The sequence below is a fragment of the Calditrichota bacterium genome, from assembly GCA_020637445.1.
Classification (GTDB): domain Bacteria; phylum Electryoneota; class RPQS01; order RPQS01; family RPQS01; genus JABWCQ01.
On record JACJVZ010000002.1, the window covers coordinates 173015 to 230685 of the forward strand.

Genomic DNA, 57671 nt, shown 5'->3' on the forward strand with positions numbered 1-57671 from the left:
TCGCCATCGGTGCGACGCAGTTCGTCGTGCAGCTTGCGTTCGAGACGAGTTTGTGTTCGGGCTTCAAATCCTTGTCGTTGATGCCGAGCACGATCGTCGCGTCGATTTCGTCTTTCGACGGAACCGTCAGAAGCACTTTCTTCGCACCTGCGTCGATGTGCTGCTGCACACCCGCGCGGTCGCGGAAGGATTTCGCGCCCGTGGATTCGACGACGATGTCCGTCTTGTTGTCAGCCCACTGCAGCTTCTTGGGATCTTTTTCGGCGGTCACTTCGATGTGATTCTTGCCGACTTGCAGACCGGTGTCCGTCACGGAAACCGATTCGTTGAACTTGCCCTGCGTCGAATCGTATTTCAAGAGATGCGCAAGCGTTTTGGCACTGGTCAAGTCGTTGATTGCGACGACTTCAAAGCGCGGATCGTTGTAGATTCCGCGAAACACGAGGCGGCCGATGCGGCCGAATCCGTTAATTGCTACTCGAATTGGCATGATGGGAGTCCGAAAGAATTATGAAGTATGAAGTATGAAATATGAAGTCAGAACGGGGCATTCGCAGGTGCTTGTGAAGCACGGATGCCGCCACGTGAAAAAATCAGAATTCACGGCGCATTACGACGATACTCTCGGTGTGCATCGTCGTGTCGGTTTCGCCAGTGATGTTGTTCGGGCTGTTCTTTGCTGGCATTCGTTTGTTTGGAATATGTCGGAAGTGCGACAATATTGGGTCAAAGCGAGAATGTTTGCCTTTGATGTAGTTGAATCGGGTTAAGAAAGATACTTGTTCCGACCTGAAAAGCCGAGCGAGTCAACCATCTTTATTGTTTTGTGTAGATTTAGAAGCATGATGAATCGAACTCCAACTGGGGTAAGATAGAACTTTTCGCCCATTTTCGCGGCAAGGCCTAGGTCAATCGCGTAGTTTGAGTACATTCGAGTTGCATCCGATGCAGTCTTCAGAGAGTTCCATTCAAACTGTCGTCCGCAAGATTGTTTGAAATACTGAATCAGGTCCTTCTTATCTACAGGATATGTGCTTTTTGATAAGTTGTAAATGCTTTCAACTATGGTGTATATTCCAAGAATCGCTCCACTATGGAATGGATTCTGAATTATGATGTCCCTGAGCATTTCGCATTGGTCTTCAGAAACAAAATCAAAACCACCACTCTTATCTCGTCCCCAAACATACTGGGTGCCGTTTTCCGTAAGGAACCACGTCTCGTCAAGAAATGCTACAAGTTTCAGCTCTCGCGCAAGACTCAAATAGCTGCGCACGGAGCTCTTTGAGAGAGAAGATTTGGCGGCAAGGGACTCTGCCTTCTTAGGTTCCTCCATGTTGTATAAAAGCCTATTAAGCAAATGAAGGTTCCATAGGCCGTGATTTGTTGGCTTGAGCTTATGATACGGTGCTCGGCTTTGAAATCTTGTGTAGAATTCTCTAAGCACCTGTTCTGGATCGTATTCTATTACATTGACACCAGCTCGATGGGCTTTTGCCTTGTCAGCTTCGGACACCTTTGTGCAAACCAAGAAAGGGTTTATCTCGCCAGCAACGAGCGCACCACAAGTTTGAAGCGCACGAAGCTGTTCTGCGTATCTTTGTGTTTGCTCAAGGAACTTACGCTGAAATCGTTCTATCTTGAGCTCAACGAGAAGGACTTGGTTATCACAAACAAAGAGCAAATCAATTCGGTCGCCTGATATTAGAATCTTTTGTCTGGCGATTAAAGTCAAGTCGCCACTAAGATTCAGCGTAAGCCTCGCAATATCAGTATGAGAAGCGAGAACGTCCTCTATCTGTGATTCACGTATGTTCACAGTTCTTCCGAATATTCGAACATCTCTGGAAGCCGGCACTCATTTATGAGCAGTCGATTGTTCTCCGCCCCTCTACTTTTTTCATCTAACCTCAGTCTTACGTCGTACTTCATATCACCATTGCGAAAGGCCGTAAAGAGTGATGCTTTGCTTACTCCGCGCACCAATCGTGCTCTTGAAAAGTGAAAAAACTCGAAAGCGACTCTGCTTTCAACGTCTGCCGATGCAAGTATAATATTGGGAAAGTCGGCGTTAAACATGGCGATTTGCTCGTCAACAGATATCGTGGCAATTGAAGTACCGTCCCTATGTCGCAGTGCGAGCTCATCATCCTTGAAATCGAGAAACAACCCCGCCGAATTGGGTGTTGGCCCCATCGTGAAGTAGATACCAAGTCTACCGTTCTCGTCAGGGGTTCCATACCTCTTCACTGCATCAATAGGCTTAATCTTCCACACTTTTCGATTGAACGTGAAAAGTGTAATAAGACTTCCGCTACTTGATCGGTGGGCCTTTAGCTCGGCAAATTTGAAATCCGGTCCCGCAATGTTGTTCTCTGTCAGCCCGAGTTCCTGTTCGAGCGTGTGCCCCACACCCGTTGGGCCTTTGCGGTGAGTCTTGACAAAGCCCTTCTTGCGAAGTGCTTCGAATTTCTTTTTGAATTGCGATAACGTCATCGACTTACCCGAAGAAAATCTCCGCGATCTCGTACGTGCGGTCGTCGACGTATCTGGTCTTGCCTTTCATTTCGTCGAGCGAGACGGGGCCCAAGTGTCCGTCGCGGAGTGCTATGAAGTGGCCGAACTGTCCGCGGCTGGCGGCTTCGACGGCGCAGACGCCCATTCTGGTCGCAAGAAGTCTGTCTTCGGCGACGGGAGTGCCGCTGCGCTGCACATGACCCAAAACCGTCACGCGTGTGGCAATACCCGTGCGCTGCTCGATTTCGCGCGCGACGACATAGCCCACTCCGCCGTATCTTGGTCTGCCGAAATTATCCAGATCACCCAGCGTCACGATGTCTTCGCCCTCGGCTTTCGCACCTTCCGCGACCACCACAATTGAAAAACGTTTTGTTTCGTGGCGCGTCACCAGTTGACGGCAGAGCTTATCCCAGTTGAACGGTTTTTCCGGAATCAAAATCATATCTGCGCCGCCTGCGATTCCTGCGGTCACGGCAATCCAACCGGAGTTGCGGCCCATCGTTTCGATGATCATAATCCGGTGGTGCGATTCCGCCGTCGCGTGCAAGCTATCGATCGCATTCGTCACTCCCTGCACAGCGGTATAGAAGCCGAAAGTTGCATCGGTTCCCTGAATATCGTTGTCAATCGTCTTGGGAATTCCGATAATCTTGCTGCCGTGCTTCGCAAGTTCGTGTCCGGCCGAGAGGCTGCCGTCGCCGCCGATCACGATGATGCCGTCGATGTTGTGCAGCGCGATATTTTCCAGACAGTGCGCGAGCGTTGCCTGGTCGTGAACCGGGTTGAAGCGCGAGGTACCAAGGATCGTTCCGCCGCGAGCCAAGATTCCGGCGACCGACTTGGGAGGCAGCGGAATGATGTCGCCGTCGTGCAATCCCTTCCACCCGTTGCGGATGCCGACGGTTTCGTAGCCGAAGCGATTATTGGCCGTGCGGACGACGGCACGGATGGCGGCATTCAGCCCCGGGCAGTCGCCACCGCTGGTAAGAAGACCTAATTTCATATTATTCAAGGAGTGAGAGGACGATTGAATATAGAATTTACGGACTCTGGAGGGGAGAGTCAAGTTGCTGTTTTCCCGAGGCTGGAAGGCTTGATTATTCGTCCGGGCGAGGGTAACTTGAGACCATGCACACAAAGCCTCTAACTCCACGACTCCGCAACTGGTTCACGCTCTTTTGGGTGGGGTGGGGTGGGTTGCTGTTGGGCGCGAATGTTTTTGCGCAGGAGGCACCCGACACCATGTGGACTCGGAGTTTCGAATTTGATTCCTACGTCAACGCTCGCAGCGCTGAAATACTCCCCGATGGGAGAATCTTTATCAGCGGTGATTGTGGTGATAGCCGCATAGGACAGGGTATGTTCCTGCTTGAACTCGATTCTCTCGGGAATTACGTGAACATCCATGTTTACGGTGACGACGCATTAGAAGTTTACGGCGGTTATCTTTCGAAGTCCAGCGACGGCGGATTCGTACTTGGGGGCACACTCAACCGCTCAAGCAACCAAGATGCCCGGATATTGAAGCTTGATTCAGAGGGCAATATTGTTTGGGAGCGGGATTATGTTCGCAACAGTATCCAATATATTGAGTCAATCATCGCACTCCCTGATGGCAGCATTGTCGCTGGAGGATGGATGCGACAAACACCTCGAGACTTGTTTTACTGGATGAAAGTTGATGGGCAAACTGGCGATACACTTTGGACAAGGTCTTTCGCAGACATTGACGCGGGTCCAGACGGCATCGTTGATATTGCTGTGGATAATGATGGTTCGCTGCTTCTGTTAGGTAGTGCGCAATACGATCCGGACAGCGCAAACTACTGGGACGTCCTGTTGCTCAAATCCACCCTTGACGGCAACGTTGTTTATGCTCGCACCTATGATCACACGGGTTATGATCGTGGATTTAGTATTGCTCAACTGACCGGCAACGAGTTTGTAATCGGAGGCGGAAGTATCCGGCAAGACGCGAATCCCGCATATTGGCAATCGTACCATATCGGAATCAATAGCAACGGCGATACGCTTTGGACTCAAACCAATGACTATGGAAGCCATACCTATTGCATGACCCGGGACGTCTTACCGGCAAGCAACGGCGGGTACTATTCTATCGGTACAACAGGCTTTCAGGGTGACGGAGAGCGTATTCGTGTGTGCCGCAATTCAAGCCTTGGCGAAGATGAATGGATTGGACACTATACATATACGTGGCAGACGAGCGCAAATCTTGCCGTCGCCTCTAATGCACAAGGAAGTGTGCTGGTTGCCTATCAACAGCTCCTTGGCCTTCTGAATGTCATGATAACTGGCCCGGATCCAATGCTTGACACAGGCAGACAACCCGACTTGGTTCCTTCAAGAACGAATTTGGACATTCAAGTCTTCCCCAACCCCTTCAACAGCACACTAACCCTCTCGCTCGAAACCCCTCCGCATTCCAACGTCACCGTCGCTCTCTACGACCTGCTGGGCCGCGAGATTGACATTATCCATCGCGGAAGACTTGAGTCCCCAACGATTTCCTACACCGCGCCCGCGTCGCTTTCCAGCGGTGTCTATTTTGTCCGCGCCAGCACGGGGGTGCAGGCGAGTTTGGCCAAGGTGGTGCTGTTGAGATAAGGATAAGGGATAAAGGATGCTGTAGAAAATTCCAAATTCCAATTTACAAATTCCAATGGCAGAGGGGTCCTTCACTGCGTTCAGGATGACAGAGTGCTTGGGTTTCCCGTGTTGCGCTTGGAGTGAGTGGATTGCTTGGGTAGATCCTTCAGCCGCGGCGGCTTCAGGATGACAAGCGCGGGAAGTTTTTGTTTTGCGCTTGGGATGGTGACACCTCTTACAAGGTCCTTACATAGGATGACAGAAGTTTGGGGCACCTGCATCCTTACAAAGGACATGGCGGGCGCCGCAGCGGGGAATAATAAAAACGGCGGACACTTGGTCCGCCGTTTACTCATTCGATACTTTCTGACTTTTCTGGTGGGGAATCGCAGTTGCTATCATTTGATTCACCTCCGCCGCCATTTGCTTGTCAATCGCAAGAATGTGATTGATTAACCAGTCGCGAACGAGCGACTGCATTTTCAATACCACCATCGTCGATGCACCGTGACGATTGAATGTCGCTTTTATCTCCGCGAGATTCTCACGCAATACGCGGTGACACTCCGCATGAAGTTCGCATGAGCCGCAGCCCGATTTGCGCATGAATGCTTCTTCGCTGCGAAAGTGCCGATCAACATATTCCCCGAGAAACTCAAGCAGTTCCCCGATGACGGATGCCCCTTGATTCTTTTCTATCGCGTCGACCAATTGATCAATCCGCCGAAGAATTTCCTTGTGCTGCTCGTCCTGCCACGCGAGCCCCGTGGACATCGCAGGACGCCAAACTATGCTCATCTCCGCCCCTAAATTGATGATAGTTGCCTCGAGCGCCCGCACCCCGCGGACGCGATCCGACATCATCTCGTCCCGTCAATTGCGCGGAAGCAACTCCGGCTTTCTGCCGACGGGGAAACGAACCGTAAAAACGGTTCCCTCACCTTCTTGCGACTCAACATCTATTAACGCGCCGTAGCGCGCAAGAATCGCCCGAGAAGAGGACAATCCTAAGCCCGTACCCGCTGGCGATCCCTCGGGGGCCTCATGTTGCTTGGGTTTGGTTGTGAAGAACGGTTCGAAGATCCGTGCTTTCACTTCCTTGGAAATTCCCGATCCCGTGTCGGCCACTTGCAAGACCAAGTAGCGATCCTGCACGAACGCCTTTACCGTCAACATTTTCTTTTGCGACTGATACATCGCGTCGATGGCATTGCGAACGAGATTTCCGATAACCTGCGAAAGATCAATATACACGCCAAAGACAGTCGGCAGCTCATCGGCAATCAACAGGTTTTGTGTGATCTGATGCTTGAAGAAGAGATTGCCTTCGAGAAACCGCAGTTCTGTTTCGATGATCTCGCGAATGTCCAATTCGCGCGGCTCGACTTCGCGCTCGTTGCGCGACTTTTGCAGCAGATTCGCAATCAAGTCGCGCATGATGCCAGCTTGCTTGCGCACTTGCTCGATTTCGCTGGAAGCGATGCCTTTGAGTTTCAGCAGATCGCAAACTCCGAAGATTCCCGTCAGCGGGCCGTTCAGATTGTGCGCGATGCCTGCGACGAGCATGCCGAATTCGGCGAGTTTGGATTCGCGGGTGAGTTCGAGCTCGAGCAAATGATTCTGCCGTTCCATCAGCACCTGTTCGGTGACGTCTTTGGCCATCAGCATCACCTGCGACGGCTTGCCTGTTTCAAACAGGAAGCTGCGAGTCACCAAAAACGTGCGACCGTCGCCGGAATCCAGTTTCAAGGTTTTTCCGCCGTACGCACTGGTGAGTCCCTGCAAATCCGAGTGGTCGTCCTTGGAAAACTCTTTGAGCCAACGATGGCACACGACGGGAAGCTCGTAGGATTCGAAGAGCATTTCCATCGTGGGGTTGGCATAAACGATATCGCCGCCGACGTCCATCAAGACCAGACCGTCCCGCATCGCGCGGATAAAGAGATTCAAACGATCGCGCTCGGTGCGCAAGTAGCGCTCGGACATCGCGCGTTCGCCGACGTCGCGGCCTACCAAGAGAGCAAATTCGCCGCGTCCGGAGTCGGAGCGGCGAGAAGTAAATTCAATTAGCTTGGATGTCTTGCTTGAGTCCGCTGGCGTAATCTCGATGACGTGTACGCCGCCGGCGCCCGCGTCTTCGTAGAGCGTGCGGACGATTTTGCGTTCCCTTTCGGGAAACAGCGAGAGTAAGGGGCGGTCGAGAAGTTCTTCCCGCGTACGGCCCGACCATTCGCAGAAGCGATTGCTGACTTCGATGATTTCGCCGTGCTCGCAATGTACGACAACCAGCGCGTCAGGACCTTCCAGCAGCAAATCAAGCAGCTCGGGGGCTTCATCCGGTGCAGCGGGAGCGTCGGACTTCTTGCCGTTGCGAGAAATCAACCCCGTGATCAAACCCGCGAGGCCGCGCGCCCGCTTGGCACTCTCCGAGGAGGAGATGTCCTCCTTCGGCGTCGGCGCCGTCCGGGGTTGCGCTTGCAGTTCGGGCTGCTTAACTTCAGCTTGATTGGGGTCGGGGATCATTCCGTGGCTCAAAATGGCACTCTTTGCCCGACCGGGTGGAGCTTTTGCCCCAGCCAAAAGTCTGGACAATTTCGGCCTAAGTAAAACAAATGGTTACGCCATCACGTGCGAGACCCTAACATCGCAAATGCCATATAGGGCAATAGTAGTGCCAGTCTCACTTTATTTACACCTTCCTTTTTGCCGACGACTTTGCCCGTATTGCGACTTCTTCAAAAAGGTCCCAAGGCGGGGCGATCTCGAACGAATAAGCGGACTGATTCTATCAGAGTTATCGGCAAGTCTCGAACGAGAGCGGAGTTTTGTATCGGGGCCGCTAACTTCTGTTTATTTTGGCGGGGGGACGCCCTCGTTACATTCACGTGAGCAACTCGAGGCATTACTGAACGGTGTTTCGCGGCTGGGTGATGTTCAGGAATGTGAGGTGACGTTGGAAGCCAATCCGGGGACGCTCACACTGAACGGTCTTCAGGAACTTAGGCGCGTTGGGATAAATCGGCTGTCATTAGGTTGTCAATCGTTTTCAGATCGTAAACTGCATTTGCTCTATCGCGATCATACGGCGGACGAAACACGCGACACGGTAAAGAACGCGCGTCAGGCAGGGTTCACGAATATTTCCATGGATTTGATCTTTGGACTTCCGGGCGAGACAAAAGATGAGTGGCTTGCGGATCTTGAACAGCTATTGGCTTGTGAACCGGATCATGTTTCTTTGTATAATTTAGAATATCACGAGCAAACACCTTATGGACGGTGGCTGACACAGGGAGTTTTGGAACCGCTGCAAGAAGACTTCGAGGCGGAACTCTACATGCTCACTCACGAAAAACTTGAGCAGTCAGGTTTCGAGCACTACGAAGTTTCGAATTTTTCCCGCGCCGGATTTCGCTCGATTCACAATCAAGTCTATTGGGAAGGCAAACCGTATTTGGGAATCGGTCCGTCGGCGCATTCGTTCGACGGCGTCGCGCGCAGATTCGCCAACGTCGCCGATTTGCACGAGTACGAGCGGCGAGTTCAAGCGGGCGAATCGTGCGTCGATCGTGAATGGCAGAACAGCGAGCGCGAGCAGTGGGAAGAGTGGATTTCGGTCAGGCTAAGACGGAAGGAAGGAATTTTGTGGGAAGACTGTCACGAGGCATGGGGCGGCCTGCGTGCAAGAGAGTTGTGGAACGCCGCAACCAATTTGCCCCATCATCTCCGCAATATCACTGAGAGTGTTTTTCGCCTGACGGCCGAGGGGTGGTTCGTGGAAAATGAGGTGCTTTTGAATTTGTATGAAAAAATATGAAGTAGGAAGACAGAGAAGGCGGAAAACAAGTCAGAAGTTTGAAGTCTGACGTCAGAAAGGGGGCACCCGCAGCGGGTGCCGCCGCGAGGAATAGGTCCTTACAGAGGATGACGGAAAAGGAGGGCACCTGCAGCGGGTGCCGCCGCGAATCAAAAATCTGGAGAAATATTTGCACCTCGAGCGTACAATAATTAACAGACCCACTGGATAATTTAGAGGAACGATTGATGCAAGTGAATGTCAATACAGATCATAATATCGAAGGCCGCGAAGACCTGATCCGCTACGTCCAGAGCAAAGTCGCGGGCGAACTGCGCCACTTTGCCGATCAGATCACCCGAGTCGAGGTCCACCTCGGCGACGAAAACAGCGGCAAACCCGGAACCCACGACAAACGCTGCATGATTGAGGCCCGCCTCGAAGGCCTGAAACCTGCCGCCGTCAAGCACAACGCGGCCACGCTGCACCAAGCCATCGACGGCGCAGGCGACAAAATCGTCCGCATGATCGAGAGCACCCTCGGCAAGATGCGCGACAAAAAAGCCGCAGTGAAACAAACCCAGACGCCCGCCGACCTCGAAGACTAAGTGGCGCGGCGTCCGCCCAACTTTACGGAATGGAATTTGGCCAAAACAACCATATTGTCAGACTTTGTCTTCAAGGTATCGCGAGCGAAAAACAAATCAGGCTGCAAGAAGCACGAGCGTTTTTCCTGAGAGCTTGGAATGAAGCAACAAACGACTTTGAGAGATTTATCGCTGCCCACTTCGTAGCCCGGCATCAACCGGACTCAACCGACAAATTGCGTTGGCTTGAAACGAATTTGGAGCTTGCATTAAAAGTAAACGACGACAGAGTAAAGAGTGCCTTCCCTCTTCTCTATTCAAGCATTGCAAAATGCTACGAGGAATTAGGCGACTCCGAAAAGTCGCAAGAGAATCTTGAATTAGCGGCCCGGTGCGCGGACGAACCATCCGACACAGGGCCGTTTTACCATGGGACGAAAGCGAATTTGCAGATTGGGGACTCGCTGACCGCTGGAAATGAGTCCAACTATAAAGCTGAACTCATCATGAATCATGTTTACTTTACCGCCGTTGCCAACGGTGCGGGATTAGCTGCTGAACTTGCGAATGGTGTGGGACGTGAACGTGTTTATGTGGTCGAACCCACGGGGCGCTTTGAAAATGACCCCAACGTCACGAACAATTTGTTCCCCGGCAATCCCACTCGGTCGTATCGCACTCGGGCCCCGTTGAAAATCGTGGGTGAAGTAACCGATTGGAAAAGACTAACGCCTGATGAACTCCTAAAGTGGCGCGAAAGACTTGCGAACAATAAAGGAGAAATCGTCAACTAATGCGGGTAAACTTAGAACAACCCCAATTGCGCGCGCGTCTCGGGCGCGCTTTCTTTTTGCATTTCGCGCACGTTCATCCCCAGTTTTTTGCACGTCAGATCAAACAGCGCTTCGATCACGTCCCACTTTTCCCCCTCGCCTTTCATGCGTTTCCCAAATTCGCTCGTATAGAGTTTCCCGCCGCGGAGGTTTTTGACGTTGTTGATGACGCGCTCGTATCTTAATGGAAATTGCTCGCCCAGTTTCGGCAGAAAAATATCTTTGACTTCGGCGGGCAGCCTAAGCATAATCTTAAACGCTTTTCTTGCACCGGCGGCGTGGGCGCGCTCCAAAATTTCCACAATCTGATCGTCATTCAGTCCCGGAATAATCGGCGCAATTCCCACCGTCGTCGGGATTCCTGCTTCCGAAAGTTTTTCTAAAGCTCTGAATCTCGTCGAGGGTCGCGGCGTACCCGGTTCGAGTCTCTTCGACATCTCGTCGTCGGCAAACGCAATCGAAATTCCCACACCGACTTTGCCGGTCGCCTCTTGCAATCTTACCAGCAATTCAATATCCCGCACGACCAGCGCGCCCTTCGTTATAACTACAACCGGATTTTTGAAATCGAGACAGGCTTCCAAACACTGTTTCGTAATTTCGTAGTGCGCTTCCAATGGCTGATAGCAATCCGTGATTCCCGAAAACCCGATACTCTCCTTGCGCCAACCTTTCTTGCACAACGTTTCTCGCAATTTTTCGGCGGCGTTCATCTTCACCACAATCTTTCGCTCAAAATCCGTCCCCGCTCCCCAGTCGAGATACTGATGAAAGGGCCGCGCATAGCAATACGCGCACGAGTGTTGACAGCCGCGATACGGATTGAGACTCCAGCGTCCGCCAATATCGGGACTGTCCACGCGCGTCAAGATACTCTTAACATGTTCGTGATATACTTCCAACTTGGCCGGAGGAGGCGAGTCAATCCAGTCCACCCAGTTCGAGTGAAACGGGTTGGGGGGATTGGAAATCCTCCTGATGACAGGAATGTGGCCTTGATTCTTCATAATTCTAAATTGTACATATGTTCAAAATTACAAAAAATCCCCCTTGAAAACAAGGGACATGACTCAACTTAGTGGTTGAAAGCGTGTCTAAGAGTGTATATATTGGGTAATTAATCTTTGGGGGCAATTCCCCAAGCAACTAACTAAATTTTCTGGAGTTGAAAATGAGAACTCTGTGGATTCTTGTGCTCGCTTTGGCGAGCGTTAGCCTGATCTCCTGCTCGAGCGGCAAGAAAGTGTCGAGGATTGACGTCGAGGAAACGGTGGATTTGTCGGGAAATTGGAATGACACGGACAGCCGACTGGTCGCTGACGAGATGATTTCCGACGCGCTTAGCCAACGCTGGCTGGCCAATTTCCTGCGTGACAAGGGCGCCAACCCCGCCGTGATTGTGGGCAATATTCGCAATCTGTCAGACGAGCATATCGCGACAGGGACGTTTGTGGGGGATATTGAACGCGCATTTGTGAATTCGGGAACAGTGCGAGTTGTGGCCAGTGCGGACGAGCGCGGCGGCGTACGCGACGAGCGCGAAGATCAGCAAGCGAACGCGTCGCTTGAGACCATGAAGGAATTCGGGCTGGAACTCGGCGCGGACTATATGCTGATGGGTGAGATCAATAAGATTCTCGATCAAGAAGGCAAAGAAAAAATCGCCTTCTATCAAGTTGATTTGACGCTCACGGACGTGCAGTCCAACGAGAAAGTCTGGATCGGCCAAAAGAAGATCAAGAAGTACATCGCGCGCAAGAACTATAAGCCTTAGACGCGCACATGAACTTCTCGGTTAGCGGGGCAGGTGAAGACACCTGCCGCCGCGGCTCAATAATTTGTGCGCTGCTGTTCTCAACGCTGCTCGTCTTCGGATGCGCGGGGAAGCGGACGCTTTTGATGGAGCAGGTACGGACGGAGCTGCGCGCAACGTCCACGGAGCAAGCTCTCGCCGCGTATGAAAAGGGAGTCAAGAAGAACACACAGCGCGTCGATGAACTCTTAAATCTTGGGTTGCTCGCGCTTGAAGCGGGCAAGTATGATCTTGCTCTGAAATCTTTCAAAGAAGCCGACAAGCTCTCCGAAGAGAGATTGACCAAAAGCCTTTCGCGGGAAGCGGCGTCGCTGACGACTTCGGACCGTGTGCGGGCTTATCAAGGGACCGTGTTTGACAAGGCGATGCTGCACTATTATCAGGCCGTGGCGTATCTCGAAAAAGGGGATTTGAGTGCCGCGACTGTGGAAGGGCGGCGCATTGCGAGTTACCTTGAGGTCAATGCGCGCGAGTCGAAGCACACGTATAAAGACGATCCGTTTTTGCAGTGGTTTTCAGGCGTGATGTATGAATCCTTCGGTCAAGACAACGACGCATGGATTTCGTACAAACACGCGATGGAACTCTATCCCTACTACGGGATTGACGAGCCGGGCTATCTCTGCCGCGCGACTTATGCTGCGCTTAGGGAAGTGGGATCCAGCGAGCAGGAGCAGATGCTTGAAGAACGGTGCCCTGACGTGGATCTGGATTTCGATCCGAATTGGGGAAGAATTGTCGTGCTCTGTGAAGCGGGGATTGCGCCGCAAATCCGCGAAGACAATATCGTATTTCCGATCATGAAATACGACGAGCACTCGTGGGCTAACAATGACGACCGCGAGCGCTATGCCTATGACGTGTATGGCCGGAGATATGACCACTATGATGAAGCGAAGCTGGACTATCTTCTGCGCGTTGCTCTGCCCTACTATCCCTCTGACCAGTACGGCACGGATGTTTATGAGGTTTCCGTCAGAGGCAGCGGAGTGGACAAATTGGCGGAACTTGCGGCCCCCGTGGGGAGTATCTTGAAGCAAGACCTCGATGACCGGATGCCCGCCATTGCAGCGCGAGCTATTGTTAGAGGCATCATAAAATATGCCGCGAAAGAGGCCGCCGAGAAGGCGGGCAAGAAGGACAGTGAAGCGCTCGGCACAATTCTCGGTTTGGGCGTAAATCTTCTGGGCGCGGCCACGGAAGCCGCCGATACCCGCTCGTGGGAAACCCTTCCTGACAAAATTTACGTCGCCGATTTTCAATTGCCGCCCGGTGAACACAGCGACCTCCGCGTCGTCTTCGAAGGCCATGGCGGCGAATCGCTCCTGCGCTACGACCTGCCCACGGTGGATGTGAAACCGGGAAAGCTGACGGTGCTCAGAGCGAGGTGCTGGAAGTAACGGAAAATTCCAAATCCCAATGGCGAGCAAAGGATAAGGGATAAAGGATGTCGCGCGGGGGATTTGGATTCTCGTATTTCGCTTGGAGTGAGTGGTTTGCTTGGCTAGATCCTTACAGAGGATGACAGAAATTTCTTAACAATCGATGCGCTTGGAATCTTGGCTTGCCTGACAAGATCCTTCAGTGCGTTCAGGATGACAATGCGTTCAGACATCTCCGCGTTTGCAACGTCAGATTCCGGCCGGGTTGCGCGGACTTAATCCGGCTCGGCGAGAATCTCACCACTCTCGGTCCTTTGCTGCTCTAACTTCACTGCCTGCCTAAGCGGGCGGCACGCCTGCCGCCCCTACTTTCCAATTCATGACAACTCACTCAGTTGATACGCAAGACCTCGGATGCGGGGACTTGATGATGGCTTTGATGAAAGCCATGAAAGAGGTTTCGCCCGGAGAAATACTCGATCTTCATGCGCTCGATGCCGGCGCGCGTGAAGATATTCCCAGTTGGTGCAATATGACCGGACATAAATTGATCGAAGCCGAAACCGGTGATGATGGACATCACTACCTCATTCAAAAAAAGGAGAACTGAATGGCAAAATTCATGGTGAGCTTGACTCACGCCAAGGACAATACGGACATGAGCACCGTGGCGTTCGTGGTCGCAAATGCTTCCGTCGCTTCGGGACAGGAAACCGTCGTGTTTCTTTCCGTCGAAGGCGTAAGACTGTCGCAGCCGGGCTACGCGGATGACATTCACGAAGAAGGATTCGCGCCGCTCAAAGAGCTGATGGACAACTACATCGCGGCAGGCGGACAGATCTGGTTGTGCAGCCCGTGTTTCAAGAAGCGCGGACTGAACGAAAGATCACTGACCGGAAACACCACCATCGTCGGTGGAGCGAAAGTCGTCGAGTTCCTTACGACCGGCGGCACGTCGATTACGTATTGATGGGTCCCCGGGGCTAAGCCCGGAGGGCTTCCAGCGGGCAAGCAGATGCTGCACGTTTTGCAAGGGAGTGCTTGGATGGGGAGAAACCAAGGCACTCGAAACTAAGCAAAGTGCGATGATGCTGCCCGTTGGATTGATTCTAACATTCGATTTATGAAATATGAAGGCGGATTCCGACCGGGTTGCGCTGCGCTTAACCCGGCTCGGCGGAAGTTGATATGAGCGAAAATCTCGAACAACTCGAACAACCGATTGCTACGCCGCATGTGTGCGACGGGGGAAATCTTGACTGCGGCTCGGGGCTCTTGCTGATTATTCGCAAGGCGATGGACCAGGTTCCCGACGGCGAAGTGCTCGAAATTCGCTCGACTGAACTCTCCGTGTGCAACGACCTGCCTGCTTGGTGCCGCATGACGGAGAATCCGTATCTCGGGTGGAAAGAGGGATCGGAGACTAACAGTTTTTTTGTGCAGCGCGGCGGAGAGCAAGAGGACGTGGACGCCGAACTTGCCAAAGCGCGCGCGTACAAATTTCAGACGCGCATCCGTTGGAAGGGGGAAATGACTTCGACGGTCTATGCGCGCAACCACAGCTTCACTGTCGGACAACCGGCGAGCTTCGACGTGCAGGACATTGCACCGAGCGCGCTGGAATATCTGCTCGGATCACTCGGCGGATGCTTGGTGATGGGGCTGCAAATCCACGCGTCGCGCGAAGGTGTAAAGATCGACCAAATTGAGCTGTCGCTCAACGCAAAGCCGAACAACCTGCTCGTGTTTTTGGGACTCGATGAGCAGGGACACTCGGGGCTTGAAGAAATTTCCGGCACGGCTTACGTCGAAAGCGACGCTCCGCTCGCAAAAATTCGCGAACTTTGGGAGTATACACTCCGCGTATCGCCCGTGACGAACACGTTGTTTCGGGGCGCTAAACTTAATTTGCAGGTACATTCACTTGACTAATCACACTCTACCTACTTTGCCGACCACCGTTGTGGGAAGTCTGCCGCGACCCGAAGAGATGCGCGACGCGCTGAAGAAGAAGCGCAAAGGCAAGCTCTCCGAGCAAGAGTTTCAGAAAGTTTCCGACGAATCCGTGCGCGCGGCAGTTGCTTTGCAAGAGCGCGCCGGAATCGACATCATCACTGACGGCGAAATGCGCCGCGAGAATTTTTATTCGTTCATCGCCGATTGCGTAGACGGCATCAAACTGCTGTCGCTCGCCGATCTGCTCGATTACGTCGAAGATAAGGCAGCCTTCGAGAGACTTTTGCAGTCGCTCGACGTGCCCGCGTTTGCGATTCACAATCCGGTCGTCGATGGGAAAATCACCGTGCGCAAGCCGCTCGCGCTCGAAGAATTCAACTATGTGCACGGCCTGACGGACAAGCCCGTCAAAGTCGCACTGCCGGGACCTTATCTTTTAACTCGTTCGATGTGGGTGAAGAGTCTTTCTTATGACACCTATCCCACCAAAGAGAGTTTGGGCGCGGACGTCGTAAAGATGCTGCGCGACGAGTTGATTGCGCTGCGCGATGCCGGATGTTATTTTGTGCAGTTTGACGAACCGGTGCTCTCCGAAGTCGCGTTCGCGGGCCCGCATGCGACGCATACGTTTATGTGCGCGGCGCTCTCGGAGAAGGCTTCGCCAGATCAGGAATTGAACTTCGCCGTCGAGCTGCTCAATCAGGTTGTCGACGGAGTGGGCGGCGTGAAAACGGGCTTGCACGTCTGCCGCGGCAATTGGAGCCGCAATGACGACGTGCTGCTGGCGGGAGCTTACGATCCGCTGATTCCGTATTTCACAAAGATGAACGTCTCGCAATTCGTGCTTGAATTCGCCACCGACCGCGCCGGTCCCGTCGAGAGTTTGCTCGCACTGCCCGAAGACAAAGAGATTGGACTCGGTGTGATGAATCCGCGCACGAGTGAGCTTGAGACCGCCGAGTTCGTAAAAGCCAAAGTTGCTCCGCTGCTTTCAAAGCGTGCACCGAACTCAATTTTCTTGAATCCCGATTGCGGATTTGGAACCTTCTCCGACCGACCCGTCAATGATTGGGAGACTGCGGAGAAGAAGCTCGCGGCGCTGAGTTTGGCAGCGAAGAGTTTACGTTAATTCAGAAGCCCCCTTTAGTCCCCCCAAAACCACTTCGTGGATTTTGGGGGGAGATAAAAGGTCGCCGCGAGCAATCGCCATTGCGGGTCTGGAGACCCACAACGGCGCACAGATTCCGGCGGGGAACTGCGCTGACGCGCTTAATTGCCGCTCGGCGGCAAGAGCGACGGCCGGAGGCCGACGGTAGTACACGTTTAGAATGACCCCCCTTAATCCCCCCGCGCAGCGCGGGGTGAGATTACAGACCTACATTTTACCCCCCATTTTGTCCTCCCGGAAGACCGGGGGAAATACAGAAAAAGAACATGAAATTCTCCACACTTTGTTTGCATGCGGGCGTTCGTCCCGATCCTTCTAACGGCGCGATTATGACGCCGATTTTTCAGACGTCCACTTACGTGCAGCCGGAACTCGGCAAGAATCTTGGCTACGAATATTCACGCACGGATAATCCCACGCGCGCGGCGCTGCAAGAGTCTATTGCTACGCTTGAAGGCGGAAAATTCGGGTTGTGTTTTTCGAGCGGCATGGGCGCGGTGGATTGTTTGATTGCGACGCTCTCTGCGGGAGATCACGTCGTTTGCGGCGACGACGTCTACGGCGGGACGTTCCGCATCTTCAAATACGTGCGTGAGAAACAGGGCATCGCCTCGGATTTCGTGGATTTGACCAACCTCGACGTGGTTGAAAAGAGCATCACCCCACAGACTAAGTGGATTTGGCTTGAGACTCCGACAAATCCGCTGTTGAAACTTGTGGACATTGCCGCGATTGTGAAGATTGCACATGCGAAGGGAGTCAAGGTTGCCGTGGACAACACGTTCGCGACGCCGTATTTTCAGCAGCCGCTCGCGCTCGGTGCGGACATGGTGATGCACAGCGTCACGAAATACCTGAACGGTCACAGCGACGTGGTAATGGGTTCGATTGTCACGAGTGACGAAGAGCTTTATCAGAAACTCAAGTACATCCAAAACGCGTGCGGCGCGGTGCCGGGACCGATGGACTGTTTCTTGACGCTGCGCGGCATCAAGACTCTGGCGGTACGCATGGAACGTCATCAGGCCAACGCGGCTATTCTTGCGAAAGATCTTGAGATGAATACGCACGTCAATTGGGTGCGCTATCCGGGTTTGAAATCGCATCCGCAGCAGGAACTCGCGATGCGCCAAATGAGCGGATTCGCTGGAATGATCAGCTTCGAACTGAAGGGCGGACTTGAAGCCGCACGCAAATTCGTAAGCGGTTTACATCTGTTTGCACTGGCTGAATCTTTAGGCGGAGTTGAGTCTCTGGCAGACCACCCAGCGATCATGACCCACGCGACGATTCCGCGCGAGCTACGGGAAAAGTTAGGCGTCACCGATGGGCTGATTCGGCTCTCTGTTGGACTCGAGGACGTAGATGATCTGCGACAGGATTTGCAAAACGGCTTCGCAAAGCTGAAGTAGTCATGCAGCTAAACTTAAAGCGCCCGGCTGATTGTGTCAGTCGGGCGTTTTTGCTGTTTTATGGTCTGTGCTTTGCTCTGATTCTGGCCGTTGGAGGGCCGTCGTGCTGCTCCTTTGGTAAAAATTGAAGTTTATCGAATTATTGAGGAAAGCCATGACTATCCTTTCCGTGGATGACTCGACTACCATCCGCCGCATTGTAAAACGCAGTTGCGAGGAACTCGGTCACACCGTCCTTGAGGCGGCGGACGGAGCCGCCGCGCTGGCCACGTTAGCCGAGAAAAGCAGCGAAGTGTCGCTCGTCATTTTGGATTGGAACATGCCGGGGATGACGGGGCTTGAAGTGCTTAAGGCAGTGAAGAGCGATCCGAGAACAAAAAACATCGTCGTGATGATGCTGACATCTGAAGCGGACATGAATTTTGTGAAGGAAGCACTCGCAGCCGGAGCACAAAACTATTTAACCAAGCCTTTTGACCAGAAAATGCTCGCCCTGAAAATTCAGGAGAGCATGGCCATGATCTCCGCGTAAATCCACCTATTTGATTGAGGGCAACCATACTATGAGCGCAGAAATTGCTTTGATCGGGTTTCCGAGACTACAGGAGCAGATTGCGACCCGCCTGCTTGAGGAACACGACGTCAAGGTGGAACGAGTTAATCACGATGAAGCGGCTTCGCGGCTGTCGATGTTCAACCTTGCGCTGTTTTTCTGGCCCGACGGAGGCGAAATCGGCACGCAAAGACTGAAGGCGATGAAGGAACAGGCTGGCGAAAAGTCTTGCCCGATCGTAATCGTGACCAGCCATACGGGCCAGTACACTGCACAAAACTTAGTCGGTGGCGATGCCGCGGACATCTTAATAACTCCGCTGCAGCCGCATGACGTGTCGCAGAAGCTCGCAAAATATGCGGGTGTCGCACGCTCGACCGAGACATTGTCGGTAGATGCGGATTATGTCAATCCGTTTGTTTCCGGCACGGTTGAAACGCTGAAGCAGATGGCTGGGATGGGCTGCGAGCGCACCGGGCTGAGGATCTCACAGGACGCCACGTCAAAGGGCTTTTACTCCGGAACAATCGGACTGACGGGAAATGCGGAAGGTTTCGTGTCCGTGACCTTTTCCAAAGAGCTTGCCACGAAAATCGTCGCAAAAATGCTCTCCATGGAATTGGAAGAACTCTCGGAAGAAGATATTCGTGACGGCGTGGGCGAATTCATGAACGTCGTGGCCGGCGCCGCCAAAGCCGAGTTGGTGAACACGAAAAACTCCTTTAGCTTGTCGATTCCGCAGGTTTTCAGCGGCGGACCGCATACCGCCGCGCAGCCCCGAGGAATTCCGGTATTTGTGATTGAGTTCAGCGCAGAAGGAGATCCGTTCGACGTTCTCGTGTGTCTGAGACATAAGCAGGGATAGACAGTCAGGAACAGGATGTGCAAGACGGGCCGGGTTTTCCCCGGCCTTTTTTGCATTCAACTTGCGGGTTCTCCGTGATTTTGCTACCTTTGGGGATGAACAGATTCCGCAGACCTGCCGAGCATGGCTGAGACCAAGACATACCGGGGTGGAACTCTCATCCACCTGTTTGGCAGCTTGTCGGAAGGCGCGTTCAATATGCTCTTTACGATTGTGCTTGTGCGGCTGATTTCGCAGAACGATTTCGGCAGTTGGCGGCAGTTTATGTCCCTCGCGGCAATTGTTTGGAATATTACGATCTTTGGGCTGCCGGCAAGCCTGTTCTACTTCGTCAGTATCGCGAAACCCGAAGAGCGCGGCGCCATCGCGCGGCGCACGATGTGGCTGGCGCTATCTATCGGCGCTGTCGCCACCGTGGTCTTCTTTTTTGGGCTGGGGCTTGCCGCGAATGTTTACCATTCGCCCAAACTGTCCGAAGAAGCTCTGTTGTTCACGTCGTTCTTCGGGCTGGGTTTTCCGATGTTCATTATCACCCCGATGCTGGTGGCTGCGGATCAACGGGCGGTTTTGGCAACCATGCGGTTCTGCATGGGGCTTTTGCGCTTCGCCTCATTAGCCTTGTTGGTGTGGATGGATGCGGACTTGCGAACACTGCTGATTGCGCTGAACGGTTTTGCGGTGATCCAATTCGTCGTAGTGGTGTATTTGTATCTGCGCGCGGCGGGTCCGGCACTGGTGCCGTTGAAGCAAGGGTTTGACGAACAACTCAAGTATTCGCGGCACGTCAGCGCGATGACGGTCGCCGGACAACTCTCCGTGGAAATGGATAAGATATTTGTTTCCACGTACTACACGCCCGAGGTGTTCGCGTCGTATTCGGTGGGCGCGCGGGAGCTTCCGTTCGTGCCGCAGATTCCTTACAGCATCACGGATTCGCAGGTCCCGCATCTCAGCAGGTTTGCTTCACAGGGGTTGTTCGCGGAGTACTTCGCTTTGCTGCATCTGTGGGTAAGGCGGATTGCGCTGATTATGTATCCGATCTTCACGATGATACTTTTTCAGCACCGCGAGATTTTCACGATTCTGTTTACAGCCGAGTACATCGACGGGGCCATACCGATGCTGATTATCGGCTGTTTGATTCCGATGCGCGTGACCTCACACTACCAGTTGCTGCTTACACTGGGCGCGTCACGAGACGTGATGTTTGCGTCATTCGCGATGTTGGCTTCGGTGCTGACTTTTAGTTTCGGTCTTCTGCACTACCTTGGACCAATCGGGGCTACATTAGGGTTCGTTATTTCCGAGTATATCATCTTCAGTTACATGATTTTGAGGATTGCACAGAGAACGGACTCCAGCATCGCACGCGTGCTGCCGTGGGGATTCTTGCTTAAGCTGCTTGCCACGGCCGTCGTTTGCGGAGCTTTGGCTTTGCCGGTTTTGGGAATCGTTCCGTTTGAAACTACCTTTTGGCGATTTGCCGTTTATGCCGCGACCATGATGATTTTGTACACCGCCGCTGTGATTACGTTTGGACTTGTGTCGAAAGAGGACATTGCGCTGCTGCGCAGCAAGCTAAAACGCGGATGATCCTGATTCAATTCTTCGCATCCGCCACACTTCGGTGAGGACTTCCCGTGCAGATTCCTTCATTTGACCGATTAGAATCCACCCGCCGCAACCGCAAACTGCGAAACTTTTTTGCCATTGCCGCCGGCATCACCGGAATCATTGCGGCCGTGCTGGTGATCGACCCCATGGTTTCGAATGAGCCGCTAAATGCAATGCCGTTATTAATTCTCGCGTTTCTGTGTTTTCTGTGCGCGGGATTGACCATATATTTTCACATGAGGTTTATTTCACGTGACTAATTTAAGAGTTGGTGTTGTCGGTGCGGGGTATTTGGGGACTATTCACTGCAGGCTTTTGTCCGCGAACACGGACGTAATGTGGACGGGTGTTTTCGACACGGATAAGAACAAAGCTCAATCCGTTGCCGAACAATTCGGCGGGCTGTCCGCTCCCTCGCTTGAGCATATGATTGAACATAATGACGCTCTGATGGTGGTGTCGGCAACGTCGTCACATTTTGCCGTGGCGAAGCAAGCGCTTGAAGCGGGCAAGCACGTTTTTTTGGAAAAGCCCATCACCACGACCGTGGCCGAGGGCGAAGAGCTTGTAGCCTTGGCCAAGACGAAGGCGCTGGTGATTCAAGTCGGTCACGTCGAAAGATTCAGCCGCGCGTTTCGCGCTTTGGGAAAAGACTATCCGCATCCGAAATTTATCGAAGCGCACAGGCTCGCACAATTCAAGCCGCGCGGCACGGACGTGGCCGTGGTGCTGGATTTGATGATTCACGATTTGGATTTGATTTTGAAATTGATGGGCGAGTTCCCGTCGCAGATTGACGCGTCGGGCGTCGCCGTCATCAGCGAAGCGGCGGATATTGCCAATGCAAGGTTGACTTTTCCGTCGGGCGGTGTGGCGAACGTCACGGCGTCGCGAATTAGCGCGAACCCGATGCGCAAACTCAGAATGTTTTCGGAAGACAGTTATATTTCGCTGGATTTTGCCAAAGGTGAGGTGCAGCAATTCAGACTCGCACACACGGATGAAGAGCACGTAGCGGGAACTTTGATGCTGGGCGAAATCGAGAAAGGCGCCGTCAAGCGCAAAATCTTGATGGGTGCGCCAAGTGCGCCTGAAGGAAACGCCATTGACATGGAGCAGAGGGCATTTTTCGATGCGATCGTAAATGGAACGGAGCCGCCAGTGACCGGACAGGACGGACTTGATGCGCTGAAAGTTGCCGTGAAGATATTGGAGAAGATCGGCACGACGGAAATTGCGACGGGGAGAGAATAGCCAGCGTGGACGCTGGACCCTGTGCGCTGACGCAATAGCCTAAGGGCTTCCCTGTGATTGGGAGCTTACCTTTCTTTTATCCCCCGGAGGATCGGGGGGAAATAGTTATCAAAACCCGCTTGACAAAGCGGGTTTTGTGTTGTTACTTGCAGAGATCACCTTTTGTTTTGCTTCTTTGGTTTCAAACCTTCGGAGGTGGGTATGTTTTGGATTATTCTTGTCTTACTTAGCTTTTTTGCTGGTAGTGACGCTCTCGCTGAACCGCGCCAATGGGATAGAGATGGATTTCCCGTTCGCGCGGTTCGTGTTATTGATGATTTTTCTTCAGTATCGCGCGCAGACGGGACCACGCTTTTGGTGTGGGCACAATCTGAGGGCAGTGACCCCGTGATCAAGGGTCAGCTTCTTTCGCCCACCGGAGCACAACTTTGGGCAACGGATGGGATTGTCCTTGCTTATGGAACATCCAAGGCTTCCTTCCCTGATGTCACTGCGGTTGAGGGAGGATGGGTTATTGTTTGGCTGGACGGAGTCGTGATCTACACCGGTCGCGATGACCGCAGCGATTTCGGCGCGACGGGTGAATTGCGTGCCATAAAGATCGACGACAACGGAGCTCCGCTGTGGTTTAGCGGACGCGCTGGAATTCCGGTTTCACCGACTTTGGATTGGTACGCTCCGAAATCCTACACGGTGAATCCGAGCGGCGAAGGCGCAATAATCACTTGGCACACGTGGAATGAAGACCGTGCGCAACGGGTGGCCGCAGACGGTGAGATGATGTGGGAGCAGCCGGTTGATGTTCCCTACTACTACGAAAGCAATAACTTTGCAAGCGACGGCGCTGACGGCATTTTGTTCACGTGGGTTTTTGTAAGCGGAAATGTGCGAGAACTGCGCGCCAACAAACTTCTTGCTGACGGGACATTCGCGTGGAACGACGAAGACGGAGCGTTGGTTCACTCCGGCGGCGACCACTATTCACCGCAGATTTGCATGGACGGCAGCGGCGGAGCATTGGTGGAATGGCTGATTGACGGGACGGAGACTGCACTCGTCGCGCAGCATCTCGACGCACAGGGTGCCGTTCAATGGCAGGCGGCGGGTGTGACCGTTCTTGAAATGACCCAGCAATGGTGGCGGCACGAAATGGCTCCCTCGTTTTCCGGCGGAGTCGTCGACGGCTATCTCTCCATCACGGGCGACGCTCCGGACGACTACTACAACCTCGTCGCGCAAAAGGTCTCGATTTCCGGAGTTCCAGTTTGGGGTCTTGACGGCGCGGTCGTCTGCGATGCTTTGAGTGATTCGTTGATCCCTTCTGACATTCGTATCGCGTCTGACCAATCGGGCGGCGCACTGTGCGCGGCAGAGTACCGCAGTATCGGCGCGCACTATTCACAGTACACGGGTTTGACCAGAATCGGAGCTGACGAGACGCGGCCATGGAACGAAAGCTGTATGCTGGCGGTCGACTCGTCTGACAATGCGATCTTCGTGCTTAGCAATCCGCAAGTCATCAATGACATTGTGCGCTTCGGTTGGCTTGAACGGAGCTCAGGATTGGACAATGACATACGCGTGTGGGACTTTAGTCTGGCGACGGGAACTCCGGACGAGAATGAATCCACGCGTATCACTCCCGGAGATAGACGGGACATTCAGTCTGTTCAGATTGTCAAACTGAACAACGGTTCTACCGCGACAGCTTGGTCGACGTCGAACGGCTGGAATGAAACGTCACATTTCCAAATCGTCGATGTGTTCGGCAATGCGGTGCTGGAAGAAGACGAACGGCTGTTGTGCCGGAATGCTGACGGAACCCCCGTGTGGGCGACGCGGCCCGAGCTTTGTTCTGACGGCAACGGAGGATTCTTTGCCGCTTTACGAAGCTATGAAGAGGGATATTATTTGCAGCGCGTGGTTCACGTTGACGGCAACGGGAATTTTGTTTCGCCGCCGGAAGGAGTTGAACTCACGTTTGACGGCTTTCTTGAGGTTGACTACAATAGAGTGATTTGCATCGCTGACGGTATGGGCGGGTGCTACGTCGCGGCGGGCTGGTACAACACACAATTTGTTTTGGATGTGCTGGTTGCGCGTCTCGATTCGCAGTGTCAGCCTGTGTGGGAGTCTCCTGCAGTGTTTGACGGCGGAGGAATTGACGCTGCGCCGTTCTTGGTTACAACGAGTTCCGATCACGCCGTTTTGATCGGCTATAAGCTGTTGGAATTCGAGAACGCTGAACAACGAATCGCGCGCGTTTCGACGACGGGCGATGTCGATTGGAACATAAGTTTGGCGGCTCACTTGGGCGGCAGCGGTTATTCTACAGAGTTTGGCGCGTGCACGGACAATTATGACGGCGCTTTCGTCACATGGATTGACCGCGACAATGATACGGATATTTACCGCGCGTGGGTGCAGCGTATTTCTCCAACGGGAGAACTTCTGTTCGGCGAGCAAGGCGTGCTGTTCTATGAAAGTGAAGACTACATTCGAGATATTTCCTGCTCAGCGGATATTCCCGGCAACGTGACCATGGCATGGGAACAATTTAATGCGACCGATTTGGACATCTACGGACAACGAGTGCTTGCGAACGGAACCGTTGCGTGGCTTGAGGGAGGTGTGCCTTTGACTACGGCTGCGCACGACCAATACAATCCCATCACGATTACAATTAGTGACAATGAGATTTATGTACTGTGGAACGATGAACGTGCCGGCGGAGCAATTTGGTGGGAGAGCGACATCTACGGAACACATCTGAATGCGCGCGGACAAGTTCGGGATGATTCGTACTGGCAGGAGGGCGGCAGTCCTATCTGCAATTACCCGTATTTTCAAACAAGTCCCTCGGCGGTTGCAGATGGCGCAGGCGGGCTTACAGTGGCATGGCTGGATGCGCGCTGCGGGTTGGGATACGACTACTCGGTTTTCGCGCAACGGCTTTATGATCCGATCTTCACCGACGTGAATGAACCTGCCGCGCTTCCGTCGGAGTTTTCGCTGTCGCAAAACTATCCCAATCCGTTCAATCCTTCGACGGTGATTGAGTTTTCTTTGCCGACCACGAGCAAGGCGGGTTTGAAGGTGTTTGATGTGACAGGCAGATTGGTTACGACGCTGGTGGATGAGCAGATGACGGCGGGAAATCATCGCGCGCATTTTGACGGATCGAGATTGTCGTCGGGAGTGTATTTTTATAAACTCGAAGCCGCGGACAGGTCGTTCACCCGCAAGATGGTGTTGATCAAGTAACTTTTCATTGAGTGCTACGGAGGCTATTATGCTTTGGATACTTTGCCTTGCTACAATTGCCTTGATGTCTGATAACTCTTTTGCCGATCCGCGACAGTGGGATACGGATGGTGTGGCGGTGAGAGAAGCGAACTTTCTGCGCTGGTGGGGAGAAACCGCCAGCGCGGACGACGGCGCTTCAATGCTTGTGTGGACGCTGGAAAAGCGACGCACGCCGGAGCTTTATGGTCAGTGGCTGTCGTCGGACGGAAGCGAAGTCTCGGATTTCAACGGACGACTTCTGGCTCGCGGTGGCGACGCGGGAATCAGTTATCCTGAAGTTATCTTCGTGGGCGATGGATATATTGTCACGTGGATGGACCTTGATATCCTGAATGAGGATGAGGTATATGTTATTCGGGGCCGTGTAAAAGCCATGAAGTACTCTGCGGGCGGAACACGCATGTGGGCAGCTCCTGCGCTCGACGGTGTGCTGATACACGATGGCGGCACAGCTGACTACCGTCCTGAATTGGCAATGTGTGACGACGGCAACGGCGGCGCATATATCCATTGGTACAGCGCGGGCCATTGGTATTTGCAGCGGGTGACTTCGGCGGGTGCGCTTGCTTGGGCAGCTCCATTGGAACTGCCGGAGGCTACCAATTGGTCACTCTACTCCATTGCTGCGGACGGAGCAGGGGGCGCGTTTGCTGCTTGGCAAGCCGCCCCGGATGTTTTTTGCCAGCGATATGACGCGACTGGAACATCTGTTTGGCCATCGCCCGCGTTGCTTGGAGATGCGGAAGCACCCTATGCGAATTTCAATGTGTATGGTGACGGAACGGGCGGCGCTTTGATAAGCTGGGACGTTAGCGGCCCAAATGGCCGTACAACCAATGCACAGCGACTGAACGTCGACGGTCAACTTATGTGGCAAGAAGGCGGCGTTCAGATTGCGGGTCCACATTACGGATACTCTCGAGTGGCATTGAGTTTTGCGCAGGGTACAATAGATGGATTGCTTGTTGGTTGGCAGAGCCGGAGTGAACCATATTTTGACCGCGTCTTTGTTCAGAAAGTAAATCTCACTTCTGAATTGCTCTGGGGCACAAATGAAATGTGTCCGTCCTCGGAGCAGTTTCTTTATCAAGAAGTGGGCCGCATCGCGAGCGATCAAGCGGGAGGCGCGTTGGTTATTTGGAATGAGGACTGGGTCAACAGCCCGAGTTTCAGACTCTCACACGTGAATGCGAGCGGCTCTTCGGTTTGGAATGACTGCTTCATGGAATATTCATCCGGTAGATACACGAGCAGTGCGCGGGTTCTGCTGGGCGGCGGCAATCGCGCCATCGTCGTGTGGGAAAACGCACCCGAACAATCAGACCATTTGCGGGTGAAGTCGTTTGACTTGATCAACGGCGCGCTTGCATCCACGCTTCTGCTTGACGACTATCTCTTTGGAGATGTTGGAAACTATGCCACGTTGTCTTTGCCCAACGCGCGGATTGCTCTCGTCTGGGAAGACACAAGGGGTGATTTCTCAAAGTCGCTTTACTACAAGATTTTGGAAGCGGACGGCAGCAGCGAGTTTCCGGAGAGCGGGGCCGAACTTGTTATTCCCGCAGGCGATGAATTGGCGATTGAAGACCTTTCGTTGTGCTCCGACGGCGCGGGCGGATTTTTCTGTGTGTTTGCCAGCTTTGAGGGTGGCAATAGAATTCTCCGGCTCACCCGGCGAGCGGCAGACGGCACGCAAATTGGTCCTGCGTCCGGCCAGCTGATAGGCTCGCCTATCTATGATCAGCGCTACGCACATTGTATCTCTGACCAATCCAATGGAGCCTATGTGGTTTGGTCGGAGTTTGATGATAATTTTTACTTGGATATCTTTGCGCAAAGAGTCAACTCTCAGTGCCAAACGATGTGGAGTGAACCGACGACCGTCTTGAATGAAACGTTTTATGACGAAATTGTCGTCGGTCTCGTGCCGAGCACGAACGGATCGTGCATCGCATTCGGCAGGACTGACGACTTTGCAGCATATCATGTCGAAGCCCTTCGTTTGACTTCAGAGGGGACTATTGACTGGCAAACTGCGGCAACTCCGGACAGCATTGACTTCAGCGACGTGATTTCGGACGGACATGGCGGCGCGGTGCTAACGTGGCGAGCAGGCTATTATGCGCAGGGAGATTGGCCGCGGGTGCAGAGACTTGACGCGAACGGCAGCTTGCTGTGGCCGACGGAAGGTGTACGATTGGACACGGTTTCGTACTACTCATCATATCCGAAACTCGGAATTGACCAAGCGGACAATGTCTTTGCAACTTATTTTGGTGAAAGTGAATCGGGGCTGCGAAATATTCGTGTGCAGAAGATCTCGCCGAACGGAGATTTGCTGTGGACTGAGAATGCGCGTGTGTTCGAGATGAACTTTTCAAATGTCGGTTGGCCGAAAATTGCGGTGGTCAATTCCGAGAACATCTACGTATGCTGGTCGGAGCAGGACCCGTCTTATACCACGAATCTTCTTGCGGTTCACTTGAATGGAAACGGTGAATCCGCACCTGATCCCTTCTGGCATGATCAGTCGGGTTCAGAGCTGATTGAGTCGCCGATGCGAACATTGGACTATCAATTGGTCGCCGATGTCGACGAAGGAATTGCCGTTGCGTGGTCAGAATTTTCGTCGACCGGCTTTGCAATCAGTCTTGCCGCGCAACGCATCTACGATCCGATTCCGGTGAGTGTTGAAGATGAACCTGTTGTGCCGACGGAGTTTTCTCTGGCGCAGAATTATCCCAATCCGTTCAATCCTTCGACGGTGATTGAGTTTTCTTTGCCGACCACAAGCAAGGCGAGTTTGAAGGTGTTTGATGTGACGGGAAGATTGGTAGCTACGCTGGTGGATGAAACGATGATCGCGGGAGTGCACCGGGTTTCGTTCGATGCGGCGAGTTTGCCTTCGGGAGTTTATTTCTATAACTTTAGAGCTGACCATCACTCGATGACGAGGAAGATGGTTCTCTTGAGATAGTTGTCTCGGACTCGCCATTGCGGGTCTGGAGACCCACAACGGCGAACAAGACAGGCCTCGATATTTTGACGCTTGACCCCCCCTTGCCCCCCCGGAAGACCGGGGGGGAATCGGAATCACCCCCCCTTACCCCCCCGCTGAAGCGAGGGGGAACTTCCATCTTCATTTCGGCGGGGGAAGCGTCCGGGGATTTTCATGGATCGTTTGTTGTACAAAACCTGAAGGAACAGCTACCTAATGCTTCTTTCTTTGGGCTGGGTGGCGATCGGATGCAGGGTCAAGGGGTGGAGCTGCTATTTCATGCGCGGAAGCTCGCGTTCATGGGGTTCGCCGAGGTGGTGCGGCACCTACCCTATGTGATGCATGTGCGTAAGACGGTTTTGCGGGAAATCATGGCCCGAAAGCCGGAGCTGATCATCTTAATAGACTACCCCGGACTGCATTTTTCGCTGCTCAGATATTTGAATTCGCGGAAAAGTGTTTACAAGCCGAGAATTCTGTATTATATTGCACCTCAAGTATGGGCGTGGAAGGCCGCTCGAGGGCCGGAATTGGCTCAACTTGCTCACAAAATTGCGGTCATTTTCCCCTTTGAAGAACAGCTTTTTCAAGGATTTGGATGTGATGCGCGATTTGTGGGTCATCCGCTCTTGGATGAAACAGGAGAAATCCCTCCGAGAGGCGAGTTCCTAAAGAGTATCGGAATTGAGCCCGACGCCCGTGTTTTGGGGATTTTGCCGGGGTCGAGAAAACAGGAATTGCGCAGGCATTTGCCCGTGGTGGTCGAGACCGTGCGAATCCTGAAGAGGCTGATTCCGGATTTGGTGCCGATTTTGGCCGAGTCGCCGACGGTGGCGCCGGAGTTCTATGACTCCTACATGACCCCCCCTAGCCCCCCCGCGCAGCGCGGAGGGGGATCAGAGAGACCCCCCCTTGCCCCCCCGCTAAAGCGAGTGGGAGCAGAGATTATTCGAGCGCGGGGAGTTTCGCATGAACTGCTTGCTCATGCGAATGCTTCTTTGGTGAAGTCGGGATCATCGACTGTGGAAGCCGCGTTTTTCGGTAATCCGTATGTTGTGTTCTATAAAACGTCCGCTTTGAGTTTCGCGATTGGAAAGAGAATCGTGAAGGTTCCGCATATCGCGATGGCGAATTTGCTCGCGGGCGAAGAAGTTGTGCCGGAGTTTGTGCAGGATGACGCGAATCCTGACAAACTCGCGGGAACTCTGTTGCCACTGTTGACTGTGCCGGATGCGATTCGCAATGCGCGCGCGAAACTTGAGAAAGTTCGGGTGCAATTGGGCGAACCAGGCGCGGGGAAACGAGTGGCTGAGATGGCGGTGGAGTTGCTGGGAACAGATTCCGGCGGGGAACCGCGCTGACGCCCCTTCACTATGTTCGAGGGCAAGGCTTAATCCCCGCTCGGCGAAGAGTAAAGGGGAAGCCCCCCTTAATCCCCCAAAAATCACTTCGTGAGTTTTGGGGGGAGACATGAACCTTGAGCGCTTGAGGGAGCGCTCTGCTTGATGAGTGGCTTTGAATTCATCGATAGGGGAAATCGGATGAGCTTACTTCGATTTGCTACTGTACTGGGAATTGTGTTGGCGATGTCATCCGTGCTGTTCGCATTCGATCAGACGGATGATCCGTCACGAGTCATGGCGCCGAAGCGCGTCGTGATTCAATTGTGCTCGCCGACTGCGGACGCGGGCGCGGGCTGCAATCCGGCGGGACGTGTCAGTAAGTCCACGACGTTCGGCGTGCGTCAGGGAGTCAACGGTTCCATTGCGACGGCCCGCTATTGCGTGCATGAACTTGCTCAGACGCCGCGACTGGTACGCGAAAGTATATCCGCAACTGCGGCAACGATCCGCGGAGTTTCCGCCAATTCGGCGGACACAACTGACTCCGCGCTTGCCGTGCTGTACACACTGACGACCACTCTGCTACGAATCGTCTCCTCTTCACTCTCGGCACTCGCTTCGGCCATCTGGCCGTTCTGATTCTCGGCGCGACGTGGCGGTTTCGTGTAAGCGGCTTTTCAGAAGTCGAATCTTACATGAAAGCGCGCAAGCCGCTGGTGATGGTGACGTGGCACGGCAGATTGCTGGGGTCAACGTATCATTGCCGGAAGCGGAACGTCGTGGCGATGATTTCGCAACACCGCGACGGAGAATTGGTTTCTCAGGTCGTGGAAAAAATCGGATATGAAACTGTGCGCGGAAGTTCGACTCGCGGAGGGTCGACCGCCGCGCTGGCGATGATAGAGAAAGTTCGTGCCGGTCAAACTGCCGCGATGATCGGCGACGGACCGCGAGGTCCGATCTACAAACTTAAAGACGGCGCCGCCTATATCTCGATTAACTCAGGCGCCGACGTCATCCCCGTTATCTTTGCCGCAGATCGTACTTGGGTATTTCGCTCGTGGGACCGGTTTACTCTGCCCAAACCGTTTTCACGAGTTTTTTTGTATTACGGCGAACCGATTCCGCATCCCGGCGAAAGCGCCGACGTTCACGAGTTCACTTTGAAGATCGAAGCCGCGTTGGAAGAGCTGCGGGAGAAGGCTGAAACGGAAGCGAGAGCCGCGTGAAGACCAAGCTGCGCTTGATGGACGCGACGATGCTCGTGGTCGGTTCGATGATCGGCTCGGGTATTTTTATTGTCTCGTCCGACATCGCGCGCAACGTCGGGTCCTCGGGCTGGCTGTTGTTCGTGTGGGCGCTGAGCGGGGTGATGACGATCATACCGGCGGTCAGTTACGGCGAACTGTCGGGCATGTATCCGCAAGCGGGCGGGCAATACATCTATTTGCGCAACGCGTACAATCCGCTGATCGGATTTATGTACGGCTGGACGTTCTTTATGGTGATTCAGTGCGGCACGATTGCCGCCGTCGCCGTGGCGTTCGCGAAGTTCACGGCGGTGTTAGTGCCGTGGTTTTCCGAATCAAATGTGCTCTTTGAAATCGCGTCGCTGAAGTTTTCGGCCGCGCAGCTCTTAGCTTTGTTCAACATCACCCTGCTGACCTATCTGAACATGCAGGGACTGCGCGAAGGAAAGTTCGTGCAGAATCTGTTTACGTTCAGCAAAATCGCAGTCCTTGTATTGTTGATTGCATTGGGGTTTTCCGTCGGCGCGAATCCCGACGTTATCAAGCTGAATTTTGCACATGCGTGGGATGCCGTGCGTGCGACGGTGGGCGAAGATGGAAGGTTGATCACGCAGTCGCTGTCGGGAACGGATTTCTTGAGCGCAATTGGTCTCGGATGTGTCGGAGCGATTTTCGCGCTGGATGCGTGGAATAGCTCGACGTTTACGGCGGGGGAGACGGAGAATCCGCAGAAGACGGTTGCAAAAAGTCTTGCGATGGGTACGTTTCTGGTCACCGGACTTTACATGCTGACGAACGTCGCATATCTGTTTATGCTGCCGCTTGCGGGCGATCCGAACGGGCAGGGCGTCATGCAACTTGGGATGCAGTTTGCCGCGAGTGACCGCGTGGCGACCGCCAGCGTCGAAACGCTTTTAGGCGGAGCGGCGATTGTGATTGTCGCGGCGTGTGTGATGATCTCGACGTTTGGCTGCAATAACGGCATTGTGCTGACCGGTGCGCGTGTGTATTACGCGATGGCGGAGCACGGTTTGTTTTTCAAAGACGCGCGCAAGATCAACAAACACGGTGTGCCGGGCGTCGCGCTGGTGATGCAAGGTTTGTGGAGTGGAGTGTTGTGTCTTTCAGGAAAATACGGCGATTTGCTCGATTACGTCGTGTTTGCGACGGTACTCTTTTACGTGTTGACGGTGTGGGGAATTATTCGGTTGCGCACGTTGCGGCCTGACGACGAACGACCGTTCCGCGCGCCGGGGTATCCGTATTTGCAGATATTGTATTTGGTGTTTGCGGTGCTCTTTTCGCTCAATCTTTTGATTTACAAACCGCAGTATACCTGGCCGGGACTAATCATTGTGTTGCTGGGGATTCCGATTTACTTTATGTGGCGGAAAGCGGAAGTGCAGGCAGATTCCGGCGGGGAACCGCTTCGCTAAATCCCCGCTCGGCGACAAGCGACGGCCGGAGGCCGACGGTAGTAGATTTGACTGACACTCCTTATTCCCCGCTCGACGACAAGCGACGGCCGGAGGCCGACGGTAGTAGAAGGCTCAACGTTTGACCCCCCTTTTATCCCCCCGGAAGACCGGGGGGAAACAGAAATGTCCAAAGCTGATTTACATATTCATACCAAGTTTTCGAACCGGCCTACCAACTTCTTTTTGAAGAAGATGAAGGTGTCGGAGTCTATGACTGATCCGGTCGCGGCCTATGAGCAAGCGAAACGGCGAGGGATGGACTTTGTCGCGATTACGGACAGTGACACTTTGGATGGATATGCCCAGCTTGCGCATCATGCGGACGTAATTCCGGCATGTGAGACGGCAACTGAGTTTCCCGAGGACGGATGTCCGGTTCGTTTGCTTGTCTACGGATTAAACAACACGCAGCTCGCGAAGATTTTGTCTTATCGCGGTAACTTGTACAGCGTGCGCGATTATCTGTTGTCGGAAAACTTGTTTCACGTCGTAGCTCAGCCGCTTGAACCGCATGACGGAAAACTCTCTGCCGATCATGTTGAGAGACTTCTATTGCTCTTTGATCATTTTGAATCGCGCAGCGGCGGTCGGCAGCAGCGTACAAATGAATTCATGGCCGCGTTTCTCGACGCGTTGACGCCGGAATATTTGGATCAGATTCAACGCAAATGGAAGATTGAGCCTACGTCCGAGCGTCCGTGGCAAAAAGGGCAAATCGGCAGCTCCAACGACTATTGCGGGCAGTACGCCGGTTTGACGTGGACGGAGACTGCAAGTGTGCCGAGCGCGGGCGAGTATTTGCAGAAACTGCGGCAGCGTGCCGGAGTTCCGCAGGGATTGCACGGCTCCACGATGTCGTCGGCACATTCGATGTACAGGGTCGGCGCGCAGCTTTACGCTCAAAAAGTCCGTAAGAGCGAAGGCGACGTTCAAGGTCTGCTCGAATTGGTTCTCAACCGCGTGCTGACTCCGGAGAAGCCTACGCGCAAGCAGGTAACGCGTGCAGTTTGGGACGGATTAAAGAAGGTCTTCAAGATCCGCAAAAAGCCGTCCGCCGTGGAAAGCAAGTTGATCGCCGAGACGCTGCGGGCTTACCGCGCTCTGCCCAAGGAAGAGCGGTTGATCGGAATCGACCGCGATGACCTTGAAACATTCGACGCGCGACTTTACAATATGGCGGACCGCGTGCTCAGCAATTTGAGCTACCGACTGCTTGAAGACGCGATGGAAGATTTCGGGCGCGGTCAGATAGGCAGCGGCCTGCCGCTCGTGGCCGCGTTGCTGCCGATTCAAAGCGTGATGGCGCCGTACATCTACTCTTTTGACAAGCTCAACCGCGACCGCAAACTCATTAAAGAGATTTACCAGCGCGTCGACGGCACGCTTGAACTTCCGAAGAAGTCCGGAAGAAAAAAAGTGGCGTGGTTTTCAGATACGGTGACGGACGTGAACGGCGTTTCGATGACGCTGCATAGGATGTCCGACGTCGCCGAAAAACTGGACGCTGATCTGGAGATCATTTGTTCCGTCGCCGAATCGCGCGGACCGACGGGTTCGAAGTTTTTGAATTTCCCGCCTGTCGGCGAAGTGTCGATTCCAGATTACGAACTGCAGAAGCTGTCCGTGCCGCCGATCTTGCGCATCATGCGCTATCTTGAATCGCAGGATTTCGACGAGTACATCATCTCGACGCCGGGACCGGTCGGTTTGTTGGCAATCTTTGCGGCGAAACTCTATCAGGTTCCGGTGCGCTCAATCTACCACAGTGATTTTCCGCAGCACGTACGGCAGATTACCGGCGATGAAGGGCTCGAAAAGACGACTTGGAAATTCATGCGCTGGTTTTACGGAATGGCGGACGCGGTGTATTCGCCGAGCGACCACTACCGTAAACAGCTCATCGACCACGGATTCAATCCGCGCAGGTTGTTTATCTACACCCGCGGCACCGACCTTGAGTTCTACAATCCACGTCATCGTGACGAAGAGTTTTATAAACCGCACGGCATCACCGACCGCGTAATCTTTGTTTACACGGGCCGCGTGTCACGAGAAAAAAATCTTGATGTCATCGTCGATGCGTTTTTGCAGGATGACGTTTTGCAAAAGAGAGCTGCTTTAGCCATCGTCGGCGACGGTCCGTTCCGTGACGAACTGATTGCGCGCAAGCTGCCGCCGATGATTGTCTTCCCGGGTTTTGTCAAAGGTAAAGAGCTCGCGAAAGCCTACGCATCGGGAGACGTGTTTGTTTTTCCGTCGACGACGGATACGTACGGAAACTCGGTGTTGGAAGCACAGGCGTCCGGTTTGCCGTCATTGGTCTCCAATGAGGGAGGACCGAAGGAAATTATTCTGCCCAACGAGAGCGGATTCGTTTTGCCCGGCTACGACGTCAAAGCATGGCGGGATGCGATGCGTTCATTGGTTGAGTCAGATGAGCTGCGACAGCGCATGGCTGCGGCGGCGAGAGCGAGAGCCGCGACGCGCGATTGGTCGACGGCATTCAGAGAGTTTTGGGACGAAGATCCGTATCCAAAGGCGGATGAAGAGGTTCGCGCCGTCGTTATCGCATAAGACTGAAGTTCCGGCCGGGTTGCGCTGCTCTTAACCCGGCTCGGCGAAGAGTTTGTAGACAACACTGCCCCCTGACCTCCCCGCTTTGACGGGGTGGATTTGAGAGATAAGGAGAATTGCATTGCCGGTTATTGAACACGCTCGAAAAGGTCGACCCGAAGGATATACTTCTGACAACCATCGCAAGTGGGAAGTCAACAACGGTCTTTATCAAAAACACTTAGAACTCTATCTCGACCATATGTACAAACTGCTCGAGTTCACAGGCGCGCAGAATGTACTTGATGCCGGGTGCGGCGAGGGGATCGTTTTTCGCGCGATGCAGGAGCGGGGCTACAAGGGTAAGTGGACGGGATTCGATTTCAGCGACGACGCCATAAAGTTTGCAAAAATCGCATCGCCGGAAGCCGATTGGCACGTCGGCAGCGCGTATGACATTCCCTTTAAGGACGAGCAGTTTGACGTTGTTTTCTGCTCGCAGGTTTTGGAGCACTTGCCTGAGCCCGAGAAGGCTTTAGCCGAACTTGACCGTGTGGCCGAACACTGGCTTTTAATTTCTGTTCCCTACGAGCCGATCTTCCGTGCGTTGACGTGGTTTTCCGTGACGTTTAAGCTCGGCGGAGATCCCGGTCACGTTAATCATTGGCGACCCGCGGATTTCAGACGGTTCATGCGCACCGCCGGAAAACTTCACGCTTGGGAACGCACGACGATTTATCAAATCGGTCTGGTGGACGTAAGACCGAAGCACCACTCGAAACCGGTGTGACCAGCGTGCCGCTGGACCGATTGCGCTGACGCTTCGTACTGAAATTTGATTTGAGTATTTTCTTGTTCGTTGCAGTTTGAGTGAAGATAACGCAATTGCGTTTTGCATTGCGTAGATGCTATAGGTTGAGAGCGCACAGCGAGTTGTTGAATTCACACGACTGTTGCGCGCCGCGGCTACGATAAGTGATCCGTTGAACATCGTCGGGTCATCTCTCTAAACATTTAATCGCATTAGGCTGTCGCCGCTCTGTTGACCCGGAGCGGCGACTTTCTTTTGGTCTGGTCCTGCCTTTGCCATAAGGGAAAGCGTGACTGGACGATTTAAAAGCGATGATGCGATGAATAACAATGGATGGAACGCGACCGAGCAGCGGGTGCCGATAGACATACTGCTGATCGAAGACCGGGATGAGGCCATTGAAATGGTGGAGGGTGCGATTGCAGAGACCAGACTCAGCAACCGCATGGTCGTGGCAAGATCGCAATTGGAAGCGATGCACTATCTTCGCCACGCGGCCGCGTACGGGCCGTTCGATGCCGACCACTCAATGAGCAAACCCGGCTTGATCTTGCTTGACATTAACATGGACAGCCAGCAAGGGTTCGAGGTGCTGCACGAGATTCGCACGGATCCTACGCTGATGACGATTCCCGTCGTGATTTTGACGGACAACTTGGCCGAGTCGGATTTGGCCTACACGATTTCACACGGAGTAACCGGCTATTTTCTGAAGCCGATGGACCCCGGACAACTGCGCAAAGTCGTACGCGACGTCGAAGATCACTGGAACCTGCTGTGGAACGCACCATGCGCGAATTGATGATTTAGACGGACTGGATGATTAGATAGGATATACGATGAACAGGAACGCCCGCCGAGAAATCGGCGGGCGTTGATGCTCTGGTCGTAAATATGAAGTCGGAAGAGGGATTGAGTCCGAGGCCCCCGCTGGGTGACGCCGCAAGGAAACTTGTTTACTACCGTCGGCCTCCGGCCTTCGCTCTTGAAGTGATGCCGGCTATCCCCTGCCGGAGGCAGGAAGGTAGCAGGGGTGTATCATACGCGCTGCGGAGCCTTTTTCACTGAACCGAGCGCGGCCAGACGGTTGTGCGCGTCGAGCGCGGCGGTCTTGTAGCATTCGGCGAGCGTCGGATAGTTGAACACCGCGTGAATCAAATAGTCAATCGTGCCGTTGTGCGCGATCACAGCTTGGCCGATGTGGATCAACTCCGTCGCGCCGGTGCCGATGGCGTGTACTCCGAGTACGCGGCGAGTTCGTTGATCTACTAAGAGTTTTACCACTCCGGTTTCATCACCGAGAATTTGTCCGCGTGCTATTTCGCGATAGCGCGCGACGCCGATTTCGTAGGGAATCGATTCTTGCGTCAGCAGCTCTTCGGTCGCGCCCACGGTGGATATTTCCGGTATGGTGTAAATTCCGTAGGGATAGATATCGGGAACTTGACGGTCGTCGCGCAAACCGAAAGCCTCGAGCGACGCGAGCCGACCTTGCTCCATCGACGTACTGGCAAGTGCGGGGAAACCGATTACGTCGCCGACCGCGTAGATATGCTCGACATTCGTGCACAGCCGCGAATTCACTTTTATTTTGCCGCGCTTATCCACTTCGAGTCCGGCTTTTTCGGCGTCTATCAAATCCGCATTCGCTTGCCGTCCCGCCGAATAGAGCGCGACGTCGCTGACAATGATCTTCCCGGACGCGAGCTTGGTTACCGCGTGCGGCTCCGATCCACTCTTGTCCACGATGACTTGCTCGACTCTTTCGCCCAATCTGAAAACGACATTCAGTTGGCGCAATTGATAAACCAGCGCGTCCACGATTTCCGAATCGACAAAGCTCAGAAGCTCCTTAGCCAAATCCACAACCGTGACTTGCACTCCGAGCGCAGCAAAGATACTCGCGTATTCCAATCCAATCACGCCGCCGCCGATACACGTCATCGTGCGCGGCAATGTCTTTATGTCGATGATCGAATCGGCGTTCAGAATTGTCTCGCCGTCGTGCTCCACTCCCGGCGGCATGTAGGGCCGCGTGCCGACCGCGATCACGATCTTGTCGGCTGAGACTTCCGCGATTTCACCGTGATGGTCAACGACCAAGGTGTGCGGGTCCTTGAACTTTCCGTTGCCGACGAAAATTTCGACGTGATTGCGGGTCAACTGCGATCGTATCACTTCCCATTCGCGTGTCATCACGAAATGAGTTCGATAGCGCAGGTCGTCCGCCGTGATCACCTCTTTGTTGCGAAAGGTTGCGCCGTAGAACGCGCGCTGCTGAATGCCGGATAGGTGGATCGCGGCCTCACGCATGGTTTTAGAGGGGATTGTTCCGGTCGCGACGCAGACTCCGCCGAGTTCGCGCATTCTTTCAATGATAGCGACCGTCTTGCCGGATTTAGCCGCGGCAATGGCTGCGCGCTGACCGCCGGGTCCACTGCCTAAAACTGCCAGATCGAATCTCTGAAGTGACATTGTTTAGAAGTTTATAGTTAGGAAATATTCATGACCCAAAGAAGATAGCAAGTGAAGTGCCGACTTGCAACTTCCACTCCATGAAATGTTGCAGTCCGCCATCATATCTGACTCGCTCTGGTATCAGGTATGCGTTCAACCTCTTTGCATACAGTTGGTTAGATAGTTATTAATATTTGGCCCTTTGGTTGCTTTATCGTCAGATAGCACTAATGGGATATAAAAATGAATCAGCGCGGCGTAACAACTCTTGAATTACTTCTGGTGGTCGTCATTATGGGAATTCTGTCGATGGTGACGATGACTGAGTTTTTCAAGATCCACAACCGGGCTTATGTGGGGGCAGCTATTTCCGACCTTCAAGTTCTGCGGAAGGCAATGGCGATGCACGATGCGGAGTGGGGCTATTTCCCACAATCTGACGCCTCAAATATGGGTGGGCTTATTTCACAACTTTTAGACCCGCTGGGGCAGCCCTATTTGAAGCCGCCTTCAGGTGATAATTGGCGGTCGTTTGTCTATGCGGCACCTGATCCTGCCGATTTGCTGGCCGACTACGATCTAACGGTGATATGTAACGATCACTTCAACACTCAGGTGACCGTTCATTGGGATTCAAAAATCGACATCATGCGGCTGGGGCCGAATTAAAATCACTCCCCAAAAATACTCGAAAGCGGTCAGCTAAGTTATTGCTGGCCGCTTTCTTTTTGCGAATCCGTGAGAGAATGAGAGGACTAAATTTACTACTGACCCTACTAAATTTAGTGAAGTGCGACAAAATTCTCGCGCTTTAGTCTTATTTAGTGCGGACCAGTACCGTTGTAACCCCTTAAGGGTAGGGATTTAGTTGTTAGAACTATACTTAACATGTTATGTCTTATCATGTAGCCATCTCGAAACGTTTTGCCCCTTGTCCCGTTGCGGTCTCTCAACGTATATTGTGTGCGTAATACGAAACGAATACCATGTGCCCAACTACTGTGGAGAAACCATGAACAAGATGAAGATTCTGTTTGTTGCGGCGGCCTTGATGATGATGCTCGGCCTCACGACCCAAAAAGCAAATGCCTGGTGCAATCCGGGCGAAGTGTATTGCGGTTTTGTCGTTGATTCGAATGTGACCGTTGGACATGACGACGTAGAACGTTATCGCGACGGTTGGGACGGACCGTATTGTACGCCCGGTGGAGTTAATGACCGCTGGCGCGGCAAGGCTCACGTCTACCGCATTCACAATCCCGGCAACCCATTTGTCGTGACCCTCGACTGGAATGATAATCCGAACACGGATCGTGACGACTTGATTTTGGTCGTACTTGAAGATTGCGACGCGAATAAGTGCCTCGGTTCGGATCCGCATACGCTCGAGTTCTCCTCTGAGAATGGCAACGAGATTGACGACAACGATTCCAACGGTATCTGGATTATTGTGGACAGCCGTAAGGACACGACCACGGCTTACACCCTCAATATTTATTGCGGCGACTTCCCGTTCAGCGTCGAGTTGAGCTCTTTCACGGCGACCCGCGTGGGTGAAGGCGTTTCCATCAATTGGAGCACCGCTTCCGAAACTGACAACGATCACTTTGAAGTTTCGCGCCGCGCAGTTGGCGAAGAAACCGAATGGATGACCATTGGCGTCGTCGGCGGAAATGGAACGACTTCTTCGGAACACCACTACTCGGTGACGGATAATTCGGCCGGCAATGGCAGCTACTATTACATGCTGCAGGGCTTTGACGTGAACGGCAGCGTGCAAGAATACGGCACGGCCTATGTCGAAGGCGTCGTCGAAACCGCTCCGGTGGTTGAGACTTTCGGGCTGTTGGGCAACTATCCCAACCCGTTCAACCCGAGCACCAATATCCGCTTCTCGCTGGCCGAGACGTCGGATATCACCTTGACCGTATACGACGTGCAAGGCCGTATCGTGACTGAATTGGCCAACGGTACCGTCGAAGCCGGCGTGCATGAGCTTTCGTTTGACGCGAGCGGCCTGACTTCCGGCGTATACTTCGCGCAGTTGTCCGGTTCGTTCGGCAGCGACGTCATGAAGATGGTCTTGATGAAGTAACAAAACTTCACGAAACTCAGAGGCCGGTGCGTATGCACCGGCCTCTTTTTTTAGAGCGTCACAATCAAATCGTGCCGCAGAAAATAGACCCGCACCTCCGCGGGTTTCTTTTTTGTTGCCTGTTCAAACATCTCCGCATACCGCATCAACTGTTCGCGATGGCCGCTTTTGTGTTTTTCAAGTTCTTCGATGGGAAAACCGTCCGTCTTGTAGTCCAAGATGATCCACTCGCCGTTGTTAGATTGAAACACCAAGTCCACGAAGTTTGCACTTTGAATATTGTCATGAGAAAGCACGATGGGCAGTTCCGTGAAGATCTTCTGCGCAGCAGGAAGTTCTACGCTGAATAAATTCGATTTGCGCGCACGGCCAATCATCGTTCTGGCTTCGGTCAAATCGTCCGAATCAAGACTGAGCGTGCGCAGGGCGAGCCGTTCGGCATGTTCCTGTGACTTGCCTTTGGCCAATTGCTCGAGCACGGCATGCACGAAGGATCCGACACGACGCGCGCGGACCCGCTCCCAAGCGATGGCTTGCTCCTGCTTCTTTTCGGCACTTTCGACAGAAAGTTCTTTAAGCCGCGCGGCGCGGACTTCTTTCCATTGGTGGAATTGCGCTGCCGACGAACCATCGTCCCGTTGTTCAATTTGGAGCTGCGTCGCGTACGGAAAAAAGTTGCTCTCCGGAGAGAAAACAGCGGCGGTGGCTGTCGCTTTTGTCGCGCTCAGATCAATATGATTTGCTTCATCAAGCCGGTAGCGCGGCGCAAGTGCCGACGGAACATAGGGAACATTGCCCTTTTTGCCGCTGCGCTTCCAACCCAAAGGAAGAATGAGTTTCCGTTTCGCGCGGGTCATGCCGACGTAGAGCAAGCGCTGAAGCTCGGCATCGCGAGCATTTGCTTTCGCGGTCTTCACAAAATCATAATTCTGTGTCGCGAAGTCATCCGAAACTTTCAGCGCGATTTGATGATCCCCGTTTTCGAGCCCCTTGTGCACCAACCATCCGCTGTCGCTTTTCGTGTGATCAGAGAAGGAATAAAGATACACATAGTCGAACTCAAGCCCCTTCGCTTTATGAAGCGTCATTACTTGTACGGACTTGCGATTTTCGTCGCGTGCCTCAAGCTCGGTGCTTTGAACGAAACTTGTCATTTCAGACAAGCGCGCGGCGATATCGGCAAGCGAGGAGCTTCCGGCAGTCTCAAGTTTGCGGATGATTCCCGGCAGTGCTTGCAGGTTCTGCGCTCGCTGGACGCCCTCCGACTTAAGCCCGAAGACGATTTCTATCGGGAACTCATCGAATAGAAAGTCAAGCAAAGACGAAGCACTCGTTTCGCGGCTTCTTTTGTGCCACCTGTGCAGCGAGTTCAAGGCTTGTCCCGCGCGCGAGTCGTCCGGCTGGGGATCCGTGTAGACGAACGTTCGACCCGAGAGTTTGTGTTCAAATATTTCGTCGTCACTGACTGCAAACCACGGTGATCGAAGAACTCCAATTACCGCGGTCGTATGCTGAGGATTGGCGAGCGCATGCAGCATCGTGAGCACGGCTTCGACTTCGACACGGCTAGCGTAGGCGCTGTTCAAGAAACTTACAAACGGAATTCCATGCACGCCAAAGGAATTTACGAGCGACGCCGCATTCGTCCCGCTGAGCATTAAAACGGCGACTTTCGAAAGATCGAAGTCTCTCTCGGTTGCCTTTAGAGTCTGAATGTGTCCGGCGATGGCCCCGGCTTCGTGTGCCGCCAACTGTTTTGCACTCGCGCCTTCGCGGCTGTAAGAAGACGGCGGTATTAAAAGCTCGACTGCGCACGAATCATCTTCGGCACCGTCTTTCGGTTTAAGCGGTTCGTATGCCGCTTCAAATTCGGATTGCCCCAGCATGACCGGAGCAAACACTTTGTTCACTTCTTCGAGAATAGCAGGAAAGCTGCGGAAATTTTGGACGATGGAGAGTTTTGCGCAATTGTCCTTGTCGGCTTCAATGCGTTGAGCGACGTTCTTGTAGATGCGGAGATCCGCTCCGCGAAAGCCGTAGATTGATTGTTTCGGATCGCCGACGACGAAGAGTTTGCCGGGTTCGAGAGATACTTCCATCCAACTTTTTGCGTGCGCACGTTTTTGCTCGCTCAAGAAGTAGAGAATCTCGACTTGAACAGGATCCGTGTCTTGAAATTCGTCGATGTGAATATGGTCGAAACGACTCTTGAAGAAATCACGCGCAATCTTCGAGTCGCGCAGCATATTTCGACACAACAAAAGTTGATCGTCAAAACTTATGGCACCACGTGCGCGCAGAGTGCTGCGAAACTCCGAAACGGCGGGTTTGATCCACTCCACAATTTCATTGCAGACCATGCTGGTGAGCAGGCCGGCGACAAGACCCTTCTGTTCTACAATTTCGGCAACCAGTTCTTTTGTGCCTGTAAGCTCTTCTTTTCCGCCCCAGTTTTTCGCAGAACCGTAGGACGGTTTCTTGAACTTCGTGAGCCATTCTATGCCCGCTTCTGAGAGCACATCGGCGGGCTGCGAAGCGCTCCACTGCACAACCGCTATGATCCCAGCATACAGTTTGTCCGACTTATCGGTGCAGAGTTCCGCGCGCCCAGCAAGCGCCCTGATTTGTGACTGCAAAATTGCGCAAGCGGACGAAAGCGTTTCGCCGACTGTCGTCGTGGAAAGACACTGCAGATCGATCGCGGACGCCACAAGCGAATTGAACAATCCGGCAAGACTTTTATCACCCGTGCCCAATAAATCAATCCCAAGCCGCTCAGCGAGTTCAAAGGCTCGCGGCGTTGCACGATTTAGCATTTGTGACAACCATTCCGTACGAAAATCGCGCGATGCGGACGCTTGTTGCAGTTCATCCAACGGAATAAACTCGGGAGGCAACTGCGCTTCAATCGGAAGCGTACGTAAAAACTCGGCGGCGAGACTATGGATAGTGCCGACTGCCATGCGGTCAAGAAACTGCAGAGCTTCGGATGCCTGCGGCGTGTCGCTTTTCTTCAGTTCGAGACGAAGGCGTTCTTTCAATTCGCCCGCCGCTTTTACCGTGAATGTGACCGCCGCAATGCGTTCGACCTTCACACCGCTTTCAATCAGCGCACAGATACGGCGCACGAGCAGCGTCGTTTTACCCGTGCCTGCGCCGGCTTCGACGAGAAGTGTTTTTTTGAATTCCGTTACGGCAACGTCGCGCGCTTCTGAGTCACTCATTGCCGTCCTCGCTTTCGTCTTCGCTCGTTGAACGGGTTGTTTTCAAACCTGAAACATTTCCCTCCGTTAGCTGCTTGCCTGCGTGCCTCTGTGCCCCGCACGCAAGTTTTACCGAGCAGTTCATGCAGACCGCGGAATCATCAGGCGATGGATCCGGAACAAAGATTCCTGCGCGCATGTCACTCAGCAGGTTGACGCACTCTTCGAGTTCCCGCTGCCGCGACACTTCATCCGCCTGCTCGCTGTCGGTTCCTGATTTGAGGTAGAAATAGCGTGCGTCCACCGACGCATCTTTGAGATACTTTTTGACCACGTGGTGATAGATTGCCAGTTGCAGCCGGCGCGAATACGCACGTGATTTTTCCTTCGGTTCGCTGCCCGTTTTGTAATCGGTTATGCGAATTCGCGTGCCGCTGTCGTCACTGTCCCAGCGATCCACGCGCCCGCGGAAGCGAATAAAGCGACTGTCATGCGACTCGAACTGCACCGGATCGGGATAGGCGCCGTCGCCGAAACCAAAGCGCGCTTCGACGAACCGCGTACGCCACGACCCATGGTCGATTTCGTATTCGTAGTATAGTGTGAGCAGCGACAAGACATCGCGTTTCAATTTGTCTGCAGCATACTTCGGGCCAAGCGGCGTGCGACGGGAAAATTTGTCTATCTCGGCGAGGGCTGTTTTGTGCAGAGCGTCCCACGTGTAATGTTCGCTCGTGATGGGCTTGCCGGTTTGCGCGCCGTGATAGCTTTGAAGAATGTTGTGAAGCAGCGTGCCGCGATCGAGAGCGGTCAGCGGATTCAAGGGATTTTGCTCTTCAGGAGAGTAGGCTTCCCATTCACGGGTTGCGACGAACCGAAACGGACATTTCCAATAGTTCTCGAGAGTGCTGGCATCCACTGCGCTCGCTGGATCAAAGTTCGCCGCAATCTGTTCGAGTACGCGCGGATTTTCGATTCTTCCATCGAACTTTGTAAAACGTGACGACCTAAAGCGACTGGATTCGAGTTCGATCGCTGCGCGGAATAACTCCTCTTCCATCAGATAGGACAAAACGGAGCCGCTTGTCTTAAGCGCCGTTCCCAGTGCGAAGCGATGGTATTCGCTGCGCGAAAGAGCACGATCCGGCGAACTTGACTCAAGCGGATGAGCCGGTACGATGCGGTTGGGAGCGTGTTCTATAATCTTTTCGAGGGGAAGTGATAGCGGTGACTCGTCTCTCTGGATTTCGAGCAAATCAGAAACGTACGGCGAGAGCAACTGCGGACGGCCCTCCGCGTCCGCGCGGGACGCATATATAGAAATCGACTCCGTCGCCGCACGCAATTGCATTTCAAGCAGAAAGCGTTCTCGATTTTGCCAATTTTGCGCTAAGGGGAGCTCCGTTCCGAGTTCGCGGTTTATTGCCTCCCTGTCTCCGTCTAAGAGAAGCGGGTCTTGCCGCTGCGCGTGGGGCAGCGTGCCTTCATTGAAGCCCGGAAGAAAGACATGTGGAAAGGACACGCCGACGCTTTGCTCGCGGGGCGAGACGACCGGAGTTCCGTTCGCAAAAGAGCCGATCCTCTGTCCGGGAGTTTCGAGTGTCGCAAGAATAAATTCTTGCAAACCTGACGAAGAAAACGGCGTGTCAGAACTGTCGAGCAGCGACGCTTGATCGAGCTGCAGTGTCAAGTCGGCAAATTCTTCACTTAAGACAATTGTGCCGGTGTAATACTCCCAAAGAGTGCGAACTCCCTCCTCCCAACCGCTCGCGTTTCGCGCGGCGTGAATCGTTTCGAACAGGTTTCGTGTAAAGTCTTGAAGCGCCGTACCACTCGCTATCTGCCGCCGCAGCACGGAAAGCGAGAGGTCGTCCGGGTCCAGTTCTTCGGCGCGGCGCTCCAAGCGGCGGGCAAGCTGGGCCAGTTTTTGATCCGTGCGGTGACGCCATTCATCTTCGCCCGCGATAATTAGTGACTCTTCGGCGAATCTGATCCAACCGCCCGCGAGCGGCGCGATGGATTCGACAAAAGGCGCGCTTGCGAGAAAGGCTTTCACTTGACCGAGTGAAAACTCGGCGTTCAGCATTTTTGCAAGTGCGCCAAATCCACGGCCAGCAGGTGTTTCGGCAAGCGTACGCGCTTGATAGATGTAGGGAGTGAGCCCCGCACTGCGACAGCGGCTTTCGAGAACGTCCGTCAATGCCATTGTGCTGTTCGGCAGCAACACGACCGCTTCGCCTTTTTGCACGCGCGCGTCGTGAAAAACATCGCGGACAATTTCCGCGGCAACCGCGGTGTCGTGCGGAGCGGAAACAACTCGAACCGGACGGTATTGTGCCGCGGGAGATTCTTCAAACACTTCTTCGAAACCGCGGTCGAGATACCACATGCGCAACGGTGACGTGAGATCGTAGGCTTTGCTTTCGGGTACGCACGGGAGAAAGACTGACATATCGTCCGCGTGGCGGAGCTTTTCAATCACGGACAACGTAAGCGGATCCAGCTCATACAAAGCATAGAAACACACAGGCAGATCGAGCGGCGGAGCCTGCGACAAGGCTTGGAAGGCGAGAGTTTGAAGTTTCGCCGCGTCATGCAATTTCAGCTTGTCTAATTTCGACGCGATTGCATTGAGAAGCAAAACGAGGTCGCTGATTTTTGCGGCGCGTTCCTGCCCGGAGACTTGCACACGCATCAGTGCATCCGGCTGAATGCGGTGGTAAATAAGTTCTTGCCGCACACGCAAGAGCGCGCGGCGGAAACCCGCGCTGTCCGCGACCGGCGCGAGGTATTTTAGCCGGTCTTTGTGTTTGGCAATGATTTCCGCAAACAGCGGATCGACCACTGACTCACCTAACGTCTTCCAACCTTCCTGCAGAACAACCGGCTCAGCCAAGACATGCATCAGGTCGGTGACCGTCATGAAACGAATGTTGGCGACTATGTCTAATCTTCGCGCCAGCAAACGCCGCAGGTGCAAGCGGGTCAGTTGATTGGGAACGATGACCCACAGCTCGCCCAAGGGATCGTTCGCTTTCCGTCCGCGCACGTACTCGACCATGCTCGCTTCGAGAAACGAAAGATGACCCGTGTAGAGCACATGATTTGCATTGGGGACATTCATTGGAGACAGCGTCTTACTTTTTTGCGCGGGGCATTAGCAGTTAGGGGCACACCAGTTGCGATTGTCCTGACCGGGCAAGTATTCATAAATGAAAATTGATTTAAAGTCACTACTGAACACGCTATGGCAATAGTTGGAATTTTAGTCGTTCTGGGCGGCGTAATCGGTGGATTCATAATGGCAGGGGGCGATCTGGCCGTATTGGTTCAGCCTTCGGAAGTCATCGTGATTTTCGGCGCTGCAATAGGTGGCTTGTTGATTTCCGTCCCCATCGCGACACTCAAAGCGTTGGTTTCCGACATTATCGGAATCATGGCCGGAAAATCCGGTCCGTCGAAAGATCACTACGTCCAAACGCTGTTGTTGCTCAACGAGCTGTTTCAGATGGCCCGCAAAGACGGCATCATCGCTTTGGAATCTCACGTTAATGACCCGGAACAGAGCAAGATATTCCAGAAGTATCCCAAACTCCTGCATGACCACGGAGCGATGGCGTACATCTGTGATACAATCAAGCTGTTTCTGGCCGGGTCAGTGCCGCCGCACGAAATCGAAATGTTGATGGATGCGGAAATTGACTCTCATCACGAAGAAGCCGGAATCACGGCAGGTGTGATTTCGAAAGTCGCCGACGCGCTCCCGGGTTTGGGAATTGTGGCGGCCGTTTTGGGTATTATCATCACGATGGGTCACATCGACGGTGATCCGGCCGAAGTCGGTCACCATGTGGCCGCCGCGCTTGTAGGCACGTTTATGGGTGTGCTCTTCGCGTATGGTTTCTTTTCGCCGATGGCATCAAACCTCGAAGCGCGCAACCGCAACGACGCGCGGCTGCTGCACGTCATCAAAGCAGGAATCTCCGCTTTTGCCAAAGGCATGGCGCCGTCGGTGTCGGTTGAATTCGCACGCCGCGCTATTTTCCATTCCGACCGGCCGAGCTTTGAAGAGACCGAGAAACTTCTGAAAGAGGCCAAGAACAAGGGCTAAGCCCTTGCGGGGGAAATCATGGCTGAGCACAACGATCCACCTATTATACGTATCGTTAAGAAGGGGCACGGACACGGCCACCACGGTGGTGCGTGGAAGGTCGCTTTTGCTGATTTCGTGACCGCGATGATGGCACTCTTCATCGTGCTGTGGATTCTCGGCCAATCGGAAGACGTGAAGCGCGGTATCGGCGGCTATTTTCGCGATCCGACGGGCAAAGCACTGCTCGGCGCGGGACCTTCGGAGTCGATCAGCAGCAGCAACAAGTCCATGATTAAGCTGCCGACGGTTATGGAACGCTATTCCATGCCTGATCCCGTACTGGAGAGCGAAGCGGACCGACTGGAAGAAGTGATCGAACAGAGCGAAGCCCTAAGAGAGCTTAAAGATCAGATTTCAATCGAAGTCACGCAAGAGGGACTCCGGCTCGAAATCAATGAAGGAGAGCATGACCCGCTCTTCGAATCCGGCAGCGCAGAAATGACTCCGAAACTGCGGGCGGCGCTTGCAGCACTCGCGAATGAATACAAAAAACTTCCGTACAAGATTATCGTCGAAGGTCACACAGACGCAACGCCCTATCGAAGCGTGAGCGGCATGACGAACTGGGAACTTTCTACACAACGTGCCAATCAAGCACGAAACGTTTTGGAAGAGGGCGGCTTACCGGATGATCAAGTGCTGATGGTGCGTGGCTTTGCCGACCGCCGTCCGCGTTTCGATGATCCGCTTGATCCGCGCAACCGCAGAATCTCCATGCTGCTGGTTTCCAGCCAAGGTATGGACATCGCGTTGGGCAAACTAAATTTTGCGGGGATTGAGGATTCTGAGATTCCGGCGACTCCGCCTGAGACGAAACCGAAGCGCAACCGTGTCACTCTTTTCGCGACGGGGAAGAACGACTGATGGGCTCGAATTACAGATCACGAGTCGTGTACTTGCTGCATCCGGACGAACGCAGCGCACCTCCGATCCTCGAGCAGGCCGCTGAAGTGCGCGTGATTCGCCGCGGACACGAGCCTGATTTGTCCATCAAACAATTCGACGCGTCAGCGATTGTGATCGGCCCGCCGATGGATCATGACGCACACATCGCGCTTGACCGTATGGCCACGCTGATGCTTCCGGTGCTGGGACTCGGCACGGGACCCAATGAGCGATTAATCTGCGACGTAAGTGTGACGATTGCGCTGGGAGACTTGCGTTCGATTATTTCGCTCTTAGGAAGTCCAGCGACGCTGTGTTCGCTGCCGCCGGGACACGGTGCGAACGGTCTGGGCACGTGGCTTAAGCACTCAGCGGATAACTTCGCACAAATGATGGAACATTTGCTCGCGCTGCGCATGCCGGATTACCGGGACCGCGCGGAACGCGTCGTGCAAGCATGTTTGTGGATCGGTTCCCATCTCGGAATGGGCGGCGAAGAATTGAATACGCTTCAACTTGCCGCGCGGATGCGGGAGATCGGAAAACTTGGCTTGCCGGACAAGATATTGTTCACTCCGCGTGAACAACGCACACAGGACGAGCAATCCATGTATGACCGCTATCCGATGCTTGGTTCGCGTGTGCTGCAGCAATTCCCGTTGTTCATTGCCGCGGCGAAAATCGTGGAACATCATCTTGAGAACTTCGACGGCTCCGGAGCTATGGGACTTGCATCGCATCAGATTCCACTCGGTTCGCGGATACTGCGCGTCGCGGGAGCATTCCAGATGATTTCGGATACCGGAACTAAAGGCCGCGAAGAAGTGATTCACATTCTTGGCCGCGGCCGTGGTTCTCTGTATGATCCGATGCTCGTCGGACTGGTCGAAAACTATGCCACGCTGGCGACGTCACCACTGAACGCGGGTGCCGAGACGCGGCGCGTGCGGCTGTCGGATCTTGTGGAAGGCATGATCCTCGCAGAAGATATCTGGAGCCGTACGGGTGTCAAGATTGTCGGCTCCGGCACCCGGCTTAACGAGCACATTATCCGGATTCTGATGACCCTACCCTTAAATATGGCAATTGAATCTGTGGAAATCCAGCGAGACAACCTGCAATAGGCCATGATGGACTGGTGGTGGCTACTTATCCTTGTTCCACTATTCAACCTGTGGAAAGCGTTGGCAGAAGCCTGGAAGCTGCTGCTGGTGGCAAGGAACGAGACACAGCGCAAAATTATCATCGAAAGAGCCGGAACGTCGGCGCTGGTGAATACGGTGTTGACGATAGCGATTGCCGTTGCCCCGTGGCCATATAAGCTCTTGGGGTTTCTTCCTTCGCTTCTGCCCATTTTGTCGAACGTCCTGAACAAGATGTTCGGGGTTCGACTTAGATTCTACATCTGGTAGCTTTCGCAACTGACCAAAACAAAAGCCCCCCGGCGAGCCGGGGGGCTTTCTATTTCCAAGAGAGGCGGAAACTTACTTCATCAGAACCATCTTGCGGGTTGCGCTGAACTCGCCGGCTTCCAGACGATAGACATACATGCCGCTCGTCAGGTTGGAAGCATCGAACGTCACGGTGTGACGTCCGGCGGCTTGCGGACCACTCACCAACGTGGCGACCTCTTGACCAAGGAGGTTGAACACACGGAGGCTAACATTGGTCGCTTCAGCCAACTCGAAGTTGATGTTCGTCTCGGGGTTGAACGGGTTCGGGAAGTTCTGATCCAGCGCAAACTGGGCAACCACGGACGGCGAGCCGTTCGGCGTCGCGTTCGTCGCGGCCAAAACTTCAACGTGACCGTTCACGTCGACGGATTCCAGTGAGTAGGTATAGCTCACGCCGTTGACGACGTTGTTATCCACCCAGCTATAGTCATGGCCGGACGCACTGTTGGTCGCGGCGATTTCAGCTTGCTTCATGCCGTCACGGAGGACGTTGAAGTGGTCAAGATCAGACTCGCTGGCAGTACGGAAGTTTAGAGTCACCTGCGCATCGCCGGCGACCGCGTCGAAGTTCGACACTTCGGCAGCCAACTGATCTTCGAAGGTCAAGCAGAAGCAACCTTCACACAAACTGAAAATTTCGATTTCCCAAACGCCGTCATGGTTGTGACGGTAAATGATCTCAACGCAGTCGCTGTAACCACCGAACGCGGTCGGATCCGGGAAGTAGAAACCACCCCCCAGAGTAAATACGGTCGGAGGATCCATCGGGGTGCACTGTTCATCACAGTTGCTGTTCGCCGGGCTGCAGCCAGCCGCGGTCAGGAGGACGGGAACGCCCGCCTCATCCAAATCGGCACCAACCAACGCAAAGGCGACGAAGCTGAACTGGCACAGACTGATACAGGCAGATTCGCCAAGGTGCAGTTCGGTCGACGGCGTAAAAGGCTGTCCGTTGAAGGTTGGCGTGCAGGGCTGAGCCTGCACCGCAAGGGGCAGAGCTAAGGCCAAGACAGCCACCATCATCATTGCAAATATCTTCTTCATGCGGTCAATCTCCGTGGTTTTGTTTGTCATCCAATCGAGGTAAGCCACTCAACTGTGTATCTTACTTGAGATACAACAGCTTCTTCGACTCGCTGAAGTTGCCAGCCTTCAGGGTGTACATATAGACACCCGTGGCGAGGCCTTCAGCCGACCAGTTCACAGTGTGCGTTCCGGCGTTCATCGCACCGTCGACCACCGTGGCAACTTCGCGACCCAGCATGTCATAGACCTTCAAAGTCACGTTGTCCGCGAGGGGCAGCGAGAAGCTGAAGCTGGTTTGCGAGTTGAACGGGTTCGGGTAGTTCTGAGCCAGTTCGCAATGATCCACAACGCCGGCGCCAGCTTCCGGAGTGGCTTCTGCCACGACGGTCTGTCCACCGATGTTGTACACGGAGAGATTGCCGTTCACGTCTTCGACGTGCAGCTTGTAGTAGTAAGTGGTGCCGTTCGCGACATTTTCGTCGGTCCAGCTGTAGTTGTTGCCGCTGGCGTTGTTCGACGCATCGAAACGAGCCATTTCAGCATAAACGCCTTCGCGTTCGGTCGAACGGGTCACGCGGAAGTTGCGAAGATCGCTTTCCGACGACGTGCTCCAGTTCAGGTTGACTTTGCCATCGCCGGCAACGGCGGTGAAGCCGCTGATTTCGACGGGCAGAATGAAGTCCGAGCGCCAAATGCAAACGCAGCCGGGATCAACGCCGCAATAGGACAGCGTCAAGTACAGCAAGCAATTCGGAAGCACGCGGATGTTCCAATTGAACAGGCCCCAGTCGACGCCCGGGCAGTCCGGGTTGTTGCAGTGGGAACCTTCAGCCGGATCGCAACGGTTCGTGACCGTGATTTCCAGCGTGTTGGGGGTGTGCTCGGGGCTTTCGCATTCAATGGGGATTACGTACGTGCCGTGGCACAGTGTCGCGCAAAAGGCCGAGTTAATCGGAATCGAGGTCGGAAGCACCGGGGTGCAACCGTCATTCAAATACTCAAGAGTCGAGCCGTCAGTCGTTTGGAATTCATTCCAATCGGAGACAGGCTGAGTGTACTCAAGGGTGCTCCAGTCAAGGCTCCAAACCTGGACTTCAGCAGCCACCTGAACGGGGGTGCCGATTGCCAGATCGCCAACATACATATCCAATTCGCACCAGTGGAAGTCCGTGTTTTCAGCCACGATACCGTCCACATACTGACCCGTGGATTCATCCCAGCGCTGCGGAAGGCCGCATGCCGCCGGAAGGTGAATAAAGGACACCACCGCGTTGAACGGGCTGGAGTCGCCAATGATCAGGTGCATTTTCTGATTCGTTTCATCGAATGCCAACGTAGCGGATTCCAACGCGAGGGCATTGCTTGCCAGCATAAATGCCATCGACAGAATCAAAACAAGTCGCATTTTCTTCATCCCACACCTCTCTAAATGGTTAAATTTTCTGTGACGCAGGGACACAAATATCCCTCGGCACATTTCGCTTCCTGTAACTGTGGTAAATATACTTTCACGGCCCTACCAAGTCAAGGATTCTGATGAGAAATCTAAAGTTTTGAGACTGTTAGTGAAATATGATTGAAAGTCTCTTATTATTACTTAAATCTATGTATTTGCAAAAAATATGCGCTACTTATCTATAGCGCACTTTGTGATAATGTCATCAACCAACTGACCTTCGCGGGTCTCTAATGCTTTGTGCCTCCTCTGACGGCAATTTTCTACCTCTCGGAGGTTAGTCTGACCCTCCCGTCTGAGAAGAATAGCCGCTGGGCCGTTTCCGTCGTGATTCTGTCTATTTCGGCGAGGGATATGTTATGTGTTTCCGATAACTTAAGTGCTATATCCCGCACGTGAGCCGGTTCCGCTCGCCGGCCCCGGTGGGGGACCGGAGCCATAAATGGAGCGTCCGTCTCCAGCATAAGGCGGTCCAGCGGGAGCTTGGCCGCAAGTTCGGGCAGTTTGGAGTTTTTGTAGGTTATGTTGCCCGTGAAAGAAATCATAAATCCTGCATCGAGCACGCGCTTCGCGTAGTCGTAATCTTCAGAGAAGCAGTGAAAAACACCTTTGTGATTACCTGCCGATTCAATTATCTCAACCGTTCGCAGTCCGGCCGCGCGGTGGTGGATCACGACCGGCAGATCGACTCTGCGCGCAAGTTCAAGCAGGCGCTCAAAAAGCACTTCTTGCTCTTTGATGTTCGTTTCACCGCGGTAAATATCTAAGCCGATTTCCCCGACCGCGACAACGGCCGGATCACCCACGGCTGCTTCGACCCAATCTAAGTCTTCTTCGGTGGTTTTGTCCGTTTCACTGGGGTGAATTCCGAGTGCGCAAAAGACTTGACCGGGAAAACGATTCACAATCTCGAGACATTGCTCTCCCGTTTCGCGGTCAATCGCAATCGTGATCGCGCGATCGACTCCGGCTTCCCGCGCACGCAGCAACACCTCCTCTAAGTCAGCGGAAAATTGTTCGAAGTAGAGGTGGCAGTGGGTATCTATCATGAGTTGGAAGTTCTGTTTTCTACGATTGAGTCTCCGAGCGTTCGGCGCAACCCTCTGCGGTGCTGCTCGTCGGCGTTGTCTTTCCACCAGACCACGAATTGTGCGTGTGTGTCCCGGCGCTGCGTGCGGCAATAGGTCAGAAGCCACTTTGTGCCCTGCTCGGCCGGGCGAGGCAGCTCTATGTCGCTTTGGCCGTCTCTGGAAAGTGTCTTCAGTAATTCTCCCGGCAGCTTCTCGATCCAGACGTCCAAATCATGCAGAATTCCAAGTGAGTCCTGCGCGTATTTCGCTTTTTCTATCCATGCTGTCAGTCCATCTCGAAACAGTGGGCCGAACAGTTCGAGCGAATAGCGGAAGTGTTTTATGGCAATGCGCAACGCATGATGCTCGCCGACCTTCTTCGGGTCGGGCAGCGATTTCTCGAAGGCATAGACTTCATCAAGTGCCAACCCGATCTGTTCAAAGGCAAACAGTTTCAGCGTTCGCGACGGCGGATCGGGAAGGTCTTGAGCGTGAGCCTTGCACCACTTTTCCATGTCGTTCAAAACACTCGTCGCTTTGAGCGAGGCTATGGCTTTATCGACGCGCTTTTGAGCTTTCGCCCTGTTGTGTTCGCGTTCTTCACGGAGCAACATTAAGCCATCGCGCACAGCAACTTTGCGCTGATCGTGAATCAGGCTATCCAGAAAGAGAATCTGTACGTCGAGATCGCGTGCATCGCCAAGAGTTTTTGTCACAGATCGCATTTCTTTGTTCCACATGCGCGACTCGGGCGGCAACACACGCTTAAAGCCGCGAAAGACCGTGCGCAGCCTCCGCGTGGCGACGCGAGTTTGATGGACATTCTCGGGATCGTCGGGACGTTTTACGGCGCGTTTCGCCTGTTTTCCGACCCGCTTCACACGTGGTTTTAACATTGCGGCGGCGTACGCCGTGATGCTATGGTCAATCTTTGTGCTATTACCTGGCATGGTAACCTCTTGGCCCTGCCTCGCCTATCCTTTCGCGAGCGGCGGAGCGGGCAGAGAGCCCTTTTCCACCCAGCGAACTCCCGTGGTTATGGCGAGGTTTGTCAAGAAGACGATGCAGATCGTCACTGTAATGAAATCCGCGCTGACGTGGATTCCGTATTGCAAGGGTATGGTCGCGAGCACTGCCGAGGCCAACCCGCGCGGCATGAACAAAAACAGCGCGCGAGTCGTGCGGTCCTGTTCTTCTTTGTTCTCGCCGACCTTGATCCAACTGACTGCAATCCAGCGTGCGATGACCAACACGCAATAGATTGCCACGGATTCGAGCATGTTTTTGACGGTGATCGCCCGGAAGTCGAACAACAAACCCAAAAAGACGAAAAAGAACGTGCGCACGAGAAAGGTCAATTCGGCATGAAAACCTTTTACGTTCGTGCCCATCCAGTCGCGTAACTCCTCGCGGCCTTCTTTGCCCGGCCAGAATTTCCGCAGCATCCGCGGTCCGTTGGACAACAACAGCCCGAACAAGAATACACCGAACACACCGGAGCTGTGAACGGCCTCGCACGAGGCGTAGACCACCAGCATCGCAGCGAACGTGGCAAGATAAATCAGCGGCTGATCGGAGATTTTGGACATGATGTAGCCCCAAATCAGCGCGGACAACGGACCGATCCACAGCGCGCCGGTCAAAGAAGCCACGATCAACACGCCGATTGAGCCCTCGCTGTGTCCCGTCGTAAAAATATTGAGCAGCGTCACAGTGATCAACACCGCGATGGCGTCGGAGAGCGAACTCTCCAACTCGAGAATCGTCTGCACGGATTTGTTCATGCGAACCTGCCGCACGAGCGGTACTACAATCGCGGCGCTGGTACAGGCCAAGGCCGAGCCGAGCAGAGCGGCGTTCAGCAACGGATGTTCGAACATGTAGTAGGCCAGCGCCGTAATCGCGCCAAACGACAACAGGAACACGAAGACCAAGAGTGCCATGGATTTTCGCCAGTGCGCAAGCAGATGCTGAAAATCCAAGTGAAGTCCGCCTTCGAACATGATGACGATCAGTGCGAAGGCTCCGAAATACGGAGCGACGCCGAGCACAAGTTCGTTATCCAAGTGAAAAAACTCGCGCAGCGCGACACCGGCGCCGATCAGGAGCATGACTTCGGGCACGCGGGTGAGCTTAAAAAGCCACGCGCCCAAAAAGCCCAGCCCAATGACCGCGGCCATCAAAAAGAAGAGTGTCGAGACGTCTATCATAAGGTTTCCAAAGTCGTGTTCGGATAGTAGTGGGCGAGGATTTGTTCGAGCGTCCAGCCATCTTTGGCCATCGCGACCGCGCCCAATTGGCACAAGCCGACGCCGTGCCCCCAGCCTCCTCCCGACAATGTAATCAAATTATCAGAGACTTGCACGATAAAGTAAGATGACGGCAGATGCGATTCGGACAGAGCGCGACGGATCTCGAGTTCTCCAAAGAGAGTTGTTGCGCCCGATTCGCCGATGACGTCAAGAATCGTGATGCGTCCCGACGGACTGCGATGTTTTGCTTTCAGCTCTTTGATCGCGCCAATGTCGATTCCAGTTTTCTTTTTCAGCAACTCACCAAGCAGTGCGCGGTCATATTCTTTCGTCCAGCGAAAGAGCGAATCTTCGTCCCACGGTTTGGGATACGGATAGCGTTCCGGATTGCAAAAGGCTTGTGGAGGGTTGTTCAGAAAATGAGCGGCGTTCTGTTCGTCGCTCAAATCAGGAAATTCGAAATCTCCGCATGACCTGACGGCGAAATAGCCGGGCTCTTCTTCTCCCCACACTTCGTTGAAATGGTCGCTCACTCCGCCGCAGGACTTTGCGTAGCGCGCGTCGGCGACTCTACCCCCCCTATCCCCCCCGCTGAAGCGAGGGGGAACATGAAGCAACACTTGCCCGCTTGTCGCCCGAATAGGCTCAATTACTGCGTTGGCTTCGCGGATGGTGCCTTGATAGCATTGACAATGATCGTCGTGACACAGATCGAACCCGTCACTGTAGTGATGACGGTTCGCAGTCGCCAAGACAGTTGAGCGCGCGGCGACGGCTTGCGCTTGTGAAAAGGCCTCCGGCAAGTCGTGTCGCATCTCCGAACCCACGGCCGTTTCGACATATTGTTCGAGCGGCAAGCGGTTGGCAGCGCTTAGGCCACCGTCCGGTGTCGCGAAGATTTCGAGTTCTCCTCTGTAGGTCAACGGTTCGCGGCGTTCCCAGTGAAAGCCTCTGCCAATCGGTACATTTTGCAAAGTAAACGTTGCGTTGTGCGACGACGAGATAAATTTCACACGCACGACATAGCTTTGAAAATCGCCGATGATGAGCGAGAACCGCGTTTTCATCTCCGGGCGTGTCAGGCGCACGAGCGTCAGGCCGATCGGATGCGACGTGCGGAGTTTTTGGATGACTTCGGACGCTTGTTCGCGGCTCTCAAGTTTGACTATCGGCCACCACACTCGATTGTCGAGTTGGCCTTGCGCGCTTTGCCAAACCTTTCCGGCTTCGAGGACGTCGGCGTGTTCGAGCAATTCGGAGTGTTCGATTTTGCTGAGCTGGTTGTTCGCGCTCTCTTGCGAGAAGCACTCGCCCAAGCGCACCGCCCACGACAATTCGGGCACGGGAGTATTATGCGCGATGACTTTGAAGTCGCCGACGGCATCTGGCAAGTCCAGCCAGCGATTGCAGTCGGTGAAACATTGTGCGCGGTAACGGCCCTTTAGTGAGCCGCGAATTTCAGGTTCGTTCCAGAGGAGACCGATGGAGATTTTCAAGTTAGAAGTCAGAAGTTAAAAG

At 53.8% G+C, this 57671-nt stretch carries 49 protein-coding genes (1 of these 49 cut by a window edge); 33 read left to right on the forward strand and 16 right to left on the reverse strand.

The window, feature by feature from the left end; genetic code table 11:
* Positions 1-490, reverse strand: partial view of a type I glyceraldehyde-3-phosphate dehydrogenase gene (gene gap / locus H6507_08550; protein MCB9369138.1) — the start only. 515 nt of this gene lie to the left of the window's left edge; only the first 490 of its 1005 coding nucleotides appear in the window; it begins with the start codon at positions 488-490; the stop codon falls past the left edge of the window.
* Positions 491-584: 94 nt separating this feature from the next.
* Here gap and H6507_08555 point away from each other — a divergent pair, with 94 nt between their 5' ends.
* The gene (locus tag H6507_08555) at positions 585-770 is read left to right on the forward strand and encodes a hypothetical protein (GenBank protein ID MCB9369139.1); all 186 of its coding nucleotides are present in this window, start codon (positions 585-587) and stop codon (positions 768-770) included.
* On the opposite strand, the gene H6507_08560 is transcribed toward H6507_08555, so the two are convergent.
* From H6507_08560 to H6507_08570, 3 genes are read right to left on the reverse strand one after another with little or no spacing between them, the layout of a single operon-like run.
* A complete protein-coding gene (locus tag H6507_08560; protein ID MCB9369140.1) occupies positions 767-1819 on the reverse strand; it encodes a hypothetical protein in 1053 nt (350 codons plus the stop codon). The two genes, H6507_08555 and H6507_08560, sit on opposite strands and share 4 nt — an antisense overlap.
* Positions 1816-2496: a hypothetical protein gene (locus tag H6507_08565; protein ID MCB9369141.1), complete on the reverse strand. Its 681-nt coding sequence runs from the start codon at positions 2494-2496 to the stop codon at positions 1816-1818. Before H6507_08565 ends, H6507_08560 begins: the two co-directional genes overlap by 4 nt.
* A gap of 4 nt (positions 2497-2500) precedes the next feature.
* Complete coding sequence (locus tag H6507_08570) at positions 2501-3523, reverse strand: 6-phosphofructokinase (protein ID MCB9369142.1); 1023 nt, start codon at positions 3521-3523, stop codon at positions 2501-2503.
* Positions 3524-3648: 125 nt separating this feature from the next.
* Here H6507_08570 and H6507_08575 point away from each other — a divergent pair, with 125 nt between their 5' ends.
* Positions 3649-5148 (forward strand): T9SS type A sorting domain-containing protein, encoded by a 1500-nt coding sequence (locus H6507_08575; GenBank protein MCB9369143.1) that lies wholly within the window; start codon positions 3649-3651, stop codon positions 5146-5148.
* 330 nt (positions 5149-5478) lie between these two features.
* On the opposite strand, the gene H6507_08580 is transcribed toward H6507_08575, so the two are convergent.
* Entirely contained in the window at positions 5479-5991 is a 513-nt protein-coding gene (locus H6507_08580) for a hemerythrin family protein (GenBank protein MCB9369144.1), read from the reverse strand.
* 12 nt (positions 5992-6003) lie between these two features.
* Complete coding sequence (locus H6507_08585; protein ID MCB9369145.1) at positions 6004-7665, reverse strand: PAS domain S-box protein; 1662 nt, start codon at positions 7663-7665, stop codon at positions 6004-6006.
* Positions 7666-7801: 136 nt separating this feature from the next.
* Between H6507_08585 and hemW the strand changes: the two genes are divergently transcribed.
* From hemW to arr, 3 genes are all read left to right on the forward strand, one after another.
* Positions 7802-8947 carry a radical SAM family heme chaperone HemW gene (hemW, locus tag H6507_08590; protein MCB9369146.1) on the forward strand — a complete coding sequence of 382 codons (1146 nt, stop codon included), beginning with the start codon at positions 7802-7804 and terminating at the stop codon, positions 8945-8947.
* Between the two features lie 227 nt (positions 8948-9174).
* Positions 9175-9534, forward strand: coding sequence for an HPF/RaiA family ribosome-associated protein (locus H6507_08595; GenBank protein MCB9369147.1), 360 nt, complete (start codon positions 9175-9177; stop codon positions 9532-9534).
* A 29-nt stretch (positions 9535-9563) separates the two neighbouring features.
* On the forward strand, positions 9564-10307 hold the full coding sequence (gene arr / locus H6507_08600) for an NAD(+)--rifampin ADP-ribosyltransferase (protein MCB9369148.1): 744 nt from the start codon (positions 9564-9566) through the stop codon (positions 10305-10307).
* An 11-nt stretch (positions 10308-10318) separates the two neighbouring features.
* On the opposite strand, the gene H6507_08605 is transcribed toward arr, so the two are convergent.
* Positions 10319-11353 (reverse strand): PA0069 family radical SAM protein, encoded by a 1035-nt coding sequence (locus H6507_08605; GenBank protein MCB9369149.1) that lies wholly within the window; start codon positions 11351-11353, stop codon positions 10319-10321.
* A gap of 164 nt (positions 11354-11517) precedes the next feature.
* On the opposite strand from H6507_08605, the gene H6507_08610 reads away from it, so the two are divergent.
* The 22 genes from H6507_08610 to H6507_08715 all read left to right on the forward strand — a co-directional run bounded on the left by H6507_08610 (position 11518) and on the right by H6507_08715 (position 36904).
* Positions 11518-12120, forward strand: a complete 603-nt coding sequence (locus H6507_08610) for a penicillin-binding protein activator LpoB (protein ID MCB9369150.1) — start codon at positions 11518-11520, stop codon at positions 12118-12120.
* 8 nt (positions 12121-12128) lie between these two features.
* On the forward strand, positions 12129-13559 hold the full coding sequence (locus H6507_08615) for a hypothetical protein (protein MCB9369151.1): 1431 nt from the start codon (positions 12129-12131) through the stop codon (positions 13557-13559).
* Positions 13560-13723: 164 nt separating this feature from the next.
* On the forward strand, positions 13724-13867 hold the full coding sequence (locus H6507_08620; protein ID MCB9369152.1) for a hypothetical protein: 144 nt from the start codon (positions 13724-13726) through the stop codon (positions 13865-13867).
* A gap of 53 nt (positions 13868-13920) precedes the next feature.
* Positions 13921-14151: a sulfurtransferase TusA family protein gene (locus tag H6507_08625; GenBank protein MCB9369153.1), complete on the forward strand. Its 231-nt coding sequence runs from the start codon at positions 13921-13923 to the stop codon at positions 14149-14151.
* Entirely contained in the window at positions 14152-14511 is a 360-nt protein-coding gene (locus H6507_08630; GenBank protein ID MCB9369154.1) for a DsrE family protein, read from the forward strand.
* A 218-nt stretch (positions 14512-14729) separates the two neighbouring features.
* Positions 14730-15473: an OsmC family protein gene (locus H6507_08635; GenBank protein ID MCB9369155.1), complete on the forward strand. Its 744-nt coding sequence runs from the start codon at positions 14730-14732 to the stop codon at positions 15471-15473.
* A 58-nt stretch (positions 15474-15531) separates the two neighbouring features.
* A complete protein-coding gene (locus tag H6507_08640) occupies positions 15532-16626 on the forward strand; it encodes a cobalamin-independent methionine synthase II family protein (protein MCB9369156.1) in 1095 nt (364 codons plus the stop codon).
* 305 nt (positions 16627-16931) lie between these two features.
* Positions 16932-18077 (forward strand): PLP-dependent transferase, encoded by a 1146-nt coding sequence (locus H6507_08645; GenBank protein ID MCB9369157.1) that lies wholly within the window; start codon positions 16932-16934, stop codon positions 18075-18077.
* A gap of 154 nt (positions 18078-18231) precedes the next feature.
* Positions 18232-18609 (forward strand): response regulator, encoded by a 378-nt coding sequence (locus tag H6507_08650; protein ID MCB9369158.1) that lies wholly within the window; start codon positions 18232-18234, stop codon positions 18607-18609.
* A gap of 31 nt (positions 18610-18640) precedes the next feature.
* Complete coding sequence (locus tag H6507_08655) at positions 18641-19495, forward strand: chemotaxis protein CheX (protein ID MCB9369159.1); 855 nt, start codon at positions 18641-18643, stop codon at positions 19493-19495.
* Positions 19496-19618: 123 nt separating this feature from the next.
* The gene (locus tag H6507_08660) at positions 19619-21088 is read left to right on the forward strand and encodes an oligosaccharide flippase family protein (protein MCB9369160.1); all 1470 of its coding nucleotides are present in this window, start codon (positions 19619-19621) and stop codon (positions 21086-21088) included.
* 47 nt (positions 21089-21135) lie between these two features.
* The gene (locus H6507_08665) at positions 21136-21369 is read left to right on the forward strand and encodes a hypothetical protein (protein ID MCB9369161.1); all 234 of its coding nucleotides are present in this window, start codon (positions 21136-21138) and stop codon (positions 21367-21369) included.
* Entirely contained in the window at positions 21362-22363 is a 1002-nt protein-coding gene (locus tag H6507_08670) for a Gfo/Idh/MocA family oxidoreductase (GenBank protein ID MCB9369162.1), read from the forward strand. The genes H6507_08665 and H6507_08670 overlap by 8 nt, the downstream gene beginning before the upstream one ends.
* 201 nt (positions 22364-22564) lie before the next feature.
* Positions 22565-25627: a T9SS type A sorting domain-containing protein gene (locus H6507_08675; protein MCB9369163.1), complete on the forward strand. Its 3063-nt coding sequence runs from the start codon at positions 22565-22567 to the stop codon at positions 25625-25627.
* Between the two features lie 28 nt (positions 25628-25655).
* The gene (locus H6507_08680; GenBank protein MCB9369164.1) at positions 25656-28646 is read left to right on the forward strand and encodes a T9SS type A sorting domain-containing protein; all 2991 of its coding nucleotides are present in this window, start codon (positions 25656-25658) and stop codon (positions 28644-28646) included.
* A gap of 65 nt (positions 28647-28711) precedes the next feature.
* Positions 28712-30028 carry a lipid-A-disaccharide synthase gene (gene lpxB / locus H6507_08685; GenBank protein ID MCB9369165.1) on the forward strand — a complete coding sequence of 439 codons (1317 nt, stop codon included), beginning with the start codon at positions 28712-28714 and terminating at the stop codon, positions 30026-30028.
* Positions 30029-30208: 180 nt separating this feature from the next.
* Entirely contained in the window at positions 30209-30649 is a 441-nt protein-coding gene (locus H6507_08690; protein MCB9369166.1) for a hypothetical protein, read from the forward strand.
* A 56-nt stretch (positions 30650-30705) separates the two neighbouring features.
* Positions 30706-31239, forward strand: coding sequence for a lysophospholipid acyltransferase family protein (locus tag H6507_08695; GenBank protein ID MCB9369167.1), 534 nt, complete (start codon positions 30706-30708; stop codon positions 31237-31239).
* 17 nt (positions 31240-31256) lie between these two features.
* On the forward strand, positions 31257-32696 hold the full coding sequence (locus H6507_08700) for an amino acid permease (protein ID MCB9369168.1): 1440 nt from the start codon (positions 31257-31259) through the stop codon (positions 32694-32696).
* Between the two features lie 165 nt (positions 32697-32861).
* Positions 32862-35312 (forward strand): glycosyltransferase, encoded by a 2451-nt coding sequence (locus H6507_08705; protein ID MCB9369169.1) that lies wholly within the window; start codon positions 32862-32864, stop codon positions 35310-35312.
* A gap of 121 nt (positions 35313-35433) precedes the next feature.
* A complete protein-coding gene (locus H6507_08710) occupies positions 35434-36081 on the forward strand; it encodes a class I SAM-dependent methyltransferase (protein ID MCB9369170.1) in 648 nt (215 codons plus the stop codon).
* A 310-nt stretch (positions 36082-36391) separates the two neighbouring features.
* The gene (locus H6507_08715) at positions 36392-36904 is read left to right on the forward strand and encodes a response regulator (protein MCB9369171.1); all 513 of its coding nucleotides are present in this window, start codon (positions 36392-36394) and stop codon (positions 36902-36904) included.
* Positions 36905-37140: 236 nt separating this feature from the next.
* On the opposite strand, the gene sthA is transcribed toward H6507_08715, so the two are convergent.
* Positions 37141-38577 carry a Si-specific NAD(P)(+) transhydrogenase gene (gene sthA / locus H6507_08720; protein ID MCB9369172.1) on the reverse strand — a complete coding sequence of 479 codons (1437 nt, stop codon included), beginning with the start codon at positions 38575-38577 and terminating at the stop codon, positions 37141-37143.
* A gap of 225 nt (positions 38578-38802) precedes the next feature.
* On the opposite strand from sthA, the gene H6507_08725 reads away from it, so the two are divergent.
* Both H6507_08725 and H6507_08730 read left to right on the forward strand, forming a co-directional pair.
* A complete protein-coding gene (locus H6507_08725) occupies positions 38803-39228 on the forward strand; it encodes a hypothetical protein (protein ID MCB9369173.1) in 426 nt (141 codons plus the stop codon).
* A 343-nt stretch (positions 39229-39571) separates the two neighbouring features.
* Positions 39572-40654 carry a T9SS type A sorting domain-containing protein gene (locus H6507_08730; protein ID MCB9369174.1) on the forward strand — a complete coding sequence of 361 codons (1083 nt, stop codon included), beginning with the start codon at positions 39572-39574 and terminating at the stop codon, positions 40652-40654.
* Positions 40655-40704: 50 nt separating this feature from the next.
* Here H6507_08730 and H6507_08735 read toward each other — a convergent pair whose 3' ends face one another.
* Both H6507_08735 and H6507_08740 read right to left on the reverse strand, forming a co-directional pair.
* Positions 40705-43878: a UvrD-helicase domain-containing protein gene (locus tag H6507_08735; protein MCB9369175.1), complete on the reverse strand. Its 3174-nt coding sequence runs from the start codon at positions 43876-43878 to the stop codon at positions 40705-40707.
* Positions 43871-46981 (reverse strand): PD-(D/E)XK nuclease family protein, encoded by a 3111-nt coding sequence (locus H6507_08740; protein ID MCB9369176.1) that lies wholly within the window; start codon positions 46979-46981, stop codon positions 43871-43873. Before H6507_08740 ends, H6507_08735 begins: the two co-directional genes overlap by 8 nt.
* Positions 46982-47104: 123 nt before the next feature.
* Between H6507_08740 and motA the strand changes: the two genes are divergently transcribed.
* From motA to H6507_08760, 4 genes are read left to right on the forward strand one after another with little or no spacing between them, the layout of a single operon-like run.
* Positions 47105-47968: a flagellar motor stator protein MotA gene (gene motA / locus H6507_08745; protein MCB9369177.1), complete on the forward strand. Its 864-nt coding sequence runs from the start codon at positions 47105-47107 to the stop codon at positions 47966-47968.
* Between the two features lie 18 nt (positions 47969-47986).
* Positions 47987-48874 (forward strand): OmpA family protein, encoded by an 888-nt coding sequence (locus H6507_08750; protein MCB9369178.1) that lies wholly within the window; start codon positions 47987-47989, stop codon positions 48872-48874.
* A complete protein-coding gene (locus H6507_08755; protein ID MCB9369179.1) occupies positions 48874-50019 on the forward strand; it encodes a hypothetical protein in 1146 nt (381 codons plus the stop codon). Before H6507_08750 ends, H6507_08755 begins: the two co-directional genes overlap by 1 nt.
* 3 nt (positions 50020-50022) lie before the next feature.
* Positions 50023-50307, forward strand: coding sequence for a hypothetical protein (locus tag H6507_08760; protein ID MCB9369180.1), 285 nt, complete (start codon positions 50023-50025; stop codon positions 50305-50307).
* Positions 50308-50379: 72 nt separating this feature from the next.
* Here the strand turns inward: H6507_08760 and H6507_08765 are convergent, their stop codons facing one another.
* The 6 genes from H6507_08765 to H6507_08790 form a co-directional block, all read right to left on the reverse strand.
* Positions 50380-51423, reverse strand: coding sequence for a T9SS type A sorting domain-containing protein (locus H6507_08765; protein MCB9369181.1), 1044 nt, complete (start codon positions 51421-51423; stop codon positions 50380-50382).
* Positions 51424-51454: 31 nt separating this feature from the next.
* Positions 51455-52789: a T9SS type A sorting domain-containing protein gene (locus tag H6507_08770; protein ID MCB9369182.1), complete on the reverse strand. Its 1335-nt coding sequence runs from the start codon at positions 52787-52789 to the stop codon at positions 51455-51457.
* 305 nt (positions 52790-53094) lie between these two features.
* Positions 53095-53880 (reverse strand): TatD family hydrolase, encoded by a 786-nt coding sequence (locus H6507_08775; protein MCB9369183.1) that lies wholly within the window; start codon positions 53878-53880, stop codon positions 53095-53097.
* Positions 53877-54851 carry a CHAD domain-containing protein gene (locus H6507_08780; protein ID MCB9369184.1) on the reverse strand — a complete coding sequence of 325 codons (975 nt, stop codon included), beginning with the start codon at positions 54849-54851 and terminating at the stop codon, positions 53877-53879. The genes H6507_08775 and H6507_08780 overlap by 4 nt, the downstream gene beginning before the upstream one ends.
* Positions 54852-54875: 24 nt before the next feature.
* Positions 54876-56111, reverse strand: coding sequence for a cation:proton antiporter (locus H6507_08785; GenBank protein ID MCB9369185.1), 1236 nt, complete (start codon positions 56109-56111; stop codon positions 54876-54878).
* Positions 56108-57649, reverse strand: a complete 1542-nt coding sequence (locus H6507_08790) for a SpoIID/LytB domain-containing protein (protein MCB9369186.1) — start codon at positions 57647-57649, stop codon at positions 56108-56110. Before H6507_08790 ends, H6507_08785 begins: the two co-directional genes overlap by 4 nt.
* Positions 57650-57671: the final 22 nt, after the last annotated feature.

Excerpts from the sequence above, each read along its gene's own strand:
- H6507_08570 (MCB9369142.1), bottom strand. The coding sequence starts at position 3,523 with ATGAAATTAGGTCTTCTTACCAGCGGTGGCGACTGCCCGGGGCTGAAT.
- H6507_08645 (MCB9369157.1), top strand. The coding sequence starts at position 16,932 with ATGAAATTCTCCACACTTTGTTTGCATGCGGGCGTTCGTCCCGATCCT.
- H6507_08610 (MCB9369150.1), top strand. The coding sequence starts at position 11,518 with ATGAGAACTCTGTGGATTCTTGTGCTCGCTTTGGCGAGCGTTAGCCTG.
- H6507_08770 (MCB9369182.1), bottom strand. The coding sequence starts at position 52,789 with ATGAAGAAAATGCGACTTGTTTTGATTCTGTCGATGGCATTTATGCTG.
- H6507_08605 (MCB9369149.1), bottom strand. The coding sequence starts at position 11,353 with ATGAAGAATCAAGGCCACATTCCTGTCATCAGGAGGATTTCCAATCCC.
- H6507_08680 (MCB9369164.1), top strand. The coding sequence starts at position 25,656 with ATGCTTTGGATACTTTGCCTTGCTACAATTGCCTTGATGTCTGATAAC.
- H6507_08640 (MCB9369156.1), top strand. The coding sequence starts at position 15,532 with ATGCGCGACGCGCTGAAGAAGAAGCGCAAAGGCAAGCTCTCCGAGCAA.
- H6507_08650 (MCB9369158.1), top strand. The coding sequence starts at position 18,232 with ATGACTATCCTTTCCGTGGATGACTCGACTACCATCCGCCGCATTGTA.
- H6507_08740 (MCB9369176.1), bottom strand. The coding sequence starts at position 46,981 with ATGAATGTCCCCAATGCAAATCATGTGCTCTACACGGGTCATCTTTCG.
- H6507_08760 (MCB9369180.1), top strand. The coding sequence starts at position 50,023 with ATGATGGACTGGTGGTGGCTACTTATCCTTGTTCCACTATTCAACCTG.
- H6507_08730 (MCB9369174.1), top strand. The coding sequence starts at position 39,572 with ATGAACAAGATGAAGATTCTGTTTGTTGCGGCGGCCTTGATGATGATG.
- H6507_08630 (MCB9369154.1), top strand. The coding sequence starts at position 14,152 with ATGGCAAAATTCATGGTGAGCTTGACTCACGCCAAGGACAATACGGAC.
- H6507_08575 (MCB9369143.1), top strand. The coding sequence starts at position 3,649 with ATGCACACAAAGCCTCTAACTCCACGACTCCGCAACTGGTTCACGCTC.
- H6507_08755 (MCB9369179.1), top strand. The coding sequence starts at position 48,874 with ATGGGCTCGAATTACAGATCACGAGTCGTGTACTTGCTGCATCCGGAC.
- H6507_08700 (MCB9369168.1), top strand. The coding sequence starts at position 31,257 with ATGGACGCGACGATGCTCGTGGTCGGTTCGATGATCGGCTCGGGTATT.
- H6507_08675 (MCB9369163.1), top strand. The coding sequence starts at position 22,565 with ATGTTTTGGATTATTCTTGTCTTACTTAGCTTTTTTGCTGGTAGTGAC.
- H6507_08725 (MCB9369173.1), top strand. The coding sequence starts at position 38,803 with ATGAATCAGCGCGGCGTAACAACTCTTGAATTACTTCTGGTGGTCGTC.
- H6507_08705 (MCB9369169.1), top strand. The coding sequence starts at position 32,862 with ATGTCCAAAGCTGATTTACATATTCATACCAAGTTTTCGAACCGGCCT.
- H6507_08775 (MCB9369183.1), bottom strand. The coding sequence starts at position 53,880 with ATGATAGATACCCACTGCCACCTCTACTTCGAACAATTTTCCGCTGAC.
- H6507_08635 (MCB9369155.1), top strand. The coding sequence starts at position 14,730 with ATGAGCGAAAATCTCGAACAACTCGAACAACCGATTGCTACGCCGCAT.
- H6507_08595 (MCB9369147.1), top strand. The coding sequence starts at position 9,175 with ATGCAAGTGAATGTCAATACAGATCATAATATCGAAGGCCGCGAAGAC.
- sthA (MCB9369172.1), bottom strand. The coding sequence starts at position 38,577 with ATGTCACTTCAGAGATTCGATCTGGCAGTTTTAGGCAGTGGACCCGGC.
- H6507_08565 (MCB9369141.1), bottom strand. The coding sequence starts at position 2,496 with ATGACGTTATCGCAATTCAAAAAGAAATTCGAAGCACTTCGCAAGAAG.
- H6507_08615 (MCB9369151.1), top strand. The coding sequence starts at position 12,129 with ATGAACTTCTCGGTTAGCGGGGCAGGTGAAGACACCTGCCGCCGCGGC.
- motA (MCB9369177.1), top strand. The coding sequence starts at position 47,105 with ATGGCAATAGTTGGAATTTTAGTCGTTCTGGGCGGCGTAATCGGTGGA.
- H6507_08580 (MCB9369144.1), bottom strand. The coding sequence starts at position 5,991 with ATGTCGGATCGCGTCCGCGGGGTGCGGGCGCTCGAGGCAACTATCATC.
- H6507_08750 (MCB9369178.1), top strand. The coding sequence starts at position 47,987 with ATGGCTGAGCACAACGATCCACCTATTATACGTATCGTTAAGAAGGGG.
- H6507_08655 (MCB9369159.1), top strand. The coding sequence starts at position 18,641 with ATGAGCGCAGAAATTGCTTTGATCGGGTTTCCGAGACTACAGGAGCAG.
- arr (MCB9369148.1), top strand. The coding sequence starts at position 9,564 with ATGGAATTTGGCCAAAACAACCATATTGTCAGACTTTGTCTTCAAGGT.
- H6507_08625 (MCB9369153.1), top strand. The coding sequence starts at position 13,921 with ATGACAACTCACTCAGTTGATACGCAAGACCTCGGATGCGGGGACTTG.
- H6507_08660 (MCB9369160.1), top strand. The coding sequence starts at position 19,619 with ATGGCTGAGACCAAGACATACCGGGGTGGAACTCTCATCCACCTGTTT.
- H6507_08780 (MCB9369184.1), bottom strand. The coding sequence starts at position 54,851 with ATGCCAGGTAATAGCACAAAGATTGACCATAGCATCACGGCGTACGCC.
- H6507_08785 (MCB9369185.1), bottom strand. The coding sequence starts at position 56,111 with ATGATAGACGTCTCGACACTCTTCTTTTTGATGGCCGCGGTCATTGGG.
- H6507_08735 (MCB9369175.1), bottom strand. The coding sequence starts at position 43,878 with ATGAGTGACTCAGAAGCGCGCGACGTTGCCGTAACGGAATTCAAAAAA.
- H6507_08695 (MCB9369167.1), top strand. The coding sequence starts at position 30,706 with ATGAAAGCGCGCAAGCCGCTGGTGATGGTGACGTGGCACGGCAGATTG.
- H6507_08690 (MCB9369166.1), top strand. The coding sequence starts at position 30,209 with ATGAGCTTACTTCGATTTGCTACTGTACTGGGAATTGTGTTGGCGATG.
- H6507_08765 (MCB9369181.1), bottom strand. The coding sequence starts at position 51,423 with ATGACAAACAAAACCACGGAGATTGACCGCATGAAGAAGATATTTGCA.